The organism is Streptomyces sp. CB09001 (assembly GCF_003369795.1).
Classification (GTDB): Bacteria; Actinomycetota; Actinomycetes; order Streptomycetales; family Streptomycetaceae; genus Streptomyces.
On record NZ_CP026730.1, the window covers coordinates 6,165,987 to 6,222,342 of the forward strand.

General features: G+C 71.8%; 53 protein-coding genes (2 of these 53 only partly in view). 24 read left to right on the forward strand and 29 right to left on the reverse strand.

Going from position 1 to position 56,356, the window contains the following annotated elements; genetic code table 11:
- Positions 1-798 carry the 3' end of an ABC transporter ATP-binding protein gene (locus C4J65_RS28605; protein WP_115746672.1) on the forward strand. 1,101 nt of this gene lie to the left of the window's left edge, so the window shows 798 of its 1,899 coding nt (coding positions 1,102-1,899); the start codon falls outside the window, past its left edge; the stop codon is at positions 796-798.
- Here the strand turns inward: C4J65_RS28605 and C4J65_RS28610 are convergent.
- The 11 genes from C4J65_RS28610 to C4J65_RS28660 form a co-directional block, all read right to left on the reverse strand.
- Entirely contained in the window at positions 737-1,216 is a 480-nt protein-coding gene (locus C4J65_RS28610; protein ID WP_115744992.1) for a thioesterase family protein, read from the reverse strand. The genes C4J65_RS28605 and C4J65_RS28610 overlap by 62 nt on opposite strands.
- Positions 1,213-2,169: a 3-hydroxyacyl-CoA dehydrogenase NAD-binding domain-containing protein gene (locus C4J65_RS28615; RefSeq protein WP_115744993.1), complete on the reverse strand. Its 957-nt coding sequence runs from the start codon at positions 2,167-2,169 to the stop codon at positions 1,213-1,215. The genes C4J65_RS28610 and C4J65_RS28615 overlap by 4 nt, the downstream gene beginning before the upstream one ends.
- A 27-nt stretch (positions 2,170-2,196) precedes the next feature.
- A complete protein-coding gene (locus C4J65_RS28620; protein WP_115744994.1) occupies positions 2,197-3,090 on the reverse strand; it encodes a 3-keto-5-aminohexanoate cleavage protein in 894 nt (297 codons plus the stop codon).
- A gap of 54 nt (positions 3,091-3,144) precedes the next feature.
- Positions 3,145-4,002 (reverse strand): TetR family transcriptional regulator C-terminal domain-containing protein, encoded by an 858-nt coding sequence (locus C4J65_RS28625; RefSeq protein WP_115744995.1) that lies wholly within the window; start codon positions 4,000-4,002, stop codon positions 3,145-3,147.
- Positions 4,003-4,120: 118 nt separating this feature from the next.
- Positions 4,121-5,959: a glycoside hydrolase family 3 protein gene (locus C4J65_RS28630; protein ID WP_115744996.1), complete on the reverse strand. Its 1,839-nt coding sequence runs from the start codon at positions 5,957-5,959 to the stop codon at positions 4,121-4,123.
- 413 nt (positions 5,960-6,372) lie between these two features.
- Entirely contained in the window at positions 6,373-7,344 is a 972-nt protein-coding gene (locus tag C4J65_RS28635) for a fumarylacetoacetate hydrolase family protein (protein ID WP_115744997.1), read from the reverse strand.
- Between the two features lie 54 nt (positions 7,345-7,398).
- Complete coding sequence (locus C4J65_RS28640) at positions 7,399-8,331, reverse strand: VOC family protein (protein ID WP_115744998.1); 933 nt, start codon at positions 8,329-8,331, stop codon at positions 7,399-7,401.
- A 5-nt stretch (positions 8,332-8,336) separates the two neighbouring features.
- Positions 8,337-9,371, reverse strand: coding sequence for an amidohydrolase family protein (locus C4J65_RS28645; RefSeq protein ID WP_115744999.1), 1,035 nt, complete (start codon positions 9,369-9,371; stop codon positions 8,337-8,339).
- Positions 9,368-10,498 (reverse strand): FAD-dependent oxidoreductase, encoded by a 1,131-nt coding sequence (locus C4J65_RS28650; protein ID WP_115745000.1) that lies wholly within the window; start codon positions 10,496-10,498, stop codon positions 9,368-9,370. The genes C4J65_RS28645 and C4J65_RS28650 overlap by 4 nt, the downstream gene beginning before the upstream one ends.
- A gap of 23 nt (positions 10,499-10,521) precedes the next feature.
- Positions 10,522-11,484, reverse strand: coding sequence for a cyclase family protein (locus C4J65_RS28655; RefSeq protein WP_115745001.1), 963 nt, complete (start codon positions 11,482-11,484; stop codon positions 10,522-10,524).
- Entirely contained in the window at positions 11,481-12,482 is a 1,002-nt protein-coding gene (locus C4J65_RS28660; RefSeq protein ID WP_115745002.1) for a fumarylacetoacetate hydrolase family protein, read from the reverse strand. The genes C4J65_RS28655 and C4J65_RS28660 overlap by 4 nt, the downstream gene beginning before the upstream one ends.
- A 126-nt stretch (positions 12,483-12,608) precedes the next feature.
- On the opposite strand from C4J65_RS28660, the gene C4J65_RS28665 reads away from it, so the two are divergent.
- Positions 12,609-13,526, forward strand: coding sequence for a LysR family transcriptional regulator (locus C4J65_RS28665; RefSeq protein WP_115745003.1), 918 nt, complete (start codon positions 12,609-12,611; stop codon positions 13,524-13,526).
- Positions 13,527-13,776: 250 nt separating this feature from the next.
- On the opposite strand, the gene C4J65_RS28670 is transcribed toward C4J65_RS28665, so the two are convergent.
- Together C4J65_RS28670 and C4J65_RS28675 are read right to left on the reverse strand one after the other, a co-directional pair.
- On the reverse strand, positions 13,777-14,613 hold the full coding sequence (locus C4J65_RS28670) for a type II CAAX endopeptidase family protein (RefSeq protein ID WP_115745004.1): 837 nt from the start codon (positions 14,611-14,613) through the stop codon (positions 13,777-13,779).
- 332 nt (positions 14,614-14,945) lie between these two features.
- Complete coding sequence (locus C4J65_RS28675) at positions 14,946-15,581, reverse strand: TetR/AcrR family transcriptional regulator (protein WP_205351082.1); 636 nt, start codon at positions 15,579-15,581, stop codon at positions 14,946-14,948.
- Between the two features lie 116 nt (positions 15,582-15,697).
- Here C4J65_RS28675 and C4J65_RS28680 point away from each other — a divergent pair, with 116 nt between their 5' ends.
- The 4 genes from C4J65_RS28680 to C4J65_RS28695 all read left to right on the forward strand — a co-directional run bounded on the left by C4J65_RS28680 (position 15,698) and on the right by C4J65_RS28695 (position 18,044).
- Complete coding sequence (locus tag C4J65_RS28680) at positions 15,698-16,330, forward strand: NAD(P)H-dependent oxidoreductase (protein ID WP_115745005.1); 633 nt, start codon at positions 15,698-15,700, stop codon at positions 16,328-16,330.
- Positions 16,331-16,505: 175 nt separating this feature from the next.
- Positions 16,506-17,012, forward strand: coding sequence for a YceI family protein (locus C4J65_RS28685; RefSeq protein ID WP_115745006.1), 507 nt, complete (start codon positions 16,506-16,508; stop codon positions 17,010-17,012).
- A gap of 89 nt (positions 17,013-17,101) precedes the next feature.
- Complete coding sequence (locus C4J65_RS28690) at positions 17,102-17,743, forward strand: NAD(P)-binding domain-containing protein (RefSeq protein ID WP_115745007.1); 642 nt, start codon at positions 17,102-17,104, stop codon at positions 17,741-17,743.
- Between the two features lie 91 nt (positions 17,744-17,834).
- Positions 17,835-18,044: a cupin domain-containing protein gene (locus tag C4J65_RS28695; protein WP_115745008.1), complete on the forward strand. Its 210-nt coding sequence runs from the start codon at positions 17,835-17,837 to the stop codon at positions 18,042-18,044.
- A gap of 548 nt (positions 18,045-18,592) precedes the next feature.
- On the opposite strand, the gene C4J65_RS28700 is transcribed toward C4J65_RS28695, so the two are convergent.
- Positions 18,593-19,051 (reverse strand): MarR family transcriptional regulator, encoded by a 459-nt coding sequence (locus tag C4J65_RS28700; protein WP_115745009.1) that lies wholly within the window; start codon positions 19,049-19,051, stop codon positions 18,593-18,595.
- A 270-nt stretch (positions 19,052-19,321) separates the two neighbouring features.
- Here C4J65_RS28700 and C4J65_RS28705 point away from each other — a divergent pair, with 270 nt between their 5' ends.
- The 6 genes from C4J65_RS28705 to C4J65_RS28735 all read left to right on the forward strand — a co-directional run bounded on the left by C4J65_RS28705 (position 19,322) and on the right by C4J65_RS28735 (position 24,741).
- Positions 19,322-20,164 carry an NmrA family NAD(P)-binding protein gene (locus C4J65_RS28705; protein WP_115745010.1) on the forward strand — a complete coding sequence of 281 codons (843 nt, stop codon included), beginning with the start codon at positions 19,322-19,324 and terminating at the stop codon, positions 20,162-20,164.
- A gap of 174 nt (positions 20,165-20,338) precedes the next feature.
- Positions 20,339-20,773 (forward strand): DUF6640 family protein, encoded by a 435-nt coding sequence (locus C4J65_RS28710; RefSeq protein ID WP_115745011.1) that lies wholly within the window; start codon positions 20,339-20,341, stop codon positions 20,771-20,773.
- 592 nt (positions 20,774-21,365) lie between these two features.
- Positions 21,366-22,715, forward strand: a complete 1,350-nt coding sequence (gene pcaC, locus C4J65_RS28720; RefSeq protein ID WP_115745012.1) for a 4-carboxymuconolactone decarboxylase — start codon at positions 21,366-21,368, stop codon at positions 22,713-22,715.
- 43 nt (positions 22,716-22,758) lie between these two features.
- Positions 22,759-23,394, forward strand: coding sequence for an MBL fold metallo-hydrolase (locus C4J65_RS28725; RefSeq protein ID WP_115745013.1), 636 nt, complete (start codon positions 22,759-22,761; stop codon positions 23,392-23,394).
- Between the two features lie 54 nt (positions 23,395-23,448).
- Entirely contained in the window at positions 23,449-24,228 is a 780-nt protein-coding gene (locus C4J65_RS28730; protein WP_115745014.1) for an exodeoxyribonuclease III, read from the forward strand.
- A gap of 105 nt (positions 24,229-24,333) precedes the next feature.
- Positions 24,334-24,741 carry a DUF6278 family protein gene (locus C4J65_RS28735; RefSeq protein WP_115745015.1) on the forward strand — a complete coding sequence of 136 codons (408 nt, stop codon included), beginning with the start codon at positions 24,334-24,336 and terminating at the stop codon, positions 24,739-24,741.
- A 239-nt stretch (positions 24,742-24,980) separates the two neighbouring features.
- Here C4J65_RS28735 and C4J65_RS28745 read toward each other — a convergent pair whose 3' ends face one another.
- Complete coding sequence (locus tag C4J65_RS28745) at positions 24,981-26,588, reverse strand: amidase family protein (protein WP_115745016.1); 1,608 nt, start codon at positions 26,586-26,588, stop codon at positions 24,981-24,983.
- A 232-nt stretch (positions 26,589-26,820) separates the two neighbouring features.
- Between C4J65_RS28745 and C4J65_RS28750 the strand changes: the two genes are divergently transcribed.
- Both C4J65_RS28750 and C4J65_RS28755 read left to right on the forward strand, forming a co-directional pair.
- Complete coding sequence (locus C4J65_RS28750) at positions 26,821-27,570, forward strand: lytic polysaccharide monooxygenase (RefSeq protein ID WP_115745017.1); 750 nt, start codon at positions 26,821-26,823, stop codon at positions 27,568-27,570.
- 160 nt (positions 27,571-27,730) lie between these two features.
- A complete protein-coding gene (locus tag C4J65_RS28755) occupies positions 27,731-29,194 on the forward strand; it encodes a class I adenylate-forming enzyme family protein (RefSeq protein ID WP_115745018.1) in 1,464 nt (487 codons plus the stop codon).
- A gap of 74 nt (positions 29,195-29,268) precedes the next feature.
- Here C4J65_RS28755 and C4J65_RS28760 read toward each other — a convergent pair whose 3' ends face one another.
- Genes C4J65_RS28760 through C4J65_RS28775 form a run of 4 tightly spaced genes read right to left on the reverse strand, consistent with a single transcriptional unit; the run spans position 29,269 to position 34,557 of the window.
- Positions 29,269-30,528, reverse strand: a complete 1,260-nt coding sequence (locus tag C4J65_RS28760; RefSeq protein WP_115745019.1) for a cation:proton antiporter — start codon at positions 30,526-30,528, stop codon at positions 29,269-29,271.
- Positions 30,525-31,919: a cytochrome P450 gene (locus tag C4J65_RS28765; RefSeq protein ID WP_115746674.1), complete on the reverse strand. Its 1,395-nt coding sequence runs from the start codon at positions 31,917-31,919 to the stop codon at positions 30,525-30,527. The genes C4J65_RS28760 and C4J65_RS28765 overlap by 4 nt, the downstream gene beginning before the upstream one ends.
- On the reverse strand, positions 31,916-32,986 hold the full coding sequence (locus C4J65_RS28770) for an alpha-hydroxy acid oxidase (RefSeq protein WP_115745020.1): 1,071 nt from the start codon (positions 32,984-32,986) through the stop codon (positions 31,916-31,918). The genes C4J65_RS28765 and C4J65_RS28770 overlap by 4 nt, the downstream gene beginning before the upstream one ends.
- Positions 32,983-34,557, reverse strand: coding sequence for an NAD(P)-binding domain-containing protein (locus C4J65_RS28775; protein ID WP_115745021.1), 1,575 nt, complete (start codon positions 34,555-34,557; stop codon positions 32,983-32,985). Before C4J65_RS28775 ends, C4J65_RS28770 begins: the two co-directional genes overlap by 4 nt.
- 61 nt (positions 34,558-34,618) lie before the next feature.
- Here C4J65_RS28775 and C4J65_RS28780 point away from each other — a divergent pair, with 61 nt between their 5' ends.
- Positions 34,619-36,172, forward strand: coding sequence for an aromatic amino acid ammonia-lyase (locus C4J65_RS28780; protein WP_115745022.1), 1,554 nt, complete (start codon positions 34,619-34,621; stop codon positions 36,170-36,172).
- On the opposite strand, the gene C4J65_RS28785 is transcribed toward C4J65_RS28780, so the two are convergent.
- Together C4J65_RS28785 and C4J65_RS28790 are read right to left on the reverse strand one after the other, a co-directional pair.
- Positions 36,153-37,439 (reverse strand): HAMP domain-containing sensor histidine kinase, encoded by a 1,287-nt coding sequence (locus C4J65_RS28785; protein ID WP_240330544.1) that lies wholly within the window; start codon positions 37,437-37,439, stop codon positions 36,153-36,155. The genes C4J65_RS28780 and C4J65_RS28785 overlap by 20 nt on opposite strands.
- Positions 37,436-38,116 carry a response regulator transcription factor gene (locus C4J65_RS28790; RefSeq protein WP_115745023.1) on the reverse strand — a complete coding sequence of 227 codons (681 nt, stop codon included), beginning with the start codon at positions 38,114-38,116 and terminating at the stop codon, positions 37,436-37,438. The genes C4J65_RS28785 and C4J65_RS28790 overlap by 4 nt, the downstream gene beginning before the upstream one ends.
- Positions 38,117-38,264: 148 nt before the next feature.
- Between C4J65_RS28790 and C4J65_RS28800 the strand changes: the two genes are divergently transcribed.
- From C4J65_RS28800 to C4J65_RS28815, 3 genes are all read left to right on the forward strand, one after another.
- Entirely contained in the window at positions 38,265-38,948 is a 684-nt protein-coding gene (locus C4J65_RS28800; protein ID WP_240330545.1) for an SDR family oxidoreductase, read from the forward strand.
- Between the two features lie 104 nt (positions 38,949-39,052).
- Positions 39,053-40,840 (forward strand): glycoside hydrolase family 35 protein, encoded by a 1,788-nt coding sequence (locus C4J65_RS28805; protein ID WP_115745024.1) that lies wholly within the window; start codon positions 39,053-39,055, stop codon positions 40,838-40,840.
- A gap of 395 nt (positions 40,841-41,235) precedes the next feature.
- Positions 41,236-42,321 carry a LacI family DNA-binding transcriptional regulator gene (locus tag C4J65_RS28815; protein ID WP_115745025.1) on the forward strand — a complete coding sequence of 362 codons (1,086 nt, stop codon included), beginning with the start codon at positions 41,236-41,238 and terminating at the stop codon, positions 42,319-42,321.
- Between the two features lie 146 nt (positions 42,322-42,467).
- On the opposite strand, the gene C4J65_RS28820 is transcribed toward C4J65_RS28815, so the two are convergent.
- Positions 42,468-43,055: a TetR/AcrR family transcriptional regulator gene (locus C4J65_RS28820; protein ID WP_115745026.1), complete on the reverse strand. Its 588-nt coding sequence runs from the start codon at positions 43,053-43,055 to the stop codon at positions 42,468-42,470.
- Positions 43,056-43,144: 89 nt separating this feature from the next.
- Between C4J65_RS28820 and C4J65_RS28825 the strand changes: the two genes are divergently transcribed.
- A complete protein-coding gene (locus C4J65_RS28825; protein ID WP_115745027.1) occupies positions 43,145-43,843 on the forward strand; it encodes an alpha/beta hydrolase in 699 nt (232 codons plus the stop codon).
- 14 nt (positions 43,844-43,857) lie between these two features.
- Here the strand turns inward: C4J65_RS28825 and C4J65_RS28830 are convergent, their stop codons facing one another.
- The 4 genes from C4J65_RS28830 to C4J65_RS28845 all read right to left on the reverse strand — a co-directional run bounded on the left by C4J65_RS28830 (position 43,858) and on the right by C4J65_RS28845 (position 47,206).
- Positions 43,858-44,616, reverse strand: coding sequence for a hypothetical protein (locus C4J65_RS28830; RefSeq protein ID WP_115745028.1), 759 nt, complete (start codon positions 44,614-44,616; stop codon positions 43,858-43,860).
- A gap of 207 nt (positions 44,617-44,823) precedes the next feature.
- Positions 44,824-45,474, reverse strand: coding sequence for a hemerythrin domain-containing protein (locus tag C4J65_RS28835; RefSeq protein ID WP_205351083.1), 651 nt, complete (start codon positions 45,472-45,474; stop codon positions 44,824-44,826).
- Positions 45,471-46,340: an SDR family oxidoreductase gene (locus C4J65_RS28840; protein ID WP_115745029.1), complete on the reverse strand. Its 870-nt coding sequence runs from the start codon at positions 46,338-46,340 to the stop codon at positions 45,471-45,473. Before C4J65_RS28840 ends, C4J65_RS28835 begins: the two co-directional genes overlap by 4 nt.
- 92 nt (positions 46,341-46,432) lie before the next feature.
- The gene (locus C4J65_RS28845; RefSeq protein ID WP_205351084.1) at positions 46,433-47,206 is read right to left on the reverse strand and encodes an SDR family oxidoreductase; all 774 of its coding nucleotides are present in this window, start codon (positions 47,204-47,206) and stop codon (positions 46,433-46,435) included.
- A gap of 316 nt (positions 47,207-47,522) precedes the next feature.
- Between C4J65_RS28845 and C4J65_RS28850 the strand changes: the two genes are divergently transcribed.
- Positions 47,523-47,966, forward strand: coding sequence for a MarR family transcriptional regulator (locus tag C4J65_RS28850; protein WP_115745030.1), 444 nt, complete (start codon positions 47,523-47,525; stop codon positions 47,964-47,966).
- Between the two features lie 398 nt (positions 47,967-48,364).
- Here the strand turns inward: C4J65_RS28850 and C4J65_RS28855 are convergent, their stop codons facing one another.
- Positions 48,365-48,997 carry an NAD(P)-binding oxidoreductase gene (locus tag C4J65_RS28855; RefSeq protein WP_115745031.1) on the reverse strand — a complete coding sequence of 211 codons (633 nt, stop codon included), beginning with the start codon at positions 48,995-48,997 and terminating at the stop codon, positions 48,365-48,367.
- Positions 48,998-49,450: 453 nt separating this feature from the next.
- On the opposite strand from C4J65_RS28855, the gene C4J65_RS28860 reads away from it, so the two are divergent.
- Both C4J65_RS28860 and ggt read left to right on the forward strand, forming a co-directional pair.
- On the forward strand, positions 49,451-49,903 hold the full coding sequence (locus C4J65_RS28860) for a hypothetical protein (protein WP_162833400.1): 453 nt from the start codon (positions 49,451-49,453) through the stop codon (positions 49,901-49,903).
- Positions 49,904-50,387: 484 nt separating this feature from the next.
- A complete protein-coding gene (gene ggt, locus C4J65_RS28865; protein ID WP_115745033.1) occupies positions 50,388-52,196 on the forward strand; it encodes a gamma-glutamyltransferase in 1,809 nt (602 codons plus the stop codon).
- On the opposite strand, the gene C4J65_RS37115 is transcribed toward ggt, so the two are convergent.
- Positions 52,197-54,725: an ATP-dependent Clp protease ATP-binding subunit gene (locus C4J65_RS37115; RefSeq protein ID WP_115745034.1), complete on the reverse strand. Its 2,529-nt coding sequence runs from the start codon at positions 54,723-54,725 to the stop codon at positions 52,197-52,199.
- A gap of 152 nt (positions 54,726-54,877) precedes the next feature.
- Positions 54,878-55,654, reverse strand: a complete 777-nt coding sequence (gene map / locus C4J65_RS28875) for a type I methionyl aminopeptidase (protein ID WP_115745035.1) — start codon at positions 55,652-55,654, stop codon at positions 54,878-54,880.
- Between the two features lie 87 nt (positions 55,655-55,741).
- On the opposite strand from map, the gene C4J65_RS28880 reads away from it, so the two are divergent.
- Positions 55,742-55,993, forward strand: a complete 252-nt coding sequence (locus C4J65_RS28880; RefSeq protein WP_115745036.1) for a helix-turn-helix transcriptional regulator — start codon at positions 55,742-55,744, stop codon at positions 55,991-55,993.
- Between the two features lie 156 nt (positions 55,994-56,149).
- Positions 56,150-56,356, forward strand: the 5' end (the start) of a protein-coding gene (locus C4J65_RS28885) for a nitrilase-related carbon-nitrogen hydrolase (RefSeq protein WP_115745037.1). The gene runs 636 nt beyond the window's last position; 207 of the gene's 843 nt are visible here — the first part of the coding sequence; its start codon is at positions 56,150-56,152; its stop codon lies beyond the right edge, outside the window.

The following is a 56,356-nucleotide window of genomic DNA, read 5'->3' on the forward strand; positions in this document are numbered from 1 at the left end:
ATCTTCCGGGGACTCGACCTGGACGTGCCCGCGGGCGCCCGGATCGGCCTGGTCGGCAGGTCCGGCGGCGGCAAGACCACGCTCACCCGGCTCCTGCTGCGGATGTCGGACATCGACCGCGGACGGATCCTGATCGGCGGTCAGGACATCAGCCTGCTGCGCCAGAGCGACCTGCGCTCACTGATCGCCTACGTCCCGCAGGAACCCGCCATGTTCCACCGCAGCCTGCGGGACAACATCGCCTTCGCCCGGCCCGGCGCCACCGACGAGGAGATCCACGCGGCCGCAGCGGCCGCGCACGTCACCGAGTTCGCCGACCAGCTCCCGGACGGCTTCGGCACCCTGGTGGGGGAGCGGGGGGTGAAACTGTCCGGCGGTCAGCGCCAGCGCGTCGCCCTCGCCCGGGCCATCCTGCGCGACGCACCGGTCCTGCTGCTCGACGAGGCGACCAGCGCACTGGACTCGGAGAGCGAACTCCTCGTCCAGGACGCCCTGTGGCGGCTGATGGACGGACGTACGGCCCTCGTGGTCGCCCACCGCCTGAGCACCGTCGCCGGCATGGACCGCCTCGTCGTCCTCGACCGCGGACGGGTCGTCGAGCAGGGCAGCCACGAGAAGCTGCTCGCCACGGACGGCGCCTACGCCCGGCTGTGGCAGCACCAGTCGGGCGGCTTCCTCGGCGAGAGCACCGGGCCGTCGGGCGACGGGGACCGCCGCGACGACGGCCCCCCGCGCCTCAGGCCACGGCGGGGATCGAGCGGCCCGCCCAGTGAGGAGGCGGCTCGGTCAGCTCCGTGAAGCGGCGCCGCACCGACGCCGGGAACTCGGTGGCCCGCCCCGCCTGCCGGTCCACGTGGACCGCGAGCAGCTCGGTCGTCGCGACCGCGGCCGTGTCGGGCGTCGGCTCCGCGTCCGGGCCGGGCAGCACGTACATCTCGTGCGTGAAACGCGCCTTGCGGGCCGCCGCTCCCAGCACCCGGGTCCGGACGGCGAGATGAGCCGCCTCGGGCACGTCGCGGAGGAAGCGGATGTGGGACTCTACCGTGTAGAGGGAACAGCGCGTGGACTCGCGGTAGCCGGAGTCCAGCCCCGTCCCGGTCATCAGCGCGTCCGTGGCGTGACCGAAGACGAGGACGTAGTAGGCCTCGCTCAGGTGGCCGTTGTAGTCGATCCACTCCGGGCGGACCGTGCTGCGGAGCAGCGGGAGCCCGGTCACCGGGACTCCTCCTCGGGGCCCAGCCGGCCGGTGGCGCGCAGTATCTCGACGACGCCCCGGTCGCGTTCGGCCACCAGGTCGGCGATGGAGCGGCCGTCCGCCGCCTCGTCGCAGCCGGCCACCACCGCGTCGTACAGCTCCTTGTCCAGTTCCGGCGCTTCCAGGCGCGTCCACGGCGACTTCAGGGACGGACCGAAGTGGTCCAGCATGTGCGCCATGCCGCCCTCACCGCCCGCGAGCGCGAACGTCAGCATCGGTCCCATCACCGCCCAGCGCAGCCCGGGACCCTCGGTGATCGACAGGTCGATGTCCCGGACCGTCGCCTCGCCGCTCGCGACCATGTGCAGCGCCTCGCGCCACAGCGCCTCCTGGAGGCGGTTGGCGATGAAGCCCGGGACCTCGTTGGCCATCGTGATGACGGACTTGCCCGCGACCTCGTAGAAGCGGGAGGCCCAGGCCACCGCCGCCGCGTCGGTGCGCTCGCCGCCGACGACCTCCACGAGCGGGATGAGGTAGGGCGGGTTGAACGGGTGGCCCACGACCAGGCGCGAGGGGTCCGCGGCCGTCGTCTGCATGTCGGTCATCGGATAGCCGGAAGTGGAGGAGGCGATGACGACGCCGGGCGGCGTCGCCGCGTCCAGGCGGGCCAGCAGATCGCGCTTGAGGCCGAGCTTCTCGGGCGCGCTCTCCTGGACGAACTCGGCGTCGGCGACGGCCTGTTCCAGGGTGCCGGTGACGGTGAGCCGGTCGGTCGAGGCGCCCTCGGCGAGGCCGAGCCGGGTGAGCGTCGGCCACGCCGCCTCGACCAGGCGGCGCAGCTTGGGTTCGGCATCGGGCGCCGGGTCCCAGGCGGTCACGTCGTAGCCGCGCGCCAGGAAGTGGGCGACCCAGCCGCCGCCGATGACTCCGGCGCCGGCACAGGCGACGCGGCGGACGTTCTCGGGTGGGGTCATGAGGGGGTCCTTCGTGGTCGCGGTGGGCTACTTGCGCGGCTTGAGGCCGAGAGTGGCGCGGGCCTCGTCCGGTGTCGCGACGCGGGCGCCCATCGACTCGGCGAGGGTCACGGCCCGCTCGACGAGCTGGGCGTTGGTCGCCTTGTTGCCCCGGCCGAGGTACAGGTTGTCCTCCAGGCCCACACGGACGTGGCCGCCGAGCAGGATCGACTGCGCGACCCACGGCATCTGCATCCGGCCGAGTGCGAAGCTCGCCCAACGAGCGCCGTCCGGCAACATGTTGACCATCGACTGGAGCACCCCGGGGTCCGCGGGCGCACCCCACGGAATGCCCATGCAGAGCTGGAAGACGGTCGGGTCGTCGAGCAGGCCCTCCGCGAGCAACTGCTTGGCGAACCAGAGCTGGCCGGTGTCGAAGATCTCCAACTCGGGCCGCACGCCCAGCTCCTGGATGTGCCGCGCCCCGGCCCGCAGCATGTCGGGAGTGGAGACGTAGAGGTTGGAGCCGTCGCCGAAGTTGAGCGAGCCGCAGTCCAGGGTGCAGATGTCGGGAAGCAGGTCCTCGACGTGCGGAAGACGCTCCAGACCGCCGACGAGGTCGGTGCCCGGCAGGTGGGTGAGCGGGTCGTCCGGGTCGATGACCAGATCGCCGCCCATGCCGGCGGTGAGGTTGATGACGACGTCGGTGCCGGTCTCCTTGACGCGCTCGACGACCTCCCGGTACAGCTTCGGGTCGCGGGACGGATCGCCGGTCTCCGGGTCGCGTACATGGATGTGGACGACGGCAGCTCCGGCGGCGGCCGCCTCCACGGCGTTCCTGGCTATCTGTTCCGGGGTGACGGGGACGTGGGGGCTCTTGCGGACGGTGTCGCCGGCGCCCGTGAGCGCGCAGGTGATGACGACGTTCTCGGTCATGGGCATGTGGGGGCCTCCCGAGGGACATGGGGCAGGGCAGGGGCTTGTGCGGCTCCTGAGCTACGGAGCCAGGATCGTGTCGGTGACGTGGGTGGTCAGTGCCGTGTGCATCGCGTCCGCGGCACCGGCGGACGCCGGCCCGTTCACCGACAGGACGTGCGTCGCCAGGCCGTCGATCAGAGCGGTCAGCGTCAGTGCCGCCGCCTGCGGATCGAGCCCGGCGCGGAAGACGCCCTGTCCGACACCTCGGCGTACGACGTCGGCGACGGTCGCACGCCACTGCCGGTAGTACTCGGAGTGCAGACGGCCCACCGCCGTGGAGCGAGCGGCCTCGGCCCACAGGTCGAGCCACACCGCCCACTGGCGGCGCTGCTGGGTGGTGCGCGGCGTCTGCAGCGCGATGAGCTGGGACAGCTCCGCCGCCGCGTCGTCCGCCTCGGCGAGACGGACGGCACGGCGCGCGGTGTCCTCGTCCATGCACCAGCGCACGGCCGCCTCCAGGAGTTCGGCGCGCCCCGGGAAGTGGTAGTGGATCGCGGCACTGCTGGTGGCGCAGGCGCGGGCGATGTCGGCGACCCGCACCGCGTGGAAACCGTGCTCCGCGATCAGCCGGACCGTCTCGCGGACGATCTGCAGCGGTCGCCCGCCCTCGACACCGGCGGCCGGTGGTGCGGCCTTCTCACGGGACCGGGTGCCGAGCAGCCGGCCCGCGTCGACCTTGCCCTCGTCGGCGATCCGTGCCAGCTCCGCGACCGTGAAGCGGCGGGTGCCGCTGAGCGACCGCGACAGCTTGGACGGATCCATGACGACGCGGCGTGCGAACTCGCGCTGACTGACGCCCGCGGCCGCGATGACCTCGCGGACGCGGGCGGCGGTGTCGGCGTTCGGTGCGCCGTCGGGCACGTCGTCGGTTTCCACGGGCCACGACCTTAGGCACATGTTGCGGAAAACTCAACACGCCCGAGCACAAACCCCGGGAACAGTGGCCCATTGAGACCCTGACTGTCGTGTCAGTCAGAACTGCACCCGGCGGTCGTCAGTGCGACCGACGGTCGTCGTACGACAGCCCGTGCCCGGACTGGAAGAGGACCTCGGCCGGGTCGTCGGCCCGCTGGACAGGTACGGGCAGCCTGCCGCGCGGGTCGACCCGGCCGGCGATCACCCGGGCTGCGGCCCGCAGTTCGACCTCGGTCCAGCAGTAGGACGCCAGCGAGGCCCGGACGTCGCCGAGGTGGGCGATGTCGTAGGGGTTGCGGACCGCGAGGTGGACGACCGGTACGCCCGTCGCGAGCAGCCGGGAGACCAGGGTGCGTTGGGCGCTGGTGGCGCCGACGTTGTCGGTGGTGACCACGACCGCGTCCCGTCCTCGTGCCGCGGCCACCGCTTCGTCGATCTTCGCGGCGTCGGGCGTCCGGCCGGTGGCGAGGTGGGAGGTGCGGTAGCCCAGTTCGTCGAAGGCCTCGGCCAGCTCGGGCACCGTGGTGCGGGTGTCGTCGGTCGGGAAGGCCGGGCTGGCGCCGACCACGAGCAGCCTGCGCTGCCGACGGCGCAGCGGGAGCGTCTCGTCCTCGTTGACCAGCAGGGTGGTGGTGCGTTCGGCGATGCGCGCGGCGGCGAGTTGGTGCCTGCGGGCGCCGACGACCCGGTCGACCTCCCTCCGGGAGGCGTACGGGCTGCCACGGAGCAGGCCGGCCTTGTCCTTGATCCGCAGGATGCGCAGGACCGACTCGTCGAGTCGCTCCTCGGTGATCTCTCCGCCGCGGACGGCGGCCAGGACGCCGTTGTAGGCGACGTCGATGTCCGGAGGGAACAGCAGTTGGTCCGCGCCGGCCTTGAGGGCGAGGACGGGCACGCGGTCGTCGCCGTACTTCGTACGCACGCCCTGCATGTTGAGGGCGTCGGTGACGATCACACCGTCGAAGCCGAGTTCGTCGCGCAGCACGCCCTGGAGGATCGCGGGCGACAGGGTGGCCGGGTCGTTGCTGGGGTCGAGCGCGGGGACCTGGAGATGCGCGGTCATGATCGAGTCGACACCGGCGGCGATCGCGGCCCTGAAGGGCGGGGCGTCGATGCGCTCCCACTCCTCGCGGGTGTGGGTGATCACCGGCAGGCCGGTGTGGCTGTCCTGTCCGGTGTCCCCGTGGCCCGGGAAGTGCTTGGCGCAGGCCACGACGCCGACCTGCTGGTACCCCGTCACCTGGGCCGCCACCATGCGACCGACCTCGCGGGCGTCGGCGCCGAAGGAGCGGACGTTGATGATGGGGTTGGCCGGATTGACGTTGACGTCGGCGACCGGGGCGAAGTTCTGATGGATGCCCAGGGCGGCGAGTTCGGTGCCGGATATCCGTCCGGCGGTACGCGCGTCGGAGAGCGAGCGGCCCGCGCCGAGCGCCATCGCGCCCGGCAGCTGGGTGGCACCGCTGCCGATGCGGACGTTGACCCCGTGCTCCTGGTCGATGGAGATCAGGGACGGAATGGGCGTGGGCAGGGCGAGCGAGGCTCGCTGCACACCGTTCGACAGGTCCGCGATCTGGTGGGGGTCCTGGATGTTGTTGGCCCAGCCGGAGAAGTAGATGACACCGCCGATGTGGTACTTGGCGATGAGCTCGGCCACGGTGCGGACGCCGAGTTCCCTGAGGTTGCGGTCCTGGTCGAGCTGGCTGGGGGACGTCGCGGACGTACCGTAGAAGTACGGGACGAACAGCTGGCCGATCTTCGCCTCGACGCTCATCCGGGAGATGATTCTCTTGAGGCGGTCGTCGCGCCCGTGCGCGATGGCGGGGGTGGCCGCGGCACCTACGACGCCCGCCGCGCTCGCGGCGACTACGGTCGCGGAGGCGATGACGGTGCGTCTGGACAGACTTCGGTCCTGCATGCGGACATGCTCCTTCCAGCCTTGCCCATCAGGGGAATTGAAGGAAACGTGGAGAACTCCGAACAGCGGGAAACGTAGCCCGCCGATCTGGACAGGACAAGAGGTCTAGACAAAATAGGTCTAGACAAACGGTCCGGGTCGGTCACGGTCGGGTCCCGGGCCCGAACTGTGGCGTCCTGGGCCCGCGAGCCCCTGCTCGTCGTGGCCGGGTCCGTTCCGGGCGTACGCGTCATGCATCTCGGCCACCGCGACGACGAATGGGTCGCGGCCGGGATCGGCGCGGCGTTCCTGGTGTTCACCGCCGTGCGCGTGCACACGGCGGCCCAGGCCCGGCGGCGTCCGATGCTGTCGTCCAGCCGCAGCCGCAGCCGCAGCTCCGGCTTCCGTCCTGTGGCTGGGCCGCGGGTCGTCGCTCACGGCCGCTCCCGGCCGCGCCGTCGGCCGGTCGGCAGGGACACGGGGGCCGCGCCGGGGACGACGGTGTTGGTCAGGGTGCCGATGCCCTCCACGATCAGGGCGACGGTGTCACCGGGCTTCAGCGGCGGCGGGTCCTGCCGCCCGCGCAGGCCCCACAGTTCGGCCAGGCATCCGCCGTTGCCGCAGGTCCCCGAGGCGAGGACGTCGCCCGGGACGACGCGGGTGCCGCGGGCCGCGTAGGCGGTCATCTCCTCGAAGGTCCAGCTCATGTTGGACAGCAGGTCCTCGCCGACCTTCTCGCCGTTGACCTCGGCGGTCAGGGCCAGGCGCAGGAAGCCGTCGGTGTCCCGGTACGGCTCCAGCTCGTCGGCGGTGACGAGGTACGGGCCGAGGGTGGTGGCGGTGTCCTTGCCCTTGCAGGGGCCGAGGCCGACCTTCATCTCGGCGCCCTGGAGGTCGCGGGCGGACCAGTCGTTGAACACGGTGTAGCCGACGATGTGGTCCCGGGCCTGCTCGGCGGTGAGGTCACGGCCCTCCCGCCCGATCACCGCGCCGACCTCCAACTCGAAGTCCAGTACGGCCGAACCGGGCGGTACCGGGATGTCTTCCTGGTGGCCGTAGATCGCGTGCGGGTTGGTGAAGTAGAAGGTCGGGGCCTCGTACCACTGCTCGGGGACCCCGGCGACGCCGTCGACCGAGCGGCGTACGCCCTCGACGTGCTCCTCGAAGGTGACGAAGTCCCGTACCGACGCGGGCCGCAGCGGGGGCAGCAGCCGCACCCGGGAGACATGCGGGCCGGGCGGGACGTCGAGGGCGGTCCGGCCGGCGGCGAGCAGTCCGGGCAGTCCGTCGGCCCGCGCGAGCAGGTCGGTGAGCGAGGTGACGCCGGGCAGCGGGTAGAGGGTGCCGTCGTCCTCCACGACGGCCACACCGTGGCGGTGGCGGCGTTCGTAGGCGGCGAAACGCATGGTGCGGCTCCTGAGGAGGGTGGTCGGTCGCCGGTGGGCGGGGAGTGGAGCGGATCAGACCGGCGGTGCGACGAACACGCCCCGGTCGGGGTCGTTGAACGACTCCTTGGCGACCAGTTCGTTCATGGGGTTGGCGGTGCCCCACTGGTCGGTGACCTCGGGCCGCGAGAAGTCGTAGACGTGCGGGTGCCAGGTGTCCTCGTCCAGGTTCTCCAGCTCGGTGGTGTACTCGACGGTGTTGCCGTGCGGGTCGAGGAAGTACGTGAACGTGTTGTCCCCGGCCATGTGCCGTCCGGGGCCCCAGATCTTCTTGAAGCCCGCCCGCATGACCCGGCCCGACCCGCGCATGTACTCGTCGAGGCCGCGCATCTCGAAGGAGACGTGGTGCAGGGCGGTGTGCGGGCCCTGCGCGACGGCCATCGAGTGATGCTGGTTGCTGATCCGCATGAAGTGCATGACCTCGCCCATGTGCGGCGAGCTGAGCGTGTCCGAGAGAGCGAAGCCGAGGTGGCGCTCGTACCACGCGCGGGTGCGGTTCAGATCCGGCGAGTTGAGCACGACGTGGGAGAGCTTGACCGGGATGGCCTCCTTCTCCTCGATCCTGCGGTGCTGCCTGACCTCGACGTCGGCGGAGACCTCGATGGTGCGGCCGTCGACGTCGAAGAAGCGGAAGCCGTAGCCGCCGCCGGGGGTGTCGACCTTGCCCGGCCGGGAGACCAACTGCACGCCGCCCGCGAGCAGTCGCTCGGCGAGCGTGTCCACGTCGGCGGCGGACGCGGCACCGTAGGAGACGAGGTCGAGGCGCTTCTCCTCGGCCTCGCGGAGCCGCACGACGTACTGCTCCGGGGAGCCCTCGGCGGCGAGGAAGGAGATGCCGGAGTCCTCGGCGACCTTGGTCAGGCCCCAGACGCCGGCGTAGAAGTCGAGCTGCTTGTCGTAGTCGGGCACGGCGAGGTCGACGTGCCGCAGGTGGGTGAGCAGGCGCATGGTGGTCAGTCCTTCCGGAGGAGGGCGGCGGCGTTGCCGCCCCGGACGGCGTGGAAGTCGGCGTCGGAAAGGCGTGCGGCGCGCAGGGCGCCGACCGGGTCCTCGGTGCCCATGTCGAAGGGGAAGTCGGAGCCGAGCAGCACCCGGTCCGCGCCGGCCACCCGGACCAGCTCCCGCAGCACGTGCGGGTCGTGGACGAGGGAGTCGAAGTACAGCCGCTTCAGGTAGCTGCTGGGCGGGTGCGCGCACCCGGCGCCCGCGTCGGAGCGGGCCGACCAGGCGTGGTCGGAGCGGCCGACGTGGGTGGGCAGGTAGCCGCCGCCGTGCGCCGCGATCAGCTTCAGCCCCGGGTGGCGGTCGAGTACCCCGGAGAAGATCAGGTGGGAGAGGGCGACGGCGTTCTCGGTGGGCTGGCCGACGGTGTTGGACAGGTACCACTGGTCGAGGCGCTCGTCGAGGGTGCAGCCGAAGGGGTGCAGGAACACGATCGCGCCGGTTTCCCCGGCCCGGGCCCAGAAGGGTTCGTAGGCCGGGTCGGACAGCTCCCGTCCCGGGGCGTGGCTGGAGATCTCGACCCCGGCCAGGCCCTGCTCCAGGGCGTGGTCCAGGGCGCGGACCGTCTGCGCCGGGTGCTGGAGCGGGGCCAGCCCCAGTCCGCGCAGCCGTTCGGGGGCGGCCGAACAGTGCGCGGCCGTGGCCTCGTTGGCGAGCCGGTACAGCTTCTCGGCAGTCCCCTCGTCGACCCAGTAGTGGTAGTGCGAGGGCGAGGGGCTGACCAGCTGGACGTCCACGCCCTGGGAGTCCATCGCGGCCAGGCGCACGGCCCGGTCGGTCAGCCTCGGGATGCGCTCGCGCACCATGGGGCCGCCGACGGCGAGGGCGGCGGGACCGTTGCGACGGGCGTCCAGCGCCTTGGCCTCGGCCTGGCCGGGCAGACCCGCGACGAGGGCTTCGACCTCGGGCAGCAGGACGTGGGCGTGCACGTCAACGGTGGGCGCGTTCGCCGCGGTCACGGCGGTGGGCGCGTTCCCGGCGGTCACGGCAGTTCCCTGAGCAGGGTCATGGTGCGGGCCATCAGGCCGGGCAGGTCCGCGTCGCGCACCCCGTCGAGCTGCCACCGACCGATCTGGACGGAAGCCTCCACGACCGGCCGGACCCGCGCGATCCGCCGCTCGTAGTACGCCTGGAACAGGGCCTCGTCCCACACCTCGGACCCGGTCAGCAGCTGCGCCAGTACCCAGGCGTCCTCGAGGGACAGCGCGGCGCCCTGGGCGAGGGTGGGCGGACAGCAGTGCGCGGCGTCACCGACGAGGACGACCCGGCCGCGGTGCCAGGAGCCCTCGACCAGCAGCCGGTCGAACCAGGTGTAGTTGACCTTCGCCGGGTCGGTGATGTGCTCGGTGATCTCCGGCCAGAAGCCGCCGTAGTGCCGGGCCAGGCCGCGCATCTCGTCCGCGTACGACGCGGGCGGTATCCCGGCGCGGTCGCGGTTGGCCTCGACGACGTACGCGTACAGGGTGGTCTCGCCGGTCGGGCAGTAGCCGGCGATGTAGGCCGGGCCGCCGTAGGCGAGGTCCGTGCGGGTCACGCCGTCGGGGCGCGGTGCGGCTGTGCGCCAGATGGCCATGCCGGTCGGCTCGGGCCTGTCCGTGATGCCGATCGCGGCCCGGGTGGCGGAACCGAGGCCGTCGGCGGCGACCACCAGGTCGTAGCGTGCCTCGGTCCCGTCGCTGAGGCGTACGGAGACACCGTCCGCGTCCTGGTCCAGGATCTCGGCCGTGGTGCCCAGCCGGACCGACGCGCCGCTCGCCCGCACCGCCTCGATGAGGATCTGCTGGAGCCGCGGCCGTTGCATGCCGACCGTGGCGGGCAGGTCGTCGCCGCCGGTGCGCAGGTCGTCCTGGACGTGCAGGACGGTGCCGTCGGGGGCGGCGATGCCGACCGAGCCGAAGCCGAATCCGGACGCCTGCACCTGGTCCCACACACCGAGTTCGCGCAGGACGCGCAGGGCGTTGCCCTGGAGGGTGATGCCGGAGCCGGCGGTGGCGTTCCAGTCGTCCTTGGCCTCGACCAGATCCACGGCGACACCGGAGCGGCGCAGCAGGATCGACACCGCGTTGCCGGCCGCGCCGCCGCCGACGACGAGGACCGTGCGGGGCTGGGTCATGAAGAACTCCTTCGTTCCTCGGTCTACTTGACCGCGATGGGGTTGACGGGCGAACCCACGGCGCCGGTGATGGGCAGGGGCGCGGCGGTGAGCCAGAAGGCGTACTCGCCGTCGTCCGCGCAGTCCTCGGCGAGGGCGTCCAGGTCCCACATCTCGCCGATCAAGAGGCCGATGTGCGGGATGGCGACCTGGTGCAGCGGCTGGAAGGCGTGCTCGAACTCGTTGGGGCGGACCTCGAAGCCCCAGGTGTCGGTGGCGATCGCGGCGATCTCGGTGCCGTGCAGCCAGCCGGCCGTGGTGAACGACAGGCCGGGGGCGGGTCCGCCCGCGTAGTCGCCCCAGCCGTCGCGGCGCACCCGGGCGAGCCGGCCGGTGCGGACGAGGACGATGTCGCCGCGGCCCACCCGGACACCGTGCGCCTCGGCGGTAGCGGTCAGGTGCTTCCGAGTGATCGCGAACCCGTCCGGCAGCTCACCGTCCTCGCCGACGACCCGGCCGACGTCCAGGAGCACCCCGCGTCCGGCGACGTGCGGCGCCATGTGCTCGATGCCGGTGACCAGGTCGCCGTCGGAGGTGACGACCCGCTCCGCCGGGCGCCCGTTCCACGCCTTGCCGTGGTCGAAGATGTGGCCGAGCCCGTCCCACTGCGTGGAGCACTGCAACGGCATCGCGATCACGTCGTCGGCGCCGCCGATGCCGTGCGGGAAGCCCTGGTTGCCGAGGGCGGCGTCGGTGCCGGTGTCCAGCATGGTGTGCACCGGGTTGGTGCGCCGCCGCCAGCCCTTCTGCGGGCCGTTCATGTCGAAGCGCTGGGAGAGGGAGAAGCTGACACCCCGCCGGACCAGTGCGGCGCCCTCGCGGCGCTTGGCCTCGTCGAGGAAGTTCAGCGTGCCCAGCACGTCGTCCTCGCCCCAGCGGTTCCAGTTGGAGTACGCCTTCGCGGCCCGGGCGATCGAGCCCTCGGGGTCGGTGCGGTCCGGCGTCATCGGGCCGCCTCCGCCACACAGCGGGTGCGCTGGGCACCGAGCCCGGTGATCGAGGCGTCCATGACGTCGCCGTCACGCAGCAGCCGGCCCCAGTGCATGCCGTTGCCGGCGGGGGAGCCGCTGAGCACCAGATCGCCGGGCAGCAGCCGGGCGGTCTGTGACGCGTAGGACACCATCCGGGCCACGTCGAAGATCATGTCCCTGGTCGATTCGTCCTGCATGGTCTCGCCGTTGAGCTTGAGCGTCAGACGCAGGTCGCCCGTGTCCCCGACCGAGGCGGCGGGCACGATCCAGGGGCCGAGCGGCGTGAAGCCCGGGGCGTTCTTGCTGCGCAGCCAGTCGGTGCCGATCTGCGGCATGTCCCGGCGGAAGACGGTGGCGCGGTCGGTCAGATCGTTGGCGATGGTGTAGCCCGCCACGTGGTCCAAGGCCTCCTCGACGGACACCCGGTGGGCCGGGCGCCCGATCACCGCGGCAAGTTCCAGCTCCCAGTCGGGCTTCTCGGCCCAGGACGGCAGCACGACGTCGTCGTACGGGCCGGTGATCGCGCTCGGCAGACCGATGAAGACGTACGGCAGATCCTCGGCGGCCCGCCGGTCCATGATCTCGGCGGCCTCCGCGCGCCGCTCCTCCTCCGGCCGGTCGTCGCCCGGGGCCCGGTGCGCGACGTGCAGATCGATGACGTGCTGCCGGTAGTTGGCCCCCGACTGGAACACCTGGCGCGGCTCGACCGGCGCGTGCACGCGGAACTCCGCCAGTGGCCTGCGCGCGGCGGCGTCGTCGACGGCCAGTGCGGCCAGCCGCGGCGCCACCGCGTCCCAGTCGTCGAGGAGCCCGCGCATGCTCAGGCCGGTGTCCGCGAGGGCGGACCGCAGGTCCATCACCTGGGCGTCGGGAGTGACGAGAGCGGGGAAGACGGAGCCCTCGGGAGCGGAAAGGGTGGCCAGGGCGAAGGGTCCGGCGAAGAGGGCGGACGCGGCTTCGGGTTTCACGGACATGTCCTCCTGATTGCGATGGCACTAATCTGGACCACCACTCATGATCAGGGAAATCGATTCCGTGGATGACGGCCATCCATTCGACAAATTCCCGCAGGTCGTAACCGGACAGCTAGGGACATCGCCGTGAATCTCAGTCGCCTGGACCTCAACCTTGTCGTTGCCCTGCGCGCCCTGCTGGAAGAGCGCAACGTGACCCGCGCCGGGCAGCGGGTCGGCCTCAGCCAGCCGGCGATGAGCGCGGCGCTCTCCCGCCTGCGCCGGCACTTCGACGACGACCTGCTGGCCAGGGTCGGCGGCCACTACGAACTCACCGCGCTCGGACAGGTCCTCCTCGACCGCGTGGCCACCGCCTACGACCTGCTGGAACGCCTGTTCGCCAGCCAGCCGGACTTCGACCCGGCCAAGGAGAGCCGTGAGTTCAAACTCGTGGCCTCCGACTACGCGGTCGCCGTCTTCGGCGCCGAACTCGCCCGCGTCGTGCATCAGGAGGCTCCGGGCATCCGGCTGCGCTTCGCCCAGACGCCCACCACCGTGGTGGACGCCACGGACGCCCTGCTGAGCACCACCGACGGCCTGCTCATGCCGCACGGAGTCATCAGCGACTTCCCGGCCACCGACCTCTACCAGGACCGTTGGGTCTTCCTCGTCGCCGACGACCACCCGAGCATCGACGGCCGGCCGACCCGGGAAGACCTGGCCCGGCTGCCCTGGGTCACCTACCAGCGCACCTACGACGCCCCGGCCGTCCGCCAGCTCGGCATGCTGGGCATCGAGCCCCGCGTCGAGGTCTCCGTCGACAGCTTCCAGATCATGCCGCTGCTGGTGGCCGGCACCCGCCGCATCGCCCTCATCCAGGCCCGCCTCGCCCGGCTCCTCGCCCCGCTCGCCCCCGTACGCGTGGTGGAGCCGCCGTACGAGGCCGTGCCGTTGCGGGAGGCGATGTGGTGGCACCCCGTGCACACGCACGACGCGGCGCACATCTGGCTGCGCGAGACCGCCGCCCGGGTCGGCGAGCGGATGGCCGAGGAGCCCGGGGGATGAGAGAGGCCCGCCGGTGAAGCGCCGTCGTCGACGGCGGTGCGCGTCCTCGTGCCCATGGAACCGCTCGCGATCGGTGAGGTCGGGATCTCGCAGCGGATCTTTTTCCGCCGGGCTTCATCGAGCGCCGCATCGGCACGCCGATGGCTGTGCTCAGTGGATGCCGCCGGCCGGAGGCGGCTACGGGCACAAGTCCGAGTACTTCCCTGCCTTCGCCAGGCACCGCGTCCGGCCCAGACTCTCCGCAGATCGGTTACTGGGGGAGTGTGGCGGCGGCCTCGGGCCGGCCGTCGCGCCGACGACGGGGCACCACATGTCCGCGCCGGTGGGCCAGCCACATGAACACGATCGTCAACAGCACGCCCCACACCACCGAGTACACGCTGCCCTCCGGGCCGAAGTCGCCCCCGGTGATCAGCTGCGAGCCGGAGATCTGGAAGTCCAGCAGCCCCTGCTGGGTGTCGGTGCCCGATATCCCGGTGCTGAAGATGCCGGACTCGGCGAAGTTCCAGCCGAAGTGCAGCCCGATCGGCAGCCACAGCTTGCGCGTCGCCACGTACGCGGCGGCGAGCATGCCGCCGGCCTCGATGGCGATGGCGATGGCACCCCACAGAGTGGCGTCCGGGTTGACCAGGTGCAACAGACCGAACAGCAGGCCGGTCAGCGCCAGCGCGATCCAGCTGCCGGCACGTTCTTCGACGAGCCGGAACAGGATCCCGCGGAACAACAGTTCCTCCGACACGGCGGCAGCGGTCATCACGCCGAACAGTGCTACCGCGCCCGTCACCGAGCCCAGGCCGTCGAGCTTGTACTCCGCGGCGGAGGCGATGTTCACGATCACGGCTCCGAACATCGCGAGGCCGATCAGTACCCCCCGCGTCCCCTCTCCCACGGCACCCTTCCGGGCCAACTCCGTGACCGGCCGCCGCTCGGTCCGCCCCACCACCCACCGGTAAACCAGCACGCCGAGCACGGCTGTCAGGGCGCCGAGGCCAAGGCTGAGCCACGGATTCCCCTGCGCCGCCGCGATGGTCTGGTTACCGATCAGGGCGATGCCCAAGACGGCCACGAGCTGCCAGACGATTCTCATGAGACTCCTTCACTGGATCCGCCGCAGGAGCGCCGCGGCTGTGCCGACGTTAGGGATCCAGCCGCGCGTAATCGTCACCCCTGGGGGGACAGCTGCACGTAGCTCGCACGGGGGACACGGCCCTTTCAGGCCGGCTCTGGACGGCCTGCCGGCAGTCGCCCGGCGGGTGGGGTGGCCGGCGATCCATACTGCTCGGCACCGCGCTCCCACCCGCCGACCTGTCGCAACGGGTGCACGGGAGCTGGGTCCGGATCAAGGCCCGTTCAGGGGAGGGCGAGCCGCTTCAGCTCCCCCGCGTCCCCTCGGTCTTCGCGGTCACCCGAACTTCGCGGTCACCCGAACTTCAAAACGCGTTCGACGAGTGATTCCCAGCTGTCGGCGAGTGCGGCTTCTTGGCGTGCCGATTCCGCAGCGGTGTTCTCCGCGGGCGCCAGGTACATCACGAAGGGGCCCTCGAGGGCTGCGGCGAGCTGCATGGCCAGGCTGTCGATGTCGGCGATGTGCAGGAGGCCTTCGCGCCGGGCCTGCCCGAGGAGCATCCGGATGTGGGTGGTCGACATCCCGCCCGCGGCGACGGCCACCTGCTGGTTGCGATCGAGTGCGGCGCGCTCGATCGCATGGTGCTCGAGCAGGAATCCGGTGCGCGCGCGGCCGTAGGCGACCAGCCGGGCGATCACGTCGGCGCCGGGACCCAGTGGCGGCGGCCCGTAGAGCACCCGCTGCTGGAATGTGCGGTCGGCGTCGTCGAGCAACGCGGCGAAGATGCCCGCCCGGCTGCCGAAACGCCGGAAGACGGTTCCCTTGCCCAGCTTGGCCCGCTCGGCCAGTGCGTCCATGGTGACCCGCCTCGCGCCGCTTTCGGCGATCATCTCGCGCGCGACGTTGAGCAGGTGTTCGCGATTGCGCGCAGCGTCGGCACGCTCGGCGGGAGGAGGCCCGATGGGCAGCAGGGGGGTGTCCACGGTCATACGGTAGCCGAGGGAATACAAGCGGGGTAAAGTCCGTTTACGATGACGCGGGCCACGGAGCCCGCCTCACAACCCCGCCGCCCCAAGGGCGGGCAAGACCGACCAAGGAGTTGACCATGACCCTGTTCCGACTCGATGCCAGCATCCTGCCCGCGGCTTCCGCCAGCGCGGAGATCGCCGACGTGGTCGAGGCCAAGTGGGTGGCAGCGCATCCCGGCGAAGAGGTGGTGCGCCGCCACCTGGGGACCGACCCGCTGTCGCCCCACACCTGGGCGAGTGCCGTCGTCGCCGGCTTCATCCCCGAATCGGAGCGCACTCCCGCCCAGCGTGAGGCGCTCGCGGACGCCGAGGATCTCGTCGAGGAGCTGGCGTCCGCGGATGCCGTCGTCCTGGCCGTGCCGTTCTACAACTTCGGCGTCTCCCAGCACTTCAAGACGTGGGTCGACCTGGTGATCGCCGCCGCAGGTCCGACCACGCCCGTTCTGAAGGGCAAGCCGACGGTGCTGGTCACCGTGCGCGGCGGCGGCTACGGCCCGGGCACCCCGCGCGAGGGCTGGGACCACTCCACCCCCTACCTCAGGCGCATCCTCGCCGATGTCTGGGAGGCCGATCTGACCGTCATCGAGCGTGAGCTCACCCTCGCGGCCACCACCCCCGGCATGGAGAGCCTGCGCGATCTTGCCGACGAGCTGCGTACCAGGGCTCTCGAGGAAGCCGACAAGGTCGGCACCGGCATCGCCACCATCTGAACCGGGCCGACGGCGCCGGGACCCCGCACAAGAACGGAGACCGCTCGCACGCCTCAGCGGCCCTCTCAACCCGCTCGCCCTTACCAGCCGTCAAGCGCGGCGGCGATCGAGGAATCAGAAGACAGACACCAAAGCGCGGCGTCGGCCTGTGGCGCCCGACCGAACGGAGTCCCAGATGTCCACCATCCAGATCGCATCCGGCCAGTACACACTCGACCCGGTACGCAGCACGGTCGGCTTCCAGCGAAAGACGTTCTGGGGCCTCATGGCCGTCAAGGGCGTCTTCGGTTCGGTAGAGGGCAGGGGCACCGTCGATGCGGACGGCACCGCAGAGGGCGGCCTCGTCGTCGACGTCACCTCGATCGACTCGAAGCACACCAAGCGCGACACCCACCTGCGCAGCAAGGACATGCTCGACGCCGAGTCGTTCCCGAAGATCACCTTCGACGCCGAACGCATCACGCCCACAGGCTCGAGTACGGCCGAGGTCGAGGGCAGGCTCACCGTTCGCGGGACCAGCCGAAAGCTGAGTTACCCGGTGAGTTTCAAGAAGCAGGGCACCGATGCGGTCGTGCTGCGCGGCGCCGTCACGATCGATCCGGCGCAGTTCGGTCTCAAGAACCCTCTCGGCATGATGAAGGGCCCGGCCGTCATCGACCTCGACCTGCGCTTCACCGCGTGAACTGAACGCGGCCCCCACGCCCTCGACCGTGCGCCCGAGCCGGCGCCGGCGAGGAAACCGAAAGATCGAGAAGAAGGAGAGCACACACCATGAGCAGGATCAGCATCGTCGGGACGGGGAACATGGCCCGCGTCCTGGGCAGCCGCGCACTCGCGGGCGGCAACGCGGTCGAGGTCATCGGCCGCGATGCTTCCAAGGCCGACGCTCTGGCCAGGGAGATCGGCGGCGGCGCCACGGCGGGGACGATCGGCGCGGCCCCGGCCGGCGACATCGTCATCCTCGCCGTGCCCTACGCCCACGCCGTACCGCTCGTGCGCCAGTTCGGCAACGCGCTGTCGGGCAAGGTGATCGTCGACATCACCAACCCGTTCAATGCGGACATCACGGGGCTGGTGACGCCCGAGGACAGTTCCGCCGCGCAGGAGATCGCCAAGGCCGCCCCCGCGGATGCGCACGTCGTCAAGGCGTTCAACACCGTCTTCGGCCACGTGCTGGCCGCCTACACGCCCGAGGACCTCCGCCCACTGGACGTGTTCATCGCCGGTGACGACGCCGACGCCAAGGCGCGTGTGTCGTCGTTCGTCGAGAGCCTCGCGCTGCGCCCGCTCGACGTCGGCGACCTGACGAGCGCTCGTTGGCTCGAAGGAACGGGCGTGCTGTTGATGCGCGCCATGTTCGGCAAAGCCGTGGGCAGCGGCAGCTTCTCCATCGGCCTCACCGTCCGCGACTGACCGTACGCACCTTCTCCATCCGTACTGAAGACGCCGACATCGGCCACCCGACCGCGATCCGTGGTGCTCGCGGCGGAGAAGAACCCTCACCATCCGTCACAGCAGCGAGGAGCTGTTCTGCGTCCTCCAGGGCCAGACGGACTTCCGGGTCGGCGACCAGCGGGCAAGCGCCACACCTGGCACGCTCGTCATGGTGCCGCGCGGAACGCCCCACGCGCCAGGCGTAGTCGGACGCGAGCGGGCCAGGATCCTGGTCATGTTCGCGCCCGCCGGCCCGGAGGGGCGGGCCGTTCCGCAGTAAGTCGACGAGAGCACCCCACCCACGAAATCAACGAGCCTTGACCTCGAGCGTTCATGAGTCCTCGTCAGTGTGCTGACGGAGACTGTGTGTTCGCGATGTGCGGCCTTTTCGGGGCCGGGGCAGGTGGACGGCCCGGTTGTCGCGCCGGGTGTGCGCCGGGTTCCGCTTTCCCGGTGTGGTGGTGCCGCTGTCGGTCTCGCCGGGCTGGGGCAGCGAAGGCCTCGGCGCGGGCGGTGGCCCGGTCGGGCCGGAGACGGGTGCCGAACTCTTCTTCGAGCAGGGCCGGAAGCTCTCTGCGGCGGCATGGTCGAAACAAGGTCCGGTGCGTCCGCGGCTCTGCCGGAGTTCCAACTCGCTTATGTGGCCGCGGAAGTGGCTGCTGGTGTATGCGCTGCCGCGGTCCGGATGCGCTGTGCAGCCGGTCCGAGCCGACCGGCTGCACGCCCCTGCCCAAACCCGGCCGGCCAGCACCTCCCCGTCCCTCCAGACAGCAGCACCCCACCGGAGCAGGGGAAACCGGCGCCCACCCGACGCGTCCCCTGCCGCTGTCACGCCGGCTGTGGTTGGTGACTGGCGAGCAGTTTGGTGAGCAAGTAGTGCAGTTGCTGTCGCTCCTCAGCACTGAGGCCGGCGAGGAGTGTGTCCTGCACGGCATCGGTGTGCTGTTGCAGTTCTTCGAGGTAGGCCCGGCCGGCGGGGGTGAGGCTGACCACGTTGCGGCGCCGGTCGGCGGGGTCGACCTGCCGGCCGACCTGATGGTGGCTTTCCAGGCGGTTGAGGACCCCGTTGACGTCGTTGCGGTCAAGGCCCAGACGGCGGCCGATCTCGGCCTGGCTGAGTGCCCCGTACTCCTCCAGCGCCGCCAGGACGGCGAAATCGGCGCGGGCGCTCAACTGCATGCGTTGGGCGGTCAGCCGGGCACCGAGCGTCGACGCCTTGTTCACCTGCCAGCTGGCGAGCCCGCGCAGGCGGCCAGGGGGCTGCAAGGGGCGCTCCATGTCCGTCATCCCCTGATTCTAGCCGTTGGACACCCCAATAACCATGCGTTATGTTGGGTTGACCAACGTTGGCCGACCCAACATAAAAGCGCCTTGGTGCTCCGCACACTCCGGCCGCGCCTCCAGGCTCGTACCCCCGGCCCCGCTCAAGGGCAACGCGGTGAGGCGAACAAGGGGGCATCGCGGCCTCGCACGCCGTGCGAGCGGGCGATCGGACAACATCACAGCTCCGTGTCCGTCTCGGCGGGCGGAGCGACCCGTCAAAGGAAGGTGCCGACAATGATCCTCATCACGACACCCGGGAAAGTGGGCTCCGAAGCAGCACGTCTGCTCGCGGAGCGGGGCGAGGCCGTCCGGGTACTGGCACGCGACCCGGCGAAGGCGGCCGGGCTGAGCCAGGTCGGAGTGGACGTGGCCGAAGGCGACCTCAACGTTCCGGCGTCCATCGACGCGGCCATGCGGGACGTTACGAGCGTGGTGCTTGTCAGCCCTGCTGTACCGGCGCAGGAGCTGAACGTGGTCGACAGCGCTGCCCGCGCGGACGTCGCCCACGTCGTGAAGATCACCAGCAAGGCATCGGCGGACTCACCGATCGCCAGGCAACGCGGACAGGCCGAAATCGAATCCGGTCTGATCGCCTCAGGGCTGGAGTACACCCTCCTGCGCAGCAACTTCTATATGCAGAACCTCCTCATGCTGGCATCCGCCATCTCACGGACCGGCCGTTTCGGGTCTTCCGCCGGTGCCGGGCAGGTCGGTTTCATCGATGCCCGTGACGTCGCGGCGGTGGCCGCGGAGATCGCCTCCTCTCCCGATCCGCACATCGGCAGGACATACCTGCTCACCGGGCCCGAAATGCTTTCCTACGCCGGTGTGGCGGCGACGCTGACGACGGTGCTCGGCCGCTCCGTCGCCTTCGACGAACGCACAGTCGAAGAGGACAAGCAGGCGATGATGAGCGTCGGCGTGCCGGAGCCGACAGCCGCGATGAACGCTCACGCGGTCAGCCTGATCGCCGAGGGCGAGGCGGCCTGGCTGTCCGACGACGTGCCGGCGATCCTTGGCAGACAGGCCCGCACTTTCCAGCAGTTCATCACCGATCACAGGGCCGCGTTCTCTTGAGGTGCCGTCGGTCCGGACACCCGCCGGGCCGCATCGTCCGCGACGGCGGACCGCCCCGGCCGACTTCGCCAGCGCCGACCCGGCGTGGTGAAACCGACGACGTACGGGATCGTCGCCGGAGCAACGCGACCGCCTCCTACGCCAGAACTCCCGAGAGCGGAAAGTGACAATGCCATGAGCGTACGCAAACAGTTCGGGGCCGGTCGGCTTCTCATCACCGGCGTGGCACTCACCACGGCCGTCGGCCCCTACGTCGCCGACTGGAACGAGACCCACATCCACAACCCCGACTGGCCGCCACACGCCAAGTTCCACAACGCCCAGACCATGAGTCTCGGGCTGGCCCTGGCCGCGACAAGTCTCCACCAGCTGTGGAAGCGGCCGGTCGCCGAAGGCCCCACCCGCGAAGGGCTCGACGGCGCGGCGATCTGCGCGAGTCTCTACTGGATCACCCAGATCTCCGCCCTCGCCTATCCCGGCTCCGCCGCCGTTGATCCGCCCGGCACCGCCACGTTTCCCCAGGGAAAATTCGCACTGCCGTCCCTGGCACTCATCGGACTTGGCTATCTCCTGGAACGCACGCGTACCGCGAAACTGCGCGCTGAATGATGTCCCGCGGGCGCCGTCCCCGCGGGGACGGCGCCACCGGTACGGCTGCCCGTGGCGGGGCCGCTCCCAGTGGGGCGGCGGACCGGTCCCGTCCGGCGGATCATGCCTGGAACGCGGTGGTCCGGCATCCCCGCCTGCGGCGTCGCCGTCCGTTGAGGGAGGAAGAACGAGCGGCATGACCATGGTGAACGACATCGATGTCCGCGGTGTGCGGCACTGTGACACGACGGCGCCGGGCGTGCCGACGCCGGGCGGCGGGTGAGGGGTACGAGGCGGTGGGTATGTGCTCGTGGATGAACTCGGGGGCGCGCCGAACGGTCGGCAGCTCCGAACGCGGGCCCGCAAAATAATGGACGCAAACGGCCCTCGCAGAGTCCGTCTGTACGATGCTCGAGGGTCTTGCCTCACGTACCTGGCCAACAACGGGGTGCCCGGCCCGCCTGCTCGCCAGGCGGGCCGGGCACACCGACGTGAAGACGACGAGGAAGTGGTACGTGAAGCCGGACGCGGCGGACCTGCATCCAGCGGCGGACGCATGGGGAGGTCTCGCAGGGGGCGTGTGACAGATCGTGACAGATGAAGGTGTGAACCCGTGACCGAAGGCAAGACCGAGACGCTGCAATACCGCTTTGACGGGCCAGAACACCTACCAGTCCTGATCCTGGGGCCGTCCCTCGGTACCACCTGGCACATGTGGGACCGCCAGGTGCCCGAACTGGCCCAGCAGTGGCGGGTCTTCCGCTTCGACCTGCCCGGACACGGCGGCGCTCCGGCCCACCCGGCGGGGTCCGTCGCCGAACTCACCACGCGTCTGCTGGCCACCCTCGACGGACTCGGCGTGCAGCGCTTCGGGTACGCCGGCTGCGCGTTCGGCGGTGCCGTCGGCATCGAACTGGCCCTGCGCCACCCCGAGCGCCTCGCCTCCCTCGCGCTGATCGCCGCCTCACCCCGCTTCGGCACGGCCGACGAGTTCCGCCAGCGCGGCGTGATCGTGCGCACCAACGGGCTCGACCCCATCGCCCGCAGCTCCCCGGAGCGCTGGTTCACCGGCGGGTACGCGGCCGCCCAGCCCGCGATCACCGAGTGGGCCGTGCAGATGGTGCGGACCACCGACCCCGGCTGCTACATCTCCGCCTGCGAGGCCCTCGCCGCGTTCGACGTGCGCGGTGAACTCGGCCGGGTCGGCGTCCCCACCCTGGTCCTCGTCGGCTCCGACGACCAGGTCACCGGACCCGCCGAGGCCCGCACCCTGGTCGCCGGCATTCCCGACGCCCGTCTCGCGGTTGTCCCCGGCGCCTCCCACCTGGTCCCGGTCGAGCAGCCCGCGGCCGTCACCGACCTGCTGGTACGGCACTTCACCTCCGCCTGGCAGGCCGCCCACGACGCCACCTCCACCGGGCAGGTCCCCGTCCCGGTCCACCCCCCGGCACACCAGGTCCCGGTCCCGGCCGCCGGGATCCCCGCCGCCCCCGTCCAGCCGGCGCCGGCTCCGCCGCCGCAGGCCGCGCCCATCGCCGAGATCGCCCCGGCCCCCGTCGTGCCGGCGCAGGCGCAGGGGCGGCCCGACCCGTACGACGCGGGGCTCAAGGTGCGCCGCGAAGTCCTCGGGGACGGGCACGTCGACCAGGCGCTCGCCCAGGCCGACGAGTTCTCCGGTGACTTCCAGGAGTTCCTGACCCGCTACGCGTGGGGGGAGATCTGGGACCGGCCGGGCCTCGACCGGCGCTCGCGCAGCTGCGTCACCCTCACCGCCCTCGTCGCCGGCGGCCATCTGGAGGAGCTGGCGCCCCACCTCAGGGCCGCCCTGCGCAACGGCCTGACCCCGGCCGAGATCAAGGAAGTACTGCTCCAGGCGGCCGTCTACTGCGGCGTACCGGCCGCGAACGGCGCCTTCCGGGTGGCCCAGCAGGTCATCCGCGAGGAGACGACACCACCCGAGTGAGCGCCTCGGCCGGGGAACGGGCGCGCGACGGCAGGATGGGGGCATGAAGCTCACCAAGAAGTCGCACGCCTGTGTCCGCCTCGAAAAGGACGGGCAGACGCTCGTCCTGGACCCCGGCGGGTTCAGCGAGGAGGACGCGGCCCTCGGCGCGGACGCGATCCTCGTCACCCACGAGCACCCGGACCACTTCGACGAGCTGCGGCTGCGCGCCGCCATGGAGGACAACCCGGCCGCGGCGATCTGGACGCTGAAGTCGGTGGCGGAGAAGATCTCGGCGGCCTTCCCGGGCCGCGTCCACACCGTCGGGCACGGCGACACCTTCACCGCCGCCGGTTTCGACGTACAGGTCCACGGCGAGCTGCACGCCGTGATCCACCCGGACATTCCGCGCGTCACCAACGTCGGCTACCTCGTGGACGGCGGCAAGGTCTTCCACCCCGGTGACGCCCTCACCGTCCCCGACCACCCGGTCGACACGCTGATGCTGCCGGTCATGGCCCCGTGGAACAAGATCGCCGAGGTGATCGAGTACGTCCGCGAGGTCAAACCGCGGCGGGCCTACGACATCCACGACGCCCTCCTCACCGACCTCGCCCGCCCGATCTACGACCGCCAGATCGGTGAGCTGGGCGGCTCCGAGCACCTGCGGCTGACCCCCGGCGACTCGGCGCGGCTCTGAGGCCCCGCCCCGGGCGGGACCGCGTTGTCAGTGCCGCCCGGTAGGTTGTGGCACATGCGCATCGCGACCTGGAACGTGAACTCGATCACCGCCCGCCTGCCGAGGCTGCTCGCCTGGCTGGAGAGCAGCGGCACCGACGTGCTGTGCCTCCAGGAGGCCAAGGTCGCCGAGGCGCAGTTCCCCTTCGACGCGCTGCGCGAGGCGGGCTACGAGGCGGCGGTCCACGCCACCGGCCGGTGGAACGGGGTGGCGGTGCTCTCCCGCGTGGGCCTGGAGGACGTGGTCAAGGGCCTGCCCGGCGACCCGGGGTACGAGGGTGTCCAGGAGCCCCGCGCGATCTCCGCCACCTGCGGGCCGGCCCGCGTCTGGTCGGTCTACGTGCCCAACGGCCGCGAGGTCGACCACCCGCACTACGCCTACAAGCTCCAGTGGTTCGAGGCGCTGCGCGCCGCTGTCGAGAGCGACGCCGCCGGCGGCCGCCCCTTCGCCGTGATGGGTGACTACAACGTCGCGCCGACGGACGACGACGTCTACGACCGGGCCGCCTTCGAGGGCGCCACCCACGTCACCCCGGCCGAGCGCGCCGCCCTCGCCTCACTGCGCGGCGCCGGTCTGTCCGACGTGGTCCCGCGCCCGCTGAAGTACGACCACCCCTACACGTACTGGGACTACCGCCAGCTCTGCTTCCCCAAGAACCGCGGCATGCGCATCGACCTGGTGTACGGCAACGAGCCCTTCGCCAAGGCGGTCACCGACTCCTACGTCGACCGCGAGGAGCGCAAGGGCAAGGGCGCCTCGGACCATGCGCCGGTCGTGGTGGACCTGGACCTGTAGCCGCACGCACCCCACACCCGCCGCACACGCATCGCACACCCACCGCACACACCCCTACCGCGTGCCCTGTGGTGCTCATGGCGGTACGAATGACAGTGTGGAGGTATGAACTTCCCCTTCCTGGGCAAGCGGCGCGAAGATCCCCGGGCGCACGACGCGGAGGGTATCGGCGAACTGCTCGCCGACTGTGATCTGCTGCGCTCGCAGGCGTTGCGGGAGGGGGTCCGGCTCGACGACTCCGCCCTCTCCCTGGAGCAGCTGGACCAGGTACTGCCGCGCTGGCGCAGCGACCAGGAGATCCAGACCTGGCTCGGCAACGACGCCGGTCTGTACCTCGGCACCGTGATCGTGCGCACCGTGCCCGGCGCCGTCTGGAGCATCCGGTCCGACGGGCAGCCGGTGGTCCGGCTCGCCTCCGGCCGGGAGTTCGACGTGGTGGCGAACGGCCACGCGTGGGCGGAGGACGGCGTGCCCGAACTCTCCCAGCTGTACGGCGAAGTCGCCGAAGTGTGAGGTCTTGGCCCTGCTTCCAGCATAAATAGGGGTAATGATCGAAAGGTGCGTGTCGGCGGCATTCGCGACGTTTGTCTCGATACGTTGCACTGGCTGGAGGGACGCGAACGCACGGGGAACCTACGCAGGACGCAGCCGGAGATCACTGCTCGCGGGCGAGGAGAAGGTCAGCTGCACACCGGCGAGCGACCTCGTCGAGCGGCCGCTCGACGACGTGGCGCTCGCCGGTCTGCTCAGGCTCAGCGGGAGGTGCCGGACGGTGCCGAAGGCAGGTACCGGGGCGCCCGCCAGGCGTCCAGCCGGTGCTCCACCGCCGCACCCAGGGACAGCAGTTCGACGTCCTGGCGGTCGCCGGCCATGAGGAGCAGCCCGACCGGCAGTTCACCCACGAACCCGGCGGGCAGCGACAGCGAGGGGTACCCGGCCACCGCCGCGGGGGTGGAGGACGGGATCACGTCGTTGTCACCCCGCGCGCAGTCGGTGGTCCACGCGGGCGGGTTCGCCGGGGAAGCGATGGCGTCCAGGTCGTGCTCGGCCATGACCTCGTCGATGGACCGCCGGGACAGGTCCGTCAACTCCGCGCGCATCGCCCGGTACTCCGGATCGGTGGTGGGCGGTGCGGCCAGCGCCTGCTCGAACAGCTCCTGACCGGCGAAGCAGCTCTGCTCCCGCGGGTGGCTGCGGTTGAACTCGATCAGCTCGGCCAGGTCCCGGGGCCCGCCGCGGGTGGCGAGGTAGGCGTCGATGTCCCGGTGGAACTCGCTCAGCAATGCCGGGAACTCGAGTTCGGCCAGCCGCTCCTGGTACGGCAGGCTCACCTCGACGACCTCGGCCCCCGCGGCGGTCAGCCGCTCGGCGGTACGGGTCATGAGGGCGTCCACCTCGGCGCCGAGCGACGGCAGCCGCCACAGGCCGATCCGCTTGCCGCGCAGGGTGCCGGGACGGCCGACCGCGTCCGTGAGGCTCGGCGCGTCGTCGGCGCGGACGGTGTCACCGCCGCTCAGCACGGAGAGCGTGAGCGCGGTGTCGACCACGTTGCGCGCCATGGGGCCGGCCGTGTCCTGCTCGGCGGAGATCGGTACGACGCCCGACTGGCTGACCACCCCGAGACTGGGCTTGAGGCCGACCACGCCGTTCATCCCCGCGGGGCACACGATGGAGCCGTCCGTCTCGGTCCCGATCGCCACCTGCGCCAGCGACGCGGCGAGCGCCGCGGCCGAACCCGAGGACGATCCGCAGGGGTTGCGGTCCAGGACGTACGGGTTGTTCGTCTGCCCGCCCACCGCCGACCATCCCGACGTCGGCCTGGCCGCGCGGAAGTTGGCCCACTCCGAGAGGTTGGCCTTGCCGAGGATCACCGCGCCGGCCGCCCGCAGCTTCCCGACCAGGTCCGCGTCGGTGTCCGGTGGGCTTCCGGCCAGGGCCAGCGAACCGGCGGTCGTCGGCATGTCACGGGTGTTCACATTGTCCTTGAGCAGGACGGGGATGCCGTCCAGCGGGCCGCGGGCCCTGCCGAGGCGGTGTCTGAGGTCGCTGGCGGCAGCCTGACGCAGGGCCGTCGGGCTGGTGCGCAGCACCGCGTTGATCCTGGGGTCGACGGCCTTGATCCGCCGCAGGTAGGCGAGGGTCAGCCTGAGCGAGGACAGGGATCCGCGGTTCATGCGGGCCTGCAGTTCCGGGATCGTCACCGTGTCCAGGTTCACTCCCTTGACCAAGGCCGACTCGGCGGATCGCGCCGCATCGCCGGTCCGGGACCCGGCGGCCACGGCCCGTGGACCGGGCGCCGCCGCAACGAGGGGGACCACGACCAGGAGTACGGTCAGGGCCGCCATGCTTCTCTTCTTCATGGCGGACAGCCCACTACACGGGGCCGCCCGGCACAAGGGGCCCCTCAGCCACGGGAGTTGTCGCACGGGGCGGGGCCGGGGAAGGTGTGCAACCCCTTGACGGCACCCCGTCCTTCGCTAAGGTCTAGACCTGCACGCGTAGGTCTAGACCTGCGGTGTGGGGTTGCCTCATCGGCAACGTCGCAAGCCGGGGCAGGCTGATCCGACGTGGACCGAAGGGAACAGTGATGTCATGCGCATGAAAAGAAGAGTGGCGGCCGCCGTGGGAGCGCTGGTCGCTCCCGTGGTGGCCCTGAGTCTGCCGGCGCCCACCGCGAGCGCCCACGGCTGGGTGGTCTCACCGGGGAGCCGGCAGGACCAGTGCGCCAACCGCGTGGTGCAGTGCGGTCAGATCAAGTGGGAACCGGCGAGCGTCGAGGGCCCGAAGGGACTGCGCAACTGCAGTGGCGGAGACGCCCGGTGGGCCGACCTGGACGACGACGGCAAGGGCTGGCGGGTCACACCGATCGGCACCACGCACACCTTCACCTGGACCATCGAGGCCCGGCACGCCACCAGCAACTGGCAGTACTTCATCGGCGACCAGAAGATCGCCCAGTTCGACGGGCACGGCGCCCTGCCTCCCGCCTCGGTCAGCCACCAGCTGGACTTCGGCGGGTTCAGCGGGCGGCAGAAGGTGCTCGCGGTCTGGAACATCGCGGACACCGCCAACGCCTTCTACGCCTGCATCGACGTCAACATCGGCGGCGGAAACGACGGTGGTGGTGACGACGGCGGCGGGGACGACGGTGATGGTGACGACGGCGGCGGCGACCAGCCGGGCGACTGCGTCGCGGGAGCCTGGAGCGCCGCGAGTGTCTACAACGGCGGCGAGACCGTCTCCCACGACGGACACAGCTGGCGTGCCAAGTGGTGGGTGACGGGCGAGGAGCCCGGCACCACGGGTGAATGGGGGGTCTGGGAGGACCTCGGCGCCTGCTGAACCGCCGTACCGCTCGGTCCCGGTCCCGGTCCCGGGGCGCGGCCGGCCGGCGTACGCACCGGAAGCCGCGTGCGCCGGCCCGCGTCTCAGAGTCCTCTGATACCGCGCCGCTAGCGTCCGGCCGGTGGTGTGCGATCAACCGGTCTCGTGAAGGAGCGCCATGACGGAGCAGTTCCCCGGTGCAGTCCTCGACCTCCTCGACGCGGCCGGCGACCGCACGGTCTTCGAGCACGACGGCCGGGAGGTGAGCGGGCGGCAACTGCTCGGCATGACCCGGCGGGTGGCGGCCGCCCTGCGGCAGCGCGGCCTCGGGCCGGGCCGTGGCCTGGCCCTGCTGCTCGGCGTCGGCCCCGAGGCATTCGCCGCCGTCCTCGCCGCGTACACGGTCGGAGCCCGCGTGGTCGGGGTACGGCCCGGCATGACGGACCACCAGCAGGCGGCCCTCCTGCGCGACGCCGAGGTCACGGTCACCGTCACCGACCGGCCTGGCGCACCGGGCGGAGGGGACCTTCGGCCGCCGGGCGTCGTGCTGCCGCTCGGCGAGCTGCTGGCGGCGCCGGACGACGGTCTGCGGCCCCGCCTCCCGGCACGGCCGCAGGACGTCGCCCGGCTCATCCACACCAGCGGCAGCACCGGCGTTCCCAAGGCGTGCGCCCAGACGTACGCGGCGATGACGGCGGCCTGGGCGCTGCGGCCCGAGGACTGGCCGCCGGCGGTCCGGGAGCTGGCGGGCCGGCTGGACAGGTTCCTCGTCTTCGGCACCCTGGCCAGCCAGGTGATGCTCGAGTACGGCCTGCTCGCACTCGCCGCCGGCGGCGTCCTGGTCGCCGCCGACCCGCCGGACCTCCCCGGGGCCCTCGTGCGCCACCGGGCGACCGCGAGCGTCATCACGGTCGGGCGGCTGAACCGGCTGGTGACGGAGGTGCGTTCGGCGCCCGTGGACCTCGGGACACTGCGCGCGCTCATGGTCTCCGGCTCGCCACTGGAACCGGGCCGGGCGCGTGCGGCCGCACAGGTGCTCGGGCCGGTCGTCTTCCACGGGTACGGACAGACCGAGACCGGCATGATCTCCATGGCCACGCCCGCCGACCCGCCCGGCTCGCTCGGCGTGCCGCCCGTCGACCTGGAGGTCCGCGACCCCTCCGGCCGCCCCGTCCCGGTCGGCACCGAGGGGGAGATCTTCGTCCGCACGCCCTCGCAGGGAGCCGGGTACTGGGGACAGCCCGCGCTCGGCGACGAGGTGTTCGTGGACGGCTGGGTCCGCACGCGGGACCTCGGAAGCCTCGACGCGCGGGGCAGGCTGTGGCTCTCGGGACGCATCCGGGACGTGGTCATCGTCGACGCCAACGTGCACTACACCGGTCCCATCGAGCGGCTGCTCGCCCGTCACCCGGCGGTGACCGAGGCGTACGTCGTCGCCGTGCCGGACGATGCCACGGGGGAGGCCGTGCACGCCTTCGTCGTCCCCACGGCCGATCGCGTACCCGCCCTCGACGACCTTCGCGCGCTGGTGACGGCGCGGCTGGGCGAGGCCTGCGCGCCGACGCGCCTGACCCTTATCGACGAGGTGCCGCTCACCGCGGCCGGAAAGCCGGACAAGCGGCAGCTGACACGGGAGAGTTGAGGCGACGGCGCCGGTCCCCGCGACAGCGGGGCCCGGCCCGTGCGCTCACCTGCCGCCGTTCACCGGTCCCCCGTTCACTGCCCCACGCCGACGGCCTCCCGCGGGCGGCCGGCGCGCACCCGGTCCCGTCGGTCCAGCAGGGCCAGCAGCGGCGTCGCCATGACGGTCGTCGTGATGGCGACCACCACCAGGGCGCTGAACATCGCCTGCGTCACGATCCCCGCCGCGAGCCCCAGGTTGAGGGCGACCAGCTGCATCAGTCCGCGCGCGTTCATCAGCGCCCCCACCCGCAGGGCGACCCGGTTGGGCTCGCCCGCCGCCCGCGCCGCGAGCCAGCAGGCGCCGAACTTGCCGACGACCGCCACCACCACGCACCCCCCGGTGAAGAGCAGAACCGGCCCCGAACCCAGCAGGGTGAAGTCGGTGTTCAGACCCGAGTACGTGAAGAACAGCGGAACGAAGACCGCGCCCACCGGCTGGAGTGTCCCGACCGTGCGGTCCAGCCGCTCCGAGCGGGGGAAGACGACGCCGAGACTGAACGCGCCGAACACCGCGTACAGCCCGATGACGTCGGTGTACCAGGCGACCAGGAACAGCACGCCGACGAGGGCGAGCAGGAGCTGGTCGGCACCCGTGCGCTCGGCGAGCAGCGCCGTACGGTCGCGCAGTCGCACGCCCACGGCCAGCACCGCGATCAGGCCCAGGCCCCCGGCGACGGCCACCGAGACCTTCCCGGCACTGCCGCCCGCGATGCCGAAGACCCCCGCGAGCAGGACCCAGGCCGCCGCGTCGTCGACGGCGCCGGCCCCGAGGGACAGGGCGCCGAACCGGGTCTTCGCCAGGTTCCGTTCGGCGATGATCCGGGCCAGCATCGGGAACGCCGTCACCGCCAGCGCGACACCGACGAACAGGCCGGACACCGTCAGCGACACGTCCGGGGCGAGCGCGCCGGTGCGTTCGCCGACGGCGGCGATGAGCACCAGCCCCAGCACCATCGGCACCACCAGCCCCGCCGCCGACACCAGCCCGGCCGACCGGGCGACACCCCGGAGCCGGTCCGCGCGGAAGTCCCAGCCGACGTGGAACATGAACGCAACCAGCCCGATCTGCCCCACCACGTACAGCACCGGCCGCAGTTCGGTGGGGAAGAGGGCCGACTCGACGCCGGGCAGCAGGGCGCCCAGGACCGACGGCCCCAGTACCACCCCCGCGAGCATCTCCCCGACCACCGGCGGCTGCCCGACGGTCTGCAGCAGCCGGCCGACGAGCCGGCAGACGACGAGGATCACGACGACCGCGAGGAAGAAGGCGGGACCCAGTTCCGTGGTACTCATCCGTTGCTCTCCTTGCTCTGCTTGCTCGCCTTGCTCTCCGTGTGGTGGGCGACCGGACAGCGTCCGGAGCGCGGTTCCTCGAAGTACCGGGCCGCCGGGCGCAGTCGACGGGCGTGCAGCACCATGACCGTGCCGAGCACCAGTTGCCGCACGCCCCGGGTGACGTCCTCCACGCCGTCGCGCAGCCGGACGAACCGGCGCAGCGCCTCCAGCCGGCGCCGGCCGGGGGCCAGCGGGCGGGGGATCAGCAGACACGGCGCGCGGTGCGGGTTGGAGCGGGTGTGCGAGGCCGTCGAGTCGAGCCGGAACCGGTGCAGCACCTCGCGCACGGCGACGCGCAGGACGATCGGGGACACGCGCCACGCGGGGCAGGGACGGTTCGCCGCCACCCCGAACGGGATGTACGGGGCCCTCCTGGCCGCCGGGTCCGACCAGCGGTCCGGGTCGAACTCGTCGGGCCGTTCGTGGCCCGTGGCCTGGTAGTCGGGGTAGCTGAAGCACACCACGGACCCGGCCGGCAGCACCGTCGTGTCGTCGAGCGGCACCTCGTCCGTGGTGATGCGGTGGGCGATCCCGAACAGCGGGTACAGGCGCAGCGTCTCGTCGATCACGTGCGCGAGGTACCGGTCGTCGTCCGGGAGTTCCGACAGGCGGTGCTGCACCCTCGGGTGGCGGGCCAGGGCGAGCAGCACGTGCGCGGTCGCCTCGGACAGCTGGACGACCGCCGTGTTGAAGAACGTCCCCTGCAGGTACAGCGCCTGCTCGGACGGGGAGAGGGAGGCCGGCAGGCGGTGCGGCACGTCCCCGGCGCGGATCCGCTCGCCGAGGTACGCCGTCAGCCGGGCCCGGCGTCGCGGGTGCCGCAGTCCGGTGCACTTGAGGGCGGTGATCACGTCGTCGGCGTGCGCGGTGATCAGCTCCCGGGCGTGCGGCGGGCACGGCCTGCGGAAGACCAGCTCGTAGGCGAAGGCGGCCCAGGCGGGCATCAGCAGGTCCCGCAGCCGCACCAGGCTGACGCGGGTGAGCGGGACCGTGTCCAGTACGTCCGCGACGGCCCGCCCGGCCGCCTCGGCGAGACCGGCGGACGAGCCCGCGAGGATCCGCCGCGTCGTCGCGGCGACCTCGTCGTAGCGTTCACCGGCCTCCAGGTGCTCCTGGTGCACCTCGGAACCCGGGGCGAGCCAGTACCAGAACAGGTCGGACAGGCCCGCGCCCGCGCTGCGGCCGTCCACAGCGGGATGGGCGTACACCCGTTCGAACACCTCGGGGCCGTGGGTGGCGTTGGGCAGGGTCACCACCCGGTCGCCGTTGACCTTCTCGAAGACGCGCACCCGCAACGCCACCACCGTGCGCGGCAGCCACCACGAGGCGGGCCGTCGGGTGCCGCTCACCACGCCGCGTCCCCGCGGACGACCATGTCGGCGCTCAGGTCCGCGTTGCGGCGCCCGCCGCACAGGGCGAGCGTGTGGTCGTACTCCGCGAGCAGTGTCCGCAGCACCTGACGGACGCCCGCCTCGCCCTCGGCCGCCAGCCCCCACAGCACCGGGCGTCCCACACCGACGGCCGCCGCGCCCAGCGCGAGGGCGACGGCCACGTCACCGCCCCGGCGTACTCCGCCGTCCAGGAGCACCGGCACCGCACCGGCGACCGCGTCGACGACCCCGGGCAGGCAGTCGACGGACGCCGCGGCGGCGTCGCACTGGCGGCCCCCGTGGTTGGAGACGATCACCCCCGCCGCACCGTGTCCGACGGCCAGCCGCGCGTCCTCGGGATGCAGCACGCCCTTGACCCACACGGGCAGCGAGGTCATGTCCACCGTCTCCGCGAAGTCCCGCCAGGAGGCCGCCGGGTGCATCGGGATGTCGGTGAGGGCGCCCGGCGGGGCGCCGGGCAGGTCGCGCATGTTCTCCGCGGCGTATCCGGGCGGCAGGTCGTCGAACCCGTTGCGCAGGTCCCGGGTGCGCCGGCCGAGGAGCGGCGAGTCGGCGGTGACGACCAGGGCCGAACAGCCGGCCTCCTCCGCCCGCCGCACCAGCGCCTCGGTGACCTCCCGGCGCGGGTGCGGGTAGAGCAGGAACCACACCGCCGCGTCCGGGTCCGCCTCGCGGGCCGCCGCGACGACGGCCGACACCGCCGTCGTCGCGGCGACGCCTGTCACCAGGACGGCGCCCTCGGCCGCGGCGGCCCGCGCGGTGGCCCGCTCCCCGTCCGGGTGCAGCAGCCGGTGGAACGCCGTCGGCGCGACCACCACCGGTGCCGCCCCCCGGGCACCCGGCAGGTCCACGGCCGTCTCCCGCCGCGGGGCCCCGCGCAGCACCCGGGGCAGCAGCGCGTACCGGTCGAACGCCCGCCCGTTGGCGGCCAGCGCGCGCTCCTCGCCCGCGCCGCCCGCCACGAAGTCGTAGCGGACCGGGTCGAGCGCCGCGCGCGCCGCGTCGTGCAGTTCGCGGAGGGTCACGGCGCCACCGCGGCCACCACGTCGCGGTGGGCGGCGAGGAACGCCCGCAGCGGGGCCCGGTGGTACTCCTCGCTGTCCCACTCGTTCTCCAGGTTCGACGCGAGGTGGTGCTCGGCGACGAGCGCGCCCTGCCGGTACCAGCGCACGACCGGGTGCAGATAGCGGCCGTCCAGTCCGGAGACGTCGTACTGCGACCCGCGGCCCGCACTCACGTCGAAGGGATCGACGAGGTCGTGGTCCTTGCCGTACTCCAGGGTGATCACGGCGTGCGCCTCGACGTCCCCGAAGTCCCCGGCGGCGACGGCGTCCGGCACATGGGCGACCGGGACCTCCTCGGCGTAGCGCATCGTGCCGTCCGGGGCGAGTGTCAGCAGGTCGCCGAGGACCGCGAACTGCTGCCACAGGGCCGAGGACCGGTTGACCCGGCCGATCACGGCGTCCACGGCCCGCTCCGTGGCGTCCCCCAACTCCGTCGCGGGCCACGGCTCCTGGTGGTGGCGCTGGCGCAGTCCCCGGTGCAGGGCCCGCACCATGTAGCGGAAGCCGTGGATGAAACCGGTCGTGGCCTTCCGGAAGTCCCGGCCCTGCATCAGCGTCCCGGCGAAGTACAGGCCGGGCACGTTGACCGACTCGCTCAGGGGCGTCAGCTCCGGGAAGCGGCCGTCGACCATCAGGTCCGGCGTACAGGTCTCGTCGAAGAGCGAGACGTCGAAGCGGAACCCGGTCGCCACGATCACCCGGTCGTAGCGCAGGTCCTTGACGACGTCCTCGTTGCGCTCGAAGGCGAACTGGACGCGGTAGCCGTCCGCGTCCCGCCGGATGTCCAGGACGCGGCCGTCCAGGAGGGCGTTCTGGGACTTGAGCTGGTAGCTGTCCAGGAAGTTGTTGTACACCGCCCGCAGGTGTCCCACGTAGTGCGTCCGCCAGGCCATGCGCAGCGAGCCCGAGCCGGCCACATGGATGACCGCCGCGTTCTCCATCAGGTTCTCGGCGGTCTCGAACGCGGAGTTGCCCCGCCCGATGATCAGCACCCGCTGGTCGGTGTAGCCCGCCGGGTCGGTGTCGATCGTGTCGTAGCGCTCGGCCAGTTCGACGCCCGGGATCGACGGCAGGTTCGGCACGGGCATGCCGGTGGCGACGACCAGGTGCCTCGCCCGCCACTCGGTCCCGCCCTGATCGGTGACGGTGAACCCCTCGGCGTCGCGGGTGACGTGCCGCACCGCGGTGTCGTAGCGCACCCGCACCCCGGTCCGGTCGGCGAAGTCCGCCAGGTAGCGCACCAGGTCGTCGGCGGGCGGGAAGTAGCGGGGACTGTAGCGGGTGAACACCAGCTCCGGGTCGTCGCTGAGCAGCGAGTTCCAGTCCATCCGCAGCCGCAGCTCCGGGTCGTCGTACCCGGTGTGCACCTTGTTGTTCGAGATCAGGTTGCGGTGCCGGGGGAAGCGCGTGAAGAACGCGCCCGGCACGCCGCCGCGCTCCAGGACGACGTAGTCCGCGCCGTCCCGCTCCAGGAAGGAGGCGAGTTGCAGGCCGGCGGGGCCCGCTCCGATGATGAGGTAGTCATGGCTCATGGCACGGAAGGTAGCCACGGGATTTCAGAGCGCTCTGAGATCCCCGGCCTACGTTCCCGGTGTGCTCACACCCACGGACACCGTCCCGCTCACCGGCCCCCTGGACCTCGCCGCCCTGCGCCGCGCGGCGCTGCCCCTCACCGTCACGGTGGACGAGGAGACCCGCGCACGCGTCGAACGCGGGCGCCGTCTCTTCCACGCGCTGCGGCACGGACCCGGCGGCGCGGACCGCCCGATATACGGCGCCGACACCGGCTTCGGCGCCCTCGTCGGCTACGCCGGCCGCACCGACGACGCCGACCAGTGCGACAACACCCTGGCGCACCTCGGCGCGGGACAGGGACCGGACCTCCCGCCCGGCATCGTCCGTGCCGCCCTGCTGCTGCGCACCCGCTCCCTCGCCCAGGGGCTCTCGGGTGTGTCCGCCGGGGTGGTCGACCGGCTCGCGGCGATGTTCGCCACCACCTTCGCACCCGCCGTCCCCCGCTACGGCTCCGTCGGCGCGAGCGGCGACCTCATCCCGCTCGCCTACGCCACCCAGGCACTGCGCGGCCGGGGCCACGCCTACCTGGACGGCGACCGGATGCCGGCGGCAGACGCGCTGGCGGCCGCCGGACTGCGCCCCCTCGCCCTCGACGGACGCGACGCGCTCGCCCTGGTCAACGGCACCTCCGTCACCACCGCCGCGACCGGGCTGGCCCTCGACACCGTGCGCGCCGCGCACCGCTCGCTCACCGCGCTCACCTGCCTGCTGACCGACCTCCTCGGCTGCGACACCGGCTACCTCGACGCCGACCTGCTGCGCGCCTACGGCCACCCCGGCACCGTCGACGTGGGCGACCGGATGCGGCGGACCCTGGCGGGCGGTACGCCCTCGGGCACCCGGCCGCTGCAGGAGCCGTACAGCATCCGCTGCGCCCCGCAGCTGCTGGGCGCGGCCGAGGACGCGCTGCGCCACGTCGACGGTGTCGTCGCCGCCGACCTCGTCGGGGTCAGCGACAACCCGCTGTTCCTTCCCGGCACCGGCACCGGCATTGGCACCGGCACCGATACCGGCACCGAGGACGCGGCCGTGGGGAAGGTCGTGCACGGCGGGAACTTCTTCGGACAGCCCGCCGCGTTCGCCGCCGACCTGCTCGCCTCCGTCACCGCCCAGCTCGGCAACCTCGCCGAACGCCAGCTCGACCTCCTGGTGGACCCGGCCCGCAACGGCGGGCTGCCGCCGATGCTCGCCACCGAGCCCGGAGCGCAGCACGGTCTGCAGGGCGTGCAGCTGGCCACCACCGCGTTCGTGGCGGAGATCCGCCGCGCCGCGACCCCGGCCGGCATGCAGAGCCTGCCGACGAACCTGCACAACCAGGACGTCGTCCCGTTCGGCACGCAGGCGGCCCTGCGTGCCCACGACACGGCCGAGCTGCTCGGCCTGCTGTGCGGGTCGCTCGCCCTCGGCCTGCGCCAGGCCGCCCACGCCGGAGCCCGCCGCCCCACCGCACCCCGGTGCGGGGAACTTCTGGACGCCCTCACCGAGGCGATCCCCCCGGTCGACCCGGACCGCCCGCTGGACGCGGACGTGCGAGCCGCCGACCGCCTGCTGGTCAGGTACGCCCGGCCTTGACCCGGCGTGGTACGAGGCGGGGAGCCCGGCCCCGGGGCGGCGGGGCGGAGACGGCCGGGGGGCCGCCCAGGGGCAGCCGGATGGTGAACCGGGCGCCCTGCCCGGGGCGTCCGGTCGCGGCGACCGTACCGCCGTGGTGCGTGACGACCTCCCGCAGCAGCGCGAGCCCCAGCCCGTACCGGCCGGTGGCCCCGCCCCGGTGGAACCGCTCGAAGAGCCGTTCCGCCTCGGCGGGGTCGAAGCCCTTGCCGGTGTTCGCGACGGTCAGCGCGACCGTGCCACGCACCCGCGCCAGGGCGACCTCGATCCGCCCGCCCGCCGGGCTGTGGCCGACGGCGTTGGACAGCAGCTCCCCGACGGCCCGGCGCAGCGCCGACTCGACACCGTCGACGAACAAGGGGTGCGGCGGACCGTCCACGACGACGGTGAGGCGCCCCTCCCGCACCCGGTCCGCCTCCTCCGCGACCACCGCACGGGCCAGTGCCACCAGGTCGACCGGCCGGTGCTCCGACGGCCGCGCCGGACCCGCCGCGAGGCTCGCGGACAACAGCAGGTCGTCCAGCACCTCGCCCAGCCGGCCGGCCGAGCCGACCAGCCGCGTCAGCCCGTCGCGGTGCGGGGCCGGCATACCCTGCGCCGCCGCCTGCCGGGCCAGCAACTGCGCCCGTGTGTACACCTGGGTGACCGGGGTGCGCAGCTCGTGGCTGGCGTCCGTGACGAACCGGCGCTGCCGGGTGAGCGCCTCGGCCAGCGGGGACACCGCGAGCCGCCCGAGGACCACTCCGGTGACCGCCGCGGCCAGCAGGCCCACCAGCTCGGCGACGCCCAGCGCGAACCACAGGTGCCGACGGTCGGCCAGCTGGAACCGCAGGTCGAGCACCGCCTGCACGACCTTCCCGTCCGCCCTGACCTGCGTACGCACCAGGTACTGGGTGTCGTCGCGCCGCACGGTGCGTTCCACCGGCTCGTGGGTCCGGCGGACCCGCCGCATGTCGGTCTCCACGGGGAAACCGGCCGGGGCGTTGGCCAGCGGGGTCGCGCCGCGCGCGAACAGCCAGGTGCACACCGGCGGACTGGACAGGTCGCCGCGCTCCGCGCCGTAGCGCAGCTCCCGCCACACCTGGTCGCTCTGCGCCCGCGCCATGACGGTGTCGGCGACCCCGCCGACGACGGTGACCAGCAGGGTGATGATCACGCCGGTCAGTACGGCGACGCGCAGACGGGCCCGGCGGACGGCCGCCCGTTCCCCGGACGCCGACGCGCTCACAACGCCCCCAGGCGGTAGCCCAGTCCGTGCACCGTGCGCACCACCTGCCGGCCGAGCTTGCGGCGCAGGTAGTAGACGTAGGTGTCGACGATGGAGGAGGCGGGTGCCTCCTCGAACACCAGCCGGCGCAGGTCCGCCCGGGTGTGGACGGCGTCGGGGTGCGAGGCGAGCACCCACAGCAGGGCGAACTCCCGGGCGGCGAGCGCGATCCGCTCGCCGTCCGCCGACTCGACCTCGCGCGGGCCGATGTGCAGGCGCCCCGAACCGATCCGCAGGACGTCACTGCCCTCCAGGGAACGCCGGCACAGTGCCCGTAACCTGGCGCCGAGTTCGTCCAGCTCGAACGGTTTCACCAGATAGTCGTCGGCGCCGGCGTCCAGGCCGTCCACCCGGTCGTGCACGGTGCCCATCGCGGTCAGCATCAGGGCCGGGGTGCGGACCGCGCGGCTCCGCAGCCGGCCCAGCAGGTCGAGGCCGTCCAGCACCGGCAGCCGCCGGTCGACCACGAAGACGTCGTACTGCCGGGTGAGACCGAGGTGCAGACCTCGTTGGCCGTCGGTCGCGACGTCGACCGCGTAGCCCTCGTCCCGCAGCACGTCGGACAGCATGCCGACCAGCTCCCGGTCGTCCTCTATCAGCAGCAGCCGCCACGGGTCCCGCGCGAGCTCCTGTGTCATGTCCACTCCTCTTCAGCCCCGCATCGGCCTCAACGCCCGTGTGGCACAAGGAAGTTCCCGGTACGGTGAGTGGTGGCGGGCGCGTGAACAGGAGGTGGCCGGCGGGTCAGGCGTGGTTCCGGGCGCGCCCCTCGAGCTCCTCGATGCCGTGGTTGAACTCGACCATCAGGGTGAGGAACTGCCGGGTGCGCTCCTCGTCCCAGCCCGCCGCCTCGATCAGCCGAGCGGCCCCCGCCCGGCTGATGGCCCGGTCGGCCGGCCCGCGAGTCTCCTCGTCTCCGTCAACTACTTCGGTGCCGTCGGACTGCTCGAGGGGCTGCGGCCGGTGCTGGCCGCCGCGGGGGAGTCCTCCGTGGTGCTCGCCTCCTCCAACTCCACCACCACACAGCCCGGCTGGGACCCGAGGCTGGCCGAGACCTGCCTGGCGGGCGACGAGGAGGCGGCCAAGGCGCTCGCCGACGCCCAGGCCGACGAGGGAGGCGTCCTCACCTACCCGGCCACCAAGGCCGCGATCGCCTACTACACCCGCACCCGTGCGTCCGACTACATCGCGGACGGCATCCGCCTCAACGCCATCGCGCCGGGCTTCATCGACACCCCGATGACCCGGGCGGGCCGGAAGGACCCGCGGATCGCCGCCGGCATCGAGGCGTTCCTCCGTTCCGTTCCGGCGGGTCGGGCGGGCACACCCGAGGAGGTCGCGGAACTGGTCCTCTTCCTGCTGTCCGCCAAGTCGGGTTACTGCGTGGGAACGCTGATGTTCTGCGACGGGGGTCTGGATGCCCGGCTGCGCGGCCCGGACTGGCCCAAGGTGCGTACGCCGCAGATGTGAGACAGCCGACGGTGGCGCGATTGGCATCGATAACATGATCTGCCATAGTCGCAGCTACCGATGGCCGGTCCGGGTTCCCGCGCCACCGCTGTCAAGGAGGCACTGTGCAGCGATCCGCCCTCACGTACGCCGACGGCACCCTGCTGCGCGACGGGCAACCGCACCGCCTCCTGTCGGGCTCGCTGCACTACTTCCGGGTCCACCCCGAGCAGTGGGCCGACCGGCTCCGACGGCTGGCCGCCCTCGGACTGAACACGGTCGACACCTACGTCCCGTGGAACTTCCACGAACCCACCGAAGGCGACGTCCGCTTCGGCGGCCCCCGCGACCTGGCCCGCTTCCTGCGGCTCGCCCAGGACGAGGGGCTGGACGTCGTCGTCCGGCCGGGCCCGTACATCTGCGCCGAATGGGACAACGGCGGCCTGCCCGCCTGGCTGACCGGCACCCCCGGCATGCTGCTGCGTACGTCCCACGGACCCTTCCTCGAAGCGGTCGACCGGTGGTTCGACGAGCTGATCCCCCGGGTCGCCGGGCTCCAGACCCGCCGGGGCAGACCGGTCGTGGCCGTGCAGATCGAGAACGAGTACGGCAGCTACGGCGACGACCACTCCTACGTGCGCCACATCCGCGACGCCCTCGTCGCCCGGGGCATCACCGAACTGCTCTACACCGCGGACGGACCGACCCCGCTGATGCAGGACGGCGGAACCCTGCCCGGCGAACTGGCGGCGGCGACCTTCGGCTCCCGTCCCGCCGAGGCCGCGGCGCTGCTGCGCTCGCGCCGGTCCGGGGAGCCCTTCTCCTGCGCCGAGTTCTGGAACGGCTGGTTCGACCACTGGGGGGAGAAGCACCACGTCCGGTCGGCGGCGAGCGCGGCCGGGGACCTCGGCGGCATCCTCGACGAGGGCGGCTCCGTGAGCCTCTACATGGCGCACGGCGGCACCAACTTCGGGTTGTGGGCGGGCGCCAACCACGACGGCGGCGGCATTCGGCCCACCGTCACCAGCTACGACTCGGACGCCCCCGTCGCCGAGAACGGTGCCCTGACCCCGAAGTTCTTCGCCCTGCGGGACAGACTGACCGCGCTCGACGGCGCCGCACCCCGACGCCCGCTGCCCCCCGACCCGCCGCTGCTGGCCCCCCGTGACCTGCCGGTCACCCCGCGGGCCGCCCTGCTCGACGCGTTGCGCGCGGCCGCGGAACCGGTGGCCGCCCCGCTGCCGCTGAGCTTCGAGGAACTGTCCCTGGCCTCCGGCCTGGTGCTCTACGAGGCCGCACCGCTGCTGCCCCCGGGGGACCACGAAGTCACCGTCACGGGCCTGCACGACCGAGCCCAGGTGTTCGTCGACGACGCACCCGTCGCCGTACTGGACCGCGAGAGCGCCTCGTTCACCGTCTCCGGTTCCGGAGCGCCGGTCCGGCTCGCGCTGCTGGTGGAGAACCAGGGGCGGATCAACTACGGCCCGTTGCTCGGCCAGGGCAAGGGCATCCTCGGCGGCGTCCGGGTGGAGCGGCGGCTGGTGCACGGCTGGACGATGCGTCCGCTGCCGCTCGACACCTGGACGCCCGGGGACACGGCACGCGCCGGGCAGGCGGCCCCCTCGGACGGCCGGGCGGGCTTCGCCACCGCGGTCCTGTCGGTGGCCGAGCCCGCGGACACCTTCGTCGCGCTGCCCGGATTCGGCAAGGGATTCCTCTGGGCCAACGGCACCCTGCTGGGCCGCTACTGGGAGATCGGACCGCAGACCACGCTCTACCTGCCCGGCCCGCTCCTGCGCCCCGGCGACAACACCCTGACCGTGCTGGAACTGGAACGCCTCGGCGACCGAATCGCCCTGCACGACCGCCCCGACCTCGGGCCGTCGCACGAGTACGTCGAGACCTTCGACTGACGCCCCGGGCGGACGGCGGCCGTGTGCGCCCCGCCTCCGTGCCGGCCGGCGGGGTGAGGAGCCAGGTGGTGCGCTCGGTCGCGCCCGGCGGCAGCCCCTGGAAGGCGATGCCCACGTTGTCGGCGTCGGCGGACTCGTGGGTGGTGAAGGTCGTGATGTACTCACCGGGCACTCCCGGGCTCAGCTAGGTGCCGGACGGCGCCGTGACACCGGCGCAGGCGGCCCCGGTGTCCGCCTTGCCCAGGTCGGTGACGGTGAAGTCGTCGAGGACGAGATCGGCGCCTCGGACGCTGAGGATGTTATCGATGCCAATGGGTCGCGCCTGGCTAGACTCCGGGGCGGGACCCGTACCCGCGCATGCGGCCAGGGTCGCGGCTTTCGTGGAGAGGCGAGCGATGTCATCGGAAACGCCGGCGGCCGACCGGACGCCCGTGAGCGGGCGCTCGGCCGACGACGGTGCCGCCCGGCAGCCCGGCATGGCCGACGTGGCGCGGCTCGCCGGGGTCTCCGCCCAGACGGTGTCCCGCACCCTGGCCGGTCACCCCAACGTCCGGCACGGGACCCGCGCCAAGGTCCTCGCCGCGGTCGAGGAGCTCGGCTACCGCAAGAACAACGCGGCCCGGATGCTGTCGTCGGGGCGCAGCCGGACCATCGGCGTCGTGACGCTGCGGACCACCTTCTACTCCCGCGCGAACCTGCTCTTCGGCATCGAGGCCGCGGCACGCGAGGCGGGGTACGCGGTCAGCACCGCCGCCACCGCGTCCCTGGACACCGCGGCCATCGAGGGCGCGCTGTCCCGGCTGGCGGAGCAGGACGTCGAGGGGGTCGTCCTCGCGGTGCCGCTGGTGCACGTGAGCCCGAGGATCGAGCGGCTCACCCGCTCGGTGCCGACCGTCACCGTCGACGGATCGAGGACACCGGCCACCGAGGTCGTCGCCGTGGACCAGACCCTGGCGGCCCGCCTGGCGACCCGGCATCTGATCGAGCTGGGCCACGAGGCCGTCTGGCACGTGTCGGGGCCCCCGCAGTGGCTCGACGCGGCCCGTCGCTGCGCGGGCTGGCGCGACACCCTGGAGGAGGCGGGGCTGTCCGTGCCGCCGGTGCTGGAAGGCGACTGGACACCCGCCTCCGGGTACCGCAACGGGCTGGTCCTGGGCAGGATCCCCGACGTCACCGCGGTGTTCGTGGCCAGTGACGAGATGGCTTTCGGGGTGATCCGGGCCCTGCACGAGGCCGGGCGCAGGGTGCCGCAGGACGTCTCCGTCGTCGGGGTGGACGACATCGCGCTCGCCGAGTACTGCTCGCCCTCGCTGACCACGGTGGCCCAGCCGTTCGCCGAGATGGGTGCCCTCGCCGTCGCCCACCTGCTGCGGCACATCGCGGATCCGGGCGCGGCACCGGAACCCGCCTCCGTCGAGCCCGTGCTGGTCGTGCGCGCCAGTACGGCGGCGGTCGGCGGTCCGGCGGGGCGCCAATCCTGACCGCCACCGGTCTCCAGCCGGCCCGCAGCCGGCCCGCCCCAGGCCCGCCTGTGAAGAGCCTGCGTTCAGGCCCGCCCGTGAAGAGCCTGTGCTCAGGCCCGCCCGTGAAGAGCCTGTGCTCAGGCCCGCCCGTGAAGAGCCTGTGTTCAGGCCCGATGGCACGTCCCAGCCGTCGCGGGAGTCTCGTCGGCGAGGACGAGTGCGGCGAGGAAGTCCTCGAAGGCCTGGTCGGCTCGCGAGACGTCACCGGTGGTCTCGATGTCCATGATGAGACCGCGGACGACCGCCAGTACGAGGGTGGCGAGTTCGGGACGGCCGATGCTGCGCATGCCGTCCTCGAACGGCCGCAGCCAGTCCGTGGTGGACTCGCGGCGGAAGCCCGGCCACAACTGCTGCTCGGCGTCCTCACGGAGTTTGCCGAACATGCTGAGGTACGGCCGGCCCGCCGGGCCGGTCATGACCCGCCAAGCTCGTCGCAGCGTGCTCGGATAGGGCTCTTCGGGCCGCGGGGCGACCAGTTCGCCGAAGAAGTCGCGCTGGCGTCGCCGTGCCCGTCTCAGGGTTTCCCGCAGCAACGCGTCCCGGGTCCCGAAGTGGTAGATGAGCATCCGGGCCGAGGTGCCGGAGGCCGCCGCCAGCGGCTCGAGGCGGTCGGGAAGCCCGTGCACGAGCGCGTGGTCGACGCAGGCGTCGAGGATGCGGTCGCGGATCTCGGGCTGCTTGTGTCGACCCATCGCCGAACTTTTTCACGTAACTGAAGCTACGTCTACCGTTGATCGTGGAGCTTGGCGCCCGGGTCCAAGCCGGATTCAAGGAGGAAGAGATGCGCGTTGTGTTCGTGCACGGGGCCTGTGTTCGTGACGGGGCGTGGTGGTGGCACCTGGCGGCCTCGGCTCTGCACGAGCACGGTATCGGCAGCACTGCCCCGGCCCTGTTGAGCTGCGGCGAGGGTGACCGGCCGGCCGGGCCGGACGGTCCAGGGCTGGCCGAGGACGTCGCCGCGGTGCGCGCGGTCCTGACCGAGGGGGACGAGCCGACCGTGGTCGTGGCGCACAGCTACGGCGGAATCGTCGCCGCCGAGGCGGCGGCGGGTGTGGAAGCGGTGCGCCACATGGTGCTGGTGTCGAGCTATCTGCCCGAGCCCGGCGAGTCCCTGTCGACGTTCGGAGCCGACGTACCCCCGCCGTTCCTGGACTTCGATCCCGACGGCGGCACGTTCGGCGCCCGGCCGGAGCTGTTCGCCGAGACGTTCGTCCAGGACTGCCCGCCGGATCTGGCCCGCGACGCGGCGGCCCTTCTGGTTCGGCAGACGCTGGCCGTGACCCGGCAGCCCGTTCGGGCGGCGGCGTGGCACGACGTGTCCACGACGTACGTGGTGTGTACCGAGGACCGCGGCACCCCGGTGGCCGCGCAGCGTGAGTTCTCCCGCCGTGCGGGCAACGTCGTCGAGGTGGACGCGGGCCACCACCCGTTCCTGTCGCAGCCGGAGGCCGTCGCCGACATCGTCCGGCGCCTGTCGTGACCGCGGCCGGGCGTTCAGGCCCGGTGGGAGCTGCGGGAGGCCGGTGCGGGGGTGGGCAGGGGGCTGGTCGCCGCCCGGGTGACCTCGCCGACCAGCTCGACCACGTCCGGGCCGTACGCCTGTGAGTTGACGACCTTGAGCAGCAGCACGAAGGAGTTGTTGCCGTGCTTGCGGGCGAGCTTCTCGTGGTGGCGGGCGAGGTAGCGGGTGGCGGCCTGGTTGGTGATCGCGCGCTGGCCGCAGAACAGGAAGGCGGGCCGGGCCTCGCGCCGGTCCCCGGCGGTGAGGCGGGCCAGCAGCACGTACTCCGTGACACCCGCCTCCAGTCGGTAGCGCTCGCTGCCGATCTGGAAGGCGCCCCGGTCCGGGCCGGGCTCCGGGTCGACGTTCATCCGCACCCCGGGCAGCATCGCCGCCATGTGGGCGACCATGCGCCGGTTCGAACCGGGGCCGCCCACACAGAACTCCGTGCGCTCGCCGAAGCCCTGGCCGACCATGTCCTGGGTGACCACCTGGGCGTGCGCGCCGCAGTCCTTGATCAGTGCGGAGAGTTCCAGCAGCGCGAAGACGTCGAAGCGGTGGACGGCCGGTTCGGAGGCGGCCGGGTCCCGGTTGACGACGAGCAGCGACTCGGAGCTGTCGGGCAGCCCGAAGAACGCCTGCTTGCGCCGGAGTTTCCGCTTCCACAGGTAGGTGCGGGCGAGCCAGCCCAGCGTGGCGCTGATGCCCGCCGCGACCACACCCAGGACGATGTTGCGTACGTCGTCAGTCATGGGCGGGCATGTTAGCGGGCGTCGGCGTATCTGTGTTCGACGGGCGGCGGCGTGCGGGCCCACCGCACGCCCGACATTCCGTGCTGCCCGACAGCGGTCGGATCGTGGGTCGAGCCGAGTGGTACGGGGTACCGGCAGCGATGCCGAACCCGGCGGCGAGTAGCCCGTAGTCGTCGCCGCGCTGGTGGTGTCGGGCCGCGCCGCGGGTCAGCCGCGGATCCTGCTGGTTTCGCGGGTGAACTGGCGGTGGCCGATCAGCTTGTAGGCCACCCGGGCCGGGGCCGGCAGGACCTTCATGAACCTTCGCCGTTCCGCTTCATCGGTGTCCTCGGTGATGTGGCCGAGGATGACCAGCCGCCGTGTGAGGGGGATCGCGCTCATGCCGTGCTTGCCGAGCGCGTCCCATTCGCTCTGCGTCAGTGTGACGGAGACGATCGGCAGTATTTCCTGCTCCTCCTCGGCCAGATGCTCGATCAGTGTCGGCATCATGGCGTCGATGCGGGCGGCCATCCGCTCGCCCGCGGCGGCGTCCGCGCTCGCCGTCCACGCGGGCAACTCCGCGTCGATGGCCGTGACGGCGTCGTCGACCTGCGCGTGCTGCGCATCCATCCGGTCCATCAGCTCCGGATCGAGGTCGGCTCGCTCACGCAGCAGCGGAAAGAGGAGCTCGTCCTCGCCGGTGTGGTGTGTGTGGAGGAAGGTCAGCATCTCCCGGGCGTGCGCACCGATGACCTCGGCTCGGGCACGGTCACCGGCCGCGGCGCGGAACAACCGCGGCAGCTGCCCGAACTCGCGCCGGAGGACGCGATGGATCAGCACCATCTCGTGGGTGTCGACGCCGGTCCCGAGGGCACTCACCGTGACTCCTCGACGGCAGCGGCGTTCAGGATGGCTTCACGTGGTGTGATGGTCGCCCGGCCGATGAGTTTGGTCAGGTCGTCACTGTCGGTGAACAGCTCTCCCCGGGCCAGCCCGGTGTCCGCATCGGCCACCGCGGCGGCCATCTCCGGGGGCAGCCCGGCGTCCGTCAGGGTCGCGGTGTAGTCGGCGACCGGCACGTCCCGGTACGTGATGTGGGTGCCCAGGACGTCGCTGAACGTGGCGGCGAGTTCGGTCAGCGTGAACGGCGTTCCGCCGAGTTCGTAGGTCGCGCCGAGGTGCCCGTCCTGCGTCAGCACCGCCACTGCGGCCGCCGCCAGGTCCTGCCGGGCCGCCGCACTGACGCGCCCGTCCTGCGCGCTGCCCAGCAGCGCGCGGTACTGGGTGATCATCGAGAGCTGGTCGGTGTAGTTCTCCAGGTACCACCCGTTGCGCAGGATGACGAACGGCGACCCGCTGTCACGCAGGTACTCCTCGGTGCGGCGATGCGCGTCAGCGAGCATCATCCGCGCGGTCGAGGCGTTGAGGGTGCTGGTGTACACGATGCGGGAGACACCCGCCCTGCGTGCCGCGTCGATGGCGTTGCGGGCGTTGTCGAACCGCTCACCCACCGTCGTCGTGGAAACCAGCACTATCGTGGCGGCACCCGCGAAGGCGTCGTCGAGGGTGCTCGGATCGGCGAAGTCCGCGCGCCGCACCATGACCCCGTTCCGTGCGAGGTCGGCGAGCTTGCCGGTGTCCCGGCCAGTGGCAACGATCTGTTCCGGCGGCGTTCCGGCGGCGAGGAGCTGGTCGACGATGAGCCGGCCGAGGTGACCTGAGGCTCCGGTGATGACAGTGGACATGGTGTTTCCCTTCGACAAGTGTCCGGCGTGGGTGCACTGCGGCGCAGGTGAATCCCCCTGGGCGTGAGGGCCACGTGCGATGAGCCGGTGTGTCAGTTCCAGCCGCCGTCGGCTTCGATGGTGGTGCCGGTGATGAAGGACGCGTCCGGGGAGAGCAGGAACGCGACCACGGCGGCGATTTCGTCGGGTTGGGCCAGTCGGCCGAGTGCGCTCATGGAGCGGATGAGTGCGGGGAACGGCACATCGGCGAGGGCGGGGTGGACGTAGTGGGGGGCGTAGTCGGCCATGCGGGTGGCGGTGGCGCCCGGGGCGATCGCGTTGATGGTGATGTTCCGCTCGGCCAGTTCGGGAGCGAGATTGCGCACCATGGCCGGAATGGCCGCCTTGCTTGCCGCGTACAGGGCGTGCTGATGGACTGCCAGGCGCGCACTGACCGAGGAGCTGAGCACGATCCGGCCACCGTCGGTCATCGCGGCTACCGCCGCCTGCGTGACGAACAGCTGTCCGGCCACGTTGGTGTGGAAGAGGCGGTCGAAGTCGGCCTGGGTGATGGTTTCCAGCGCTCCGAAGTGCTCGACGCCGGCGTTGCTGACCAGCAGGTCCAGGCCACCGAACTCGGACACCACCGCGCCGACGAGCGCGTGCGTCTGCGCCCTGTCACCGATATCGGCCGGGAAGGCCGCCGCGGCACACCCGCTGTCGTGGAGTTCGCCGACGAGTGCCTCGGCGGCCTTCTGATCGGTTCGCCAGTTGACCGCGACCGTGGCTCCCTGGGCGGCGAGCCGCCGCACGATCGCGGCGCCGATTCCGCTGCTGCCTCCGGTGACCAGGACCCTCTTGCCCGACAGGCTTGATGTCGATGTCATCGCGCTCCCTGCGCTCTCTCTGTCTTGGCCGGATGTGAACAGACCTTGGCTCGCACTGCCAGACGCTGCATCGAGCCGTCATCCTAATTCGTCAGGATTATTGACTACATTACTCATGTGTCGGCAGTGACGGCAACTGAAGCCGGTCGGCGTGGGACGGCTGAGGGGCGGGGTATGTCCGGAGCGCGGCGAGCGCGCCCCGCGTGTCACCGAGTCCGGGGCCGGGGCCGGGGTCGGCGGCGGTCCCGCCCGTCGGCGGTTGTCGTAGGGTGTGAACCTCGTGGGATCAGGCGGGCGACGGAGCCGAGAGAGCGGTATGGACGACGAGCAGCGGGTTGATCTAGGGGTGGCGCTGTTCATCCCGTACCGGTACACCGAGGACCGGATGTTCCGGGCCCTGCAGGATGCCGGGTTCGACGACTGGACCCTCGCCCAGTGCCGGGTCTTCCAACGCGTCGCACCGGACGGTTCGCGCCTCACGGACCTTGCTGACCAGGCGCAAATGAGCAAGCAGAGCGCCGGCGTACTGGTTGATCAGCTGGAGCGCCTGGGCTATGTCCGTCGGGTTCCCGATCCCACGGACGGCCGCGCCCGGCTGATCGTGATCGAGGAGCGCGGCAAGCGGGCGGTCGAGGTGGCCTCGGCGACACTCGACGAGATCCTCGCGGAGTGGAAGGAGTACCTGGGCACCCGCAACTTCACGCTGCTGCACCAGATCCTGGAACAGCTCCGCGAGATCACCGACCCCTACGCGCGGTAGGCCCCGGCCGCGCCGAGCTGTCGTCATCCGATTCCCGTTCGCCCGGAGTCTGCCGGGGTCGGCGGGTGCCGGTGAGGTTCGACCCCGCCTCCTCGTAGTCAGCCTAATTGACTTGTTCGTCAGTTATTCTGACTACAGATCGCGCGTCCGCAAGACACGCGATCCTTCTAACTTGTGGGGCGCCCGGCGCCCTGTCCAAGGCCGTCCGCGACCTGACCGGCGCGGACCCTCGGGATCGTCGCCGCGCTCGCTGCGGCCGAGCTGAGTGCCGGGCCGGCCGCGACACGGGGACCGCTCTACGGCAGGTAGTACTCCGCCCGCCTGCCTGGCTCCAGCGGTGCGGGGTGGGAGGCCGACAGGCCCCGGCGGGGCCGTAGTCGACATCCAGTGGGGGCGGCCTACTTGCCGTCGATGACGACGACGGTCTGACGGGTGTGGGTTCCTTCCACAGCAGTGCGGAGGAGGAAGTCGGCGACGTGTGAGCGGGACGTCGAGGGGTAGACCGGCAGCTTCTTGACGTCGTCGAGCACGACCTCGCTATAGCGACTGGCGGCTCGATCGTTGAGTGCTCCCGGGTATCCGAGAGTCCACTTCAGATCGCTGGCCCTCAGGAGGACTTCCGACGCGGCTTTGTCCGCGTAGGTCTTCCGGAGCACGGTACGGAAAATCGGGCCCACGAGGAACGAGGCCTTGGCGAGAGAGTCGCCGACTCCGAAGGCGGACACGACGACGAACCGGTCGACGCCGGACGTTTTCGCGGACTCGATTACCGCACGCACCATGTCGGTGATCAGCGTCGGGGTTTCCCGGGCGCTTTTCACTCCGAGCGTGCTGATGATCGCGTCGTGGCCTTGGGCCGCCTTCGCGATGACCGCGGCGTCGGTGACATCACCCACGACGATTTCGGCGCGCCCATCGACGTTGGCGTCGGCCTTCCGGGTGAGGGCGCTGATCTGGTGTCCCTGGGCGAGTGCCTTTTCGACGAAGAGGGTTCCGGTGCGACCGGTTGCCCCCAAAACGAGAAACTTCATGATAATTCGCTCCCAATACGAAGGGTGAATCGAACCCGGCCAGGCGGCTGCTTGCCGACGGTGACAGGCCCTGTACGCCGAGGATCCATTCAGAACTTTAGTCAGGATTTCTGACTATGTCAAACGAGGTGACGCGGGCGAAGCCCGAAATGTCCGACCCTTGGCGTATCGGTACGGGATAGCCGGCAGAGTCCCGCGATAGATCAACTACTCGCCATCCCGGCCGCCTTACCTCCTGAAAGAACCCGCTTTCAGGTCACTGCGCCCTGTGCGGTCCCGCCGGGACGGGTCACCGCTCGCCCGTCGCTGGCGGGCGTATGGTAGTAAATGTAGCTGACTAGTTGCGGGGCGGCTCAAGAGGGCGCCTCCCACGGGGGAACGCCCGTCGAGGGCGCACTGCCGCAGGACGTGGACGGTCCCTACCTCGTGGGGCAGGTCCCGAGGCGCAGTGACATGACCGAGGGACGCCCCGGTCTGCCGCTCGAACTTCGGTTCACCGTTCTCGACCTCGCTGGAAAGCCGCTCAAGGACGCCACCATCACCCTGTGGCACTGCGACCCGCTGGGCTACTACTCGGGGTACCTGGACATGGATCCGGACGAGTGGGTGGCAACGGCGACCCCAGAGGGGGTCACGGCCGTGGAATGGGATCCACCGGCCACCGACGACTCACGCTTTCTGCGTGGGACGCAGCCGCTGGACGAGCAGGGAGCCGTGGCCTTCAGCACCGTGTACCCGGGGTGGTGCTTCGGCCGCGCCATCCACATCCACATCGAAGTCCAGGTGGGCGGGGGAGGATTTCTGGACCAGCCAGCTCTACCTCCCCGAAGAGTGGAACAAGTTCACCGAGAAGCTCCCGCCCTACAACGGGCACTCCACGCTCGAGAGGCTCACCAACGCCTGTGAACCACGCCTTCAGATGCCAGGCTTTCACGACATGAGCGTGGGCCTGGAGCCCCTCACACCCGGGAGCCCGGAACTCGGACTGACCGGTTCGCTCACCCTTAACATCACCCGTACCTGAGGAACACCACCCGACCCCCTCCTGCAGGCATTCCGATTATCCGGACTCGCTTCATGGGGCGGCATCGAGTCGGAGCTGTCGGGCAGCCCGAAGAACGCCTGCTTGCGCCGGAGTTTCCGCCTCTACAGGTAGGTGCGGGCGGGCCGGCCCAGCGTGGCGCTGATGCCCGTCGCGACCACACCCAGGACGATGTTGCGTACGTCGTCAGTCATGGGCGCGCATGCTAGCGGGCGTCCGCGTACTCGTGTTCGACGGGCGGCGGTGTGCGGGCGCGCACCGCGCGCTCGACACGCGCTTCCCAGGTGCTCCTGACGCGGCCATGACGATCAACTAAGCTGCCCGAACGGCCTTTCCCTGGAGGTGCGGATGCGTCGCCCTGTCGCACGGAATCTGACGGTCCTGGCGGTCTCGGCCGCCGTGGTGGTGTCGGTGGGAGCGGCCGCGCCGCCCACGGCCCAGCACCGGCCCGCTCCGAAGACCCCGGTCGCCGTCGGGTACGGCGGCGCGGTCTCCAGCGTCGACCGGGACGCCTCCGCCGCCGGCATCGAGGTGCTCCGCAAGGGCGGCAACGCCGTCGACGCGGCCGTGGCCACCGCCGCGGCACTGGGCGTCACCGAGCCGTACTCCGCCGGGGTCGGAGGCGGCGGCTACTTCGTCTACTACGACGCCGAGTCCCGCACCGTGCGCACCATCGACGGCCGCGAGACCGCGCCGCTGACCGCCGACGAGAAGCTCTTCACGGAGGACGGCAAGCCGCTCGCCTTCGCCGACGCCGTCACCAGCGGCCTGTCCGTGGGCACGCCGGGCACCCCGGCCACCTGGCAGACCGCCCTCGACCGGTGGGGCAGCCGGAAGCTCTCGTCCGTGCTGAAGCCCGCCGAGCGCCTGGCCCGGCACGGCTTCACCGTCGACGAGACCTTCCGCTCCCAGACCGCCGCCAACGAGCAGCGGTTCCGCTACTTCCCCGACACCGCCGAGCTGTTCCTGCCCGGCGGTGAACTCCCGGCCGTCGGCTCCACGTTCAAGAACCCCGACCTGGCCCGCACGTACCAGGAGCTGAGCCGCAAGGGTGTCGGCGCGATCTACCACGGCGCACTGGGCGAGGACATCGTCGACACCGTCAACAAGCCGCCCGTCGACCCGGACTCGGGCTGGAACGCGCGTCCCGGCGACCTGTCCGCCAAGGACCTCGCCGTCTACGAGGCGAAGCTCCAGGCGCCGACGAAGACCTCGTACCGCGGCCTGAACGTGTACTCCATCGCCCCCTCCTCCTCCGGCGGCACCACGGTCGGCGAGGCCCTCAACATCCTGGAGCGCACCGACCTCTCCACCGCGGACAAGGCCGGCTACCTGCACCGCTACATCGAGGCCAGCCGCATCGCGTTCGCCGACCGGGGCCGCTGGGTCGGCGACCCCGCCTTCGAGGACGTACCGGCGAAGGAGCTGCTGTCCCAGCGGTACGCCGACTCCCGTGAGTGCCTGATCAAGGACGACGCGGTGCTCACCAGCCCCCTCGCCCCCGGCGACCCGCGGCACCCGGCCTCCTGCGCGGGCGGCGGCACGGCGGCGCCGACGACGTACGAGGGCGAGAACACCACGCACCTCACGGTGGCCGACAAGTGGGGCAACGTCGTCGCCTACACGCTCACCATCGAGCAGACCGGCGGCAGCGGCATCACCGTGCCCGGCCGGGGCTTCCTGCTCAACAACGAGCTGACGGACTTCTCCTTCGCCCCGGCCAACCCGGCCGTGCACGACCCGAACCTGCCCGGACCCGGCAAGCGCCCCCGTTCCTCGATCGCCCCGACGATCGTCCTGGACCGGCACCACGAGCCGGTGGTGGCCCTCGGCTCGCCCGGCGGCGCCACCATCATCACCACCGTGCTCCAGACCCTCACCGGCTTCCTCGACCGCGGGCTCCCGCTCGTCGACGCCATCGCCGCGCCGCGCGCCAGCCAGCGCAACGCCGCGCAGACCGAACTCGAACCCGGCCTCTACGACAGCGGCGTACGGGCCGAGCTGGAGGCCCTCGGGCACTCCTTCAAACTCAACCCCGAGATCGGCGCCGCGACCGCCGTACAGCGGCTGCCGCACGGCAAGTGGCTGGCCGCCGCGGAGAAGGTACGGCGCGGCGGGGGCTCGGCGATGGTGGTCGAACCGGTGCGGCGGAGGTAGTCACGCTTCGGGGACGGGCCGCTCCGGCGTGCGGAACGCCAGCCGCCCGTCCTCGACGTCGACCGTCACCCGGCCGCCCTCCGCGACCCGGCCGTCGAGCAGCAGCCGGGACAGCTCGTTGTCCACCTCGCGCTGGATGGTGCGGCGCAGCGGCCGGGCGCCGTACTCGGGCTGGTAGCCGCGCTCGGCGAGCCAGTCCACGGCCGCGTCGGTGAAGTCGACGGTGATGCCCTGCGCGTGCACCATGCGGCGGGTCTGCTCCAGGAGCAGGCTGGTGATCTGCCGCAGCTGCTCGCCGCTGAGCTGGCGGAAGACCACGATCTCGTCGACGCGGTTGAGGAACTCGGGCCGGAAGTGCTCCCGCAGCGGGCGCAGCACCTGCTCGCGCCGGGCCTCCTCGTCCGCCTCCGCGCCACCCGCGCCGAAACCGATGCCCGCGCCGCGCCGGGTGATCACGTCGGAGCCCAGGTTGCTGGTCATCACGACGACCGTGTTGGAGAAGTCCACGGTGCGGCCCTGCGAGTCGGTCAGCCGCCCGTCGTCCAGGACCTGGAGCAGGATGTTGAAGACGTCCGGGTGCGCCTTCTCCACCTCGTCCAGCAGCAGCAGCGAGTACGGGTGCCGGCGCACCACCTCGGTGAGCTGACCGGCCTCCTCGTGCCCGACGTAGCCGGGCGGGGCGCCGACCAGGCGGCTGACCGTGTGGCGCTCCTGGTACTCGCTCATGTCGAGGCGGACCATGCGGTCCTCGCTGCCGAACAGCGCCTCGGCCAGCGCCCGGGCCAGCTCGGTCTTGCCGACGCCCGTCGGGCCGAGGAAGAGGAAGCTGCCGATGGGCCGGTCGGGACTGGACAGCCCGGCGCGCGAGCGCAGCACGGCGTCGGAGACGACCCGGACCGCCTCGTCCTGGCCGACGACCCGTTCGTGCAGGTGGGACTCCAGGCCCAGCAGGCGGTCCTTCTCCTCCTGGGTGAGGCTGCTGACCGGGATGCCGGTCTGGCGGGAGACCACCTCGGCGATGGACTCGGTGTCCACGACCAGGTCGAGCCCCTCGTCGGCCTGGCCGTCGCCGGTGGCCTCGGTGATCCGCTGCTTCAGCTCCACGATCCGGTCGCGCAGCTGGGTCGCCTGCTCGTACTGCTCGTCCGCGACCGCCTGGTCCTTGTCCCGGACCAGCTGGTCGACCTCGCGCTCCAGGGCGCGCACGTCGGTGCCCTTGGTGCGCGACTGGAGCCGGACGCGGGCGCCCGCCTGGTCGATCAGGTCGATGGCCTTGTCGGGCAGGCGCCGGTCGGTGAGGTAGCGGTCGGACATCTCCACGGCCGCGACCAGCGCCTCGTCGGTGTAGCGGACCTGGTGGTGGGCCTCGTAGCGGTCGCGCAGGCCGCGCAGGATCTCGATCGCGTCGGCGGTGGTGGGCTCCGGCACCAGGATCGGCTGGAAGCGGCGGGCGAGGGCCGCGTCCTTCTCGATCCGGCGGAACTCCTCCAGCGTGGTGGCGCCCACGATGTGCAGCTCGCCGCGGGCCAGGGCGGGCTTGAGGATGTTCCCGGCGTCCATCGAGCCGCTCTCGCCGCCCCCGCCGGCGCCGACGACGGTGTGCAGCTCGTCGATGAAGATGATCAGTTCGTCGGAGTGGGCGCGGATCTCGCCCACGATGTTGTTCATCCGCTCCTCGAAGTCGCCCCGGTAGCGGGTGCCCGCGACCACGCCGGTCAGGTCGAGGGCGACCACCCGGCGCCCGATCAGCACGTCGGGCACGTCGCCGTCGGTGATGCGCTGCGCCAGGCCCTCCACGATCGCGGTCTTGCCGACACCGGCGTCACCGATCAGCACGGGGTTGTTCTTGCCCCGCCGGGAGAGCACCTCGACCGTCTGCTCGATCTCCCCCTCGCGCCCGATCACCGGGTCGATCCGGCCCTGCTGGGCCAGATCGGTGAGGTCGCGGCCGTACTTGTCGAGGGTCGGCGTGTTCGTGGTCCGGGCGCTCTCGGTGCGGCCCTTCGCGGCCTCCGGCGACTCCGTGGGCATGCTGGACGGCGCGAACCGGGCCGCGTTCAGGATGTGCCCGGCGGCCGAGTCCGGGTTGGCGGCCAGGGCGCTGAGCACGTGCTCCGGGCCGATGTACCCGGTGCCGGTGGAGCGGGCCAGCTCGTGCGCGTCCAGCAGGGCGCGCTTGACGGCCGGGGTGAGCGAGAGCGACGTGGGCGGCGGGACCTCGCCCGGCGGGTGCTGCACCGGGCCGGTCCGCTCGTCGATCTGCGAGGCCAGCGAGTCGGGATCGGCCCCCGCCCGGCTGAGCAGCCCCCGGGTCGGCTCGGTGGACAGCGCGGCCCGCAGCAGGTGCTCGGTGTCCAGGTCCCGGCTGCCGTGTTCGGCCGCGTACTGCGCGGCGCCGCGCACCAGCTCCCGGGCGGGCTGGCTGAGCAGTCGGCCGATGTCGATCTGCCGGGGCTTGGGCCCGCCGAAGAAGCGTGCCAGGAATTCCGCGAACGGGTCGCCCTCCGGGCCCATGTAGCCGCTGGTCATCGTGTACGGACCTCCGCTGCATCGCTGATCGACGTGCCGGGGCCGGGTAACCCGGCAGACGTACGGTCATGCCCAACATGACACGTTCTGTTCCACCGGGCATGCCGGGAACCCGGGCGCGGCGGAGGGCCCCGCCCCGGCCGCCTCGTCTCTCAGAGGCCGTCCCTCGACGTCAGGACGCGCGGGCCGCCGTCCGTGATCGCCACCGTGTGCTCCACGTGCGCCGCCCGGGAGCCGTCGTTCGTGCGCAGGGTCCAGCCGTCGGGAGCCGCGTGGTAGTCGTCCCGGCCGCCGGCGGTCAGCATGGGCTCGATGGCGAGGACCATGCCGTGCCGCAGCGGGAGCCCGCGTCCCGGGCGGCCCTCGTTGGGCACCCCCGGGTCCTCGTGCATGTGCCGGCCGATGCCGTGGCCGCCGAAGTCCTCCATGATCCCGTAGCCGGCCGACCGGCACACCGTGCCGACGGCGTGCGCGATGTCGCCGATGCGGTTGCCGACCACGGCCGCCGCGATGCCCGCCTCCAGGGCCCGCTCGGCGGTCTCGATCAGCGTCACGTCGGCCGGGCGCGGGGTGCCCACCACGAAGCTGAGCGCCGAGTCGCCCGCCCAGCCGTCCAGGAGGGCGCCGCAGTCGATGGAGACGAGGTCTCCGTCCCGCAGGCGGTAGCCGTCCGGGATGCCGTGCACGATCGCGTCGTTCACCGACGCGCAGATGACGCCCGGGAAGGGCGTCGGCGCGAAGGAGGGCCGGTACCTGAGGAACGGCGAGCCCGCGCCCGCCTCCCGCAGCACCTGGTGCGCCACCGCGTCCAGCTCCAGCAGGGACACGCCCACGTCCGCGGCCTGCCGTACGGCGGTCAGAGCGCGCGCGACGACCTGTCCGGCCGCGTGCATGGCGTCGATCGATGTGTCCGTCTTCAGTTCCACCATGCCAATTACTATACCGGTATTTGAATTGGGTTCGTGACATGTGGCGCACCCGGGGCCGGTACGGGAAACCGGTATTAGAATGACGCCATGGTACGCACCCCCCTGACCCCCGAAGAGCGCGAGCGCGGCGAGCGGCTCGGCCGCCTGCTGCGCGCGGCCCGCGGTGAGCGGAGCATGACGGCGGTGGCCGCCCAGGCCGGAATCTCCGCCGAGACCCTGCGCAAGATCGAGACCGGCCGGGCGCCCACCCCGGCGTTCTTCACGGTGGCCGCGCTGGCCGGCGCGCTGGGGCTGTCCATGGACGAGCTGGTGGGCAGGTGTGCGCCCGTGCCGGCCTGAGGCACCCGCACTCACCCACAGGAGTGCGAAACGAGATCGACACCGCGCCTTGACGACGATGGTCTTGGCAAGCCCGTCCGGCCAGGCTTACGTTCGTCCCTCTACGGCCTGCTCTACGGGCGTAGAGGCTCTGACGTCGTGTCGAAGGAGCAGCTCATGGCCAACGTCGTACGTGCCGCTCTCGTCCAGGCCACCTGGACCGGCGACACCGAGTCCATGGTGGCGAAACACGAGGAGCACGCCCGCGAGGCCGCCAGGCGGGGTGCCAAGGTCATCGGGTTCCAGGAGGTCTTCAACGCCCCCTACTTCTGCCAGGTCCAGGACCCCGAGCACTACCGCTGGGCCGAGCCCGTCCCCGACGGA

Bases quoted from the DNA above. Each gene is read 5' to 3' on its own strand.
- C4J65_RS28650 (WP_115745000.1), bottom strand. From the start codon at position 10,498: ATGACCCAGCCCCGCACGGTCCTCGTCGTCGGCGGCGGCGCGGCCGGC.
- C4J65_RS28815 (WP_115745025.1), top strand. From the start codon at position 41,236: ATGTCATCGGAAACGCCGGCGGCCGACCGGACGCCCGTGAGCGGGCGC.
- C4J65_RS28750 (WP_115745017.1), top strand. From the start codon at position 26,821: ATGCGCATGAAAAGAAGAGTGGCGGCCGCCGTGGGAGCGCTGGTCGCT.
- C4J65_RS28760 (WP_115745019.1), bottom strand. From the start codon at position 30,528: ATGAGTACCACGGAACTGGGTCCCGCCTTCTTCCTCGCGGTCGTCGTG.
- C4J65_RS28755 (WP_115745018.1), top strand. From the start codon at position 27,731: ATGACGGAGCAGTTCCCCGGTGCAGTCCTCGACCTCCTCGACGCGGCC.
- C4J65_RS28635 (WP_115744997.1), bottom strand. From the start codon at position 7,344: ATGCGTTTCGCCGCCTACGAACGCCGCCACCGCCACGGTGTGGCCGTC.
- C4J65_RS28820 (WP_115745026.1), bottom strand. From the start codon at position 43,055: ATGGGTCGACACAAGCAGCCCGAGATCCGCGACCGCATCCTCGACGCC.
- C4J65_RS28775 (WP_115745021.1), bottom strand. From the start codon at position 34,557: ATGAGCCATGACTACCTCATCATCGGAGCGGGCCCCGCCGGCCTGCAA.
- C4J65_RS28700 (WP_115745009.1), bottom strand. From the start codon at position 19,051: ATGACGGACATGGAGCGCCCCTTGCAGCCCCCTGGCCGCCTGCGCGGG.
- C4J65_RS28855 (WP_115745031.1), bottom strand. From the start codon at position 48,997: ATGAAGTTTCTCGTTTTGGGGGCAACCGGTCGCACCGGAACCCTCTTC.
- C4J65_RS28745 (WP_115745016.1), bottom strand. From the start codon at position 26,588: ATGAAGAAGAGAAGCATGGCGGCCCTGACCGTACTCCTGGTCGTGGTC.
- C4J65_RS37115 (WP_115745034.1), bottom strand. From the start codon at position 54,725: ATGACCAGCGGCTACATGGGCCCGGAGGGCGACCCGTTCGCGGAATTC.
- C4J65_RS28655 (WP_115745001.1), bottom strand. From the start codon at position 11,484: ATGACGCCGGACCGCACCGACCCCGAGGGCTCGATCGCCCGGGCCGCG.
- C4J65_RS28660 (WP_115745002.1), bottom strand. From the start codon at position 12,482: ATGTCCGTGAAACCCGAAGCCGCGTCCGCCCTCTTCGCCGGACCCTTC.
- C4J65_RS28680 (WP_115745005.1), top strand. From the start codon at position 15,698: ATGACCCTGTTCCGACTCGATGCCAGCATCCTGCCCGCGGCTTCCGCC.
- C4J65_RS28845 (WP_205351084.1), bottom strand. From the start codon at position 47,206: ATGACATCGACATCAAGCCTGTCGGGCAAGAGGGTCCTGGTCACCGGA.
- C4J65_RS28880 (WP_115745036.1), top strand. From the start codon at position 55,742: ATGGTACGCACCCCCCTGACCCCCGAAGAGCGCGAGCGCGGCGAGCGG.
- C4J65_RS28670 (WP_115745004.1), bottom strand. From the start codon at position 14,613: ATGAGAATCGTCTGGCAGCTCGTGGCCGTCTTGGGCATCGCCCTGATC.
- C4J65_RS28830 (WP_115745028.1), bottom strand. From the start codon at position 44,616: ATGACTGACGACGTACGCAACATCGTCCTGGGTGTGGTCGCGGCGGGC.
- C4J65_RS28725 (WP_115745013.1), top strand. From the start codon at position 22,759: ATGAAGCTCACCAAGAAGTCGCACGCCTGTGTCCGCCTCGAAAAGGAC.
- C4J65_RS28640 (WP_115744998.1), bottom strand. From the start codon at position 8,331: ATGCGCCTGCTCACCCACCTGCGGCACGTCGACCTCGCCGTGCCCGAC.
- C4J65_RS28705 (WP_115745010.1), top strand. From the start codon at position 19,322: ATGATCCTCATCACGACACCCGGGAAAGTGGGCTCCGAAGCAGCACGT.
- C4J65_RS28615 (WP_115744993.1), bottom strand. From the start codon at position 2,169: ATGACCCCACCCGAGAACGTCCGCCGCGTCGCCTGTGCCGGCGCCGGA.
- C4J65_RS28685 (WP_115745006.1), top strand. From the start codon at position 16,506: ATGTCCACCATCCAGATCGCATCCGGCCAGTACACACTCGACCCGGTA.
- C4J65_RS28630 (WP_115744996.1), bottom strand. From the start codon at position 5,959: ATGCAGGACCGAAGTCTGTCCAGACGCACCGTCATCGCCTCCGCGACC.
- C4J65_RS28690 (WP_115745007.1), top strand. From the start codon at position 17,102: ATGAGCAGGATCAGCATCGTCGGGACGGGGAACATGGCCCGCGTCCTG.
- C4J65_RS28825 (WP_115745027.1), top strand. From the start codon at position 43,145: ATGCGCGTTGTGTTCGTGCACGGGGCCTGTGTTCGTGACGGGGCGTGG.
- C4J65_RS28730 (WP_115745014.1), top strand. From the start codon at position 23,449: ATGCGCATCGCGACCTGGAACGTGAACTCGATCACCGCCCGCCTGCCG.
- C4J65_RS28675 (WP_205351082.1), bottom strand. From the start codon at position 15,581: ATGACCGTGGACACCCCCCTGCTGCCCATCGGGCCTCCTCCCGCCGAG.
- C4J65_RS28860 (WP_162833400.1), top strand. From the start codon at position 49,451: ATGACCGAGGGACGCCCCGGTCTGCCGCTCGAACTTCGGTTCACCGTT.
- C4J65_RS28850 (WP_115745030.1), top strand. From the start codon at position 47,523: ATGGACGACGAGCAGCGGGTTGATCTAGGGGTGGCGCTGTTCATCCCG.
- ggt (WP_115745033.1), top strand. From the start codon at position 50,388: ATGCGTCGCCCTGTCGCACGGAATCTGACGGTCCTGGCGGTCTCGGCC.
- C4J65_RS28840 (WP_115745029.1), bottom strand. From the start codon at position 46,340: ATGTCCACTGTCATCACCGGAGCCTCAGGTCACCTCGGCCGGCTCATC.
- C4J65_RS28790 (WP_115745023.1), bottom strand. From the start codon at position 38,116: ATGACACAGGAGCTCGCGCGGGACCCGTGGCGGCTGCTGCTGATAGAG.
- C4J65_RS28710 (WP_115745011.1), top strand. From the start codon at position 20,339: ATGAGCGTACGCAAACAGTTCGGGGCCGGTCGGCTTCTCATCACCGGC.
- C4J65_RS28620 (WP_115744994.1), bottom strand. From the start codon at position 3,090: ATGCCCATGACCGAGAACGTCGTCATCACCTGCGCGCTCACGGGCGCC.
- map (WP_115745035.1), bottom strand. From the start codon at position 55,654: ATGGTGGAACTGAAGACGGACACATCGATCGACGCCATGCACGCGGCC.
- C4J65_RS28735 (WP_115745015.1), top strand. From the start codon at position 24,334: ATGAACTTCCCCTTCCTGGGCAAGCGGCGCGAAGATCCCCGGGCGCAC.